General features: G+C 62.6%; 54 protein-coding genes, 1 tRNA gene and 1 riboswitch (1 of these 56 only partly in view). Of the genes, 20 read left to right on the forward strand and 35 right to left on the reverse strand.

The window, feature by feature from the left end; all coding sequences use genetic code 11:
• The 3 genes from MHM97_RS17610 to MHM97_RS17620 all read right to left on the reverse strand — a co-directional run.
• Nucleotides 1-236, reverse strand: a 236-nt coding sequence (locus MHM97_RS17610) for a hypothetical protein (protein ID WP_239323870.1), incomplete at its 3' end; no start/stop codon positions are given.
• Complete coding sequence (locus tag MHM97_RS17615; RefSeq protein WP_239323873.1) at nucleotides 230-2,956, reverse strand: toxin VasX; 2,727 nt, start codon at nucleotides 2,954-2,956, stop codon at nucleotides 230-232. The genes MHM97_RS17615 and MHM97_RS17610, both read right to left, overlap by 7 nt.
• Complete coding sequence (locus tag MHM97_RS17620) at nucleotides 2,953-4,254, reverse strand: DUF4123 domain-containing protein (protein ID WP_239323875.1); 1,302 nt, start codon at nucleotides 4,252-4,254, stop codon at nucleotides 2,953-2,955. The genes MHM97_RS17615 and MHM97_RS17620 overlap by 4 nt, the downstream gene beginning before the upstream one ends.
• A 1,040-nt stretch (nucleotides 4,255-5,294) precedes the next feature.
• Here MHM97_RS17620 and MHM97_RS17625 point away from each other — a divergent pair.
• The 6 genes from MHM97_RS17625 (at nucleotide 5,295) to MHM97_RS17650 (ending at nucleotide 9,420) form a co-directional block, all read left to right on the forward strand.
• Nucleotides 5,295-5,939 carry a hypothetical protein gene (locus MHM97_RS17625; protein WP_239323876.1) on the forward strand — a complete coding sequence of 215 codons (645 nt, stop codon included), beginning with the start codon at nucleotides 5,295-5,297 and terminating at the stop codon, nucleotides 5,937-5,939.
• 102 nt (nucleotides 5,940-6,041) lie between these two features.
• Nucleotides 6,042-6,728, forward strand: a complete 687-nt coding sequence (locus MHM97_RS17630; protein WP_239323877.1) for a hypothetical protein — start codon at nucleotides 6,042-6,044, stop codon at nucleotides 6,726-6,728.
• Nucleotides 6,729-6,901: 173 nt separating this feature from the next.
• Nucleotides 6,902-7,198, forward strand: a complete 297-nt coding sequence (csgH, locus tag MHM97_RS17635) for a curli-like amyloid fiber formation chaperone CsgH (RefSeq protein ID WP_239323878.1) — start codon at nucleotides 6,902-6,904, stop codon at nucleotides 7,196-7,198.
• 9 nt (nucleotides 7,199-7,207) lie between these two features.
• Nucleotides 7,208-7,777, forward strand: a complete 570-nt coding sequence (locus MHM97_RS17640) for a hypothetical protein (protein WP_239323879.1) — start codon at nucleotides 7,208-7,210, stop codon at nucleotides 7,775-7,777.
• 31 nt (nucleotides 7,778-7,808) lie between these two features.
• Nucleotides 7,809-8,228 (forward strand): curli assembly protein CsgF, encoded by a 420-nt coding sequence (locus tag MHM97_RS17645; protein ID WP_239323880.1) that lies wholly within the window; start codon nucleotides 7,809-7,811, stop codon nucleotides 8,226-8,228.
• A gap of 43 nt (nucleotides 8,229-8,271) precedes the next feature.
• Nucleotides 8,272-9,420 (forward strand): CsgG/HfaB family protein, encoded by a 1,149-nt coding sequence (locus MHM97_RS17650; protein ID WP_239323881.1) that lies wholly within the window; start codon nucleotides 8,272-8,274, stop codon nucleotides 9,418-9,420.
• Nucleotides 9,421-9,746: 326 nt separating this feature from the next.
• Here the strand turns inward: MHM97_RS17650 and MHM97_RS17655 are convergent, their stop codons facing one another.
• The 15 genes from MHM97_RS17655 to MHM97_RS17720 form a co-directional block, all read right to left on the reverse strand.
• Complete coding sequence (locus tag MHM97_RS17655) at nucleotides 9,747-11,537, reverse strand: diguanylate cyclase (protein WP_239323882.1); 1,791 nt, start codon at nucleotides 11,535-11,537, stop codon at nucleotides 9,747-9,749.
• 246 nt (nucleotides 11,538-11,783) lie between these two features.
• Complete coding sequence (locus tag MHM97_RS17660; RefSeq protein WP_239323883.1) at nucleotides 11,784-12,479, reverse strand: RraA family protein; 696 nt, start codon at nucleotides 12,477-12,479, stop codon at nucleotides 11,784-11,786.
• Nucleotides 12,476-13,171, reverse strand: coding sequence for an alpha/beta fold hydrolase (locus tag MHM97_RS17665; protein WP_239323885.1), 696 nt, complete (start codon nucleotides 13,169-13,171; stop codon nucleotides 12,476-12,478). The genes MHM97_RS17660 and MHM97_RS17665 overlap by 4 nt, the downstream gene beginning before the upstream one ends.
• Before the next feature lie 63 nt (nucleotides 13,172-13,234).
• A complete protein-coding gene (locus MHM97_RS17670; RefSeq protein WP_239323887.1) occupies nucleotides 13,235-14,200 on the reverse strand; it encodes a cupin domain-containing protein in 966 nt (321 codons plus the stop codon).
• 33 nt (nucleotides 14,201-14,233) lie between these two features.
• Nucleotides 14,234-14,356 (reverse strand): hypothetical protein, encoded by a 123-nt coding sequence (locus MHM97_RS22780; protein ID WP_255729916.1) that lies wholly within the window; start codon nucleotides 14,354-14,356, stop codon nucleotides 14,234-14,236.
• 2 nt (nucleotides 14,357-14,358) lie between these two features.
• A complete protein-coding gene (locus MHM97_RS17675; protein WP_239323889.1) occupies nucleotides 14,359-15,348 on the reverse strand; it encodes a nuclear transport factor 2 family protein in 990 nt (329 codons plus the stop codon).
• A 5-nt stretch (nucleotides 15,349-15,353) separates the two neighbouring features.
• Complete coding sequence (locus MHM97_RS17680) at nucleotides 15,354-16,388, reverse strand: LacI family DNA-binding transcriptional regulator (protein WP_239323891.1); 1,035 nt, start codon at nucleotides 16,386-16,388, stop codon at nucleotides 15,354-15,356.
• Entirely contained in the window at nucleotides 16,388-17,152 is a 765-nt protein-coding gene (locus tag MHM97_RS17685; protein ID WP_239323893.1) for an SDR family NAD(P)-dependent oxidoreductase, read from the reverse strand. Before MHM97_RS17685 ends, MHM97_RS17680 begins: the two co-directional genes overlap by 1 nt.
• Nucleotides 17,152-18,201 (reverse strand): ester cyclase, encoded by a 1,050-nt coding sequence (locus tag MHM97_RS17690; RefSeq protein WP_239323895.1) that lies wholly within the window; start codon nucleotides 18,199-18,201, stop codon nucleotides 17,152-17,154. The genes MHM97_RS17685 and MHM97_RS17690 overlap by 1 nt, the downstream gene beginning before the upstream one ends.
• Nucleotides 18,202-18,281: 80 nt before the next feature.
• A complete protein-coding gene (hisD, locus tag MHM97_RS17695; RefSeq protein ID WP_239323897.1) occupies nucleotides 18,282-19,613 on the reverse strand; it encodes a histidinol dehydrogenase in 1,332 nt (443 codons plus the stop codon).
• Nucleotides 19,614-19,618: 5 nt separating this feature from the next.
• A complete protein-coding gene (locus tag MHM97_RS17700) occupies nucleotides 19,619-20,170 on the reverse strand; it encodes an ester cyclase (protein ID WP_239323899.1) in 552 nt (183 codons plus the stop codon).
• 123 nt (nucleotides 20,171-20,293) lie between these two features.
• Nucleotides 20,294-21,448 carry a carbohydrate ABC transporter permease gene (locus MHM97_RS17705; protein ID WP_239323901.1) on the reverse strand — a complete coding sequence of 385 codons (1,155 nt, stop codon included), beginning with the start codon at nucleotides 21,446-21,448 and terminating at the stop codon, nucleotides 20,294-20,296.
• Nucleotide 21,449: 1 nt separating this feature from the next.
• Complete coding sequence (locus MHM97_RS17710; protein ID WP_009178578.1) at nucleotides 21,450-22,472, reverse strand: carbohydrate ABC transporter permease; 1,023 nt, start codon at nucleotides 22,470-22,472, stop codon at nucleotides 21,450-21,452.
• Between the two features lie 86 nt (nucleotides 22,473-22,558).
• Complete coding sequence (locus tag MHM97_RS17715) at nucleotides 22,559-23,767, reverse strand: ABC transporter substrate-binding protein (protein WP_239323903.1); 1,209 nt, start codon at nucleotides 23,765-23,767, stop codon at nucleotides 22,559-22,561.
• A gap of 71 nt (nucleotides 23,768-23,838) precedes the next feature.
• Complete coding sequence (locus MHM97_RS17720) at nucleotides 23,839-24,885, reverse strand: ABC transporter ATP-binding protein (protein ID WP_239323905.1); 1,047 nt, start codon at nucleotides 24,883-24,885, stop codon at nucleotides 23,839-23,841.
• 176 nt (nucleotides 24,886-25,061) lie between these two features.
• On the opposite strand from MHM97_RS17720, the gene MHM97_RS17725 reads away from it, so the two are divergent.
• Nucleotides 25,062-26,087 carry a nuclear transport factor 2 family protein gene (locus MHM97_RS17725; RefSeq protein WP_239323907.1) on the forward strand — a complete coding sequence of 342 codons (1,026 nt, stop codon included), beginning with the start codon at nucleotides 25,062-25,064 and terminating at the stop codon, nucleotides 26,085-26,087.
• 67 nt (nucleotides 26,088-26,154) lie between these two features.
• On the opposite strand, the gene MHM97_RS17730 is transcribed toward MHM97_RS17725, so the two are convergent.
• Nucleotides 26,155-27,138, reverse strand: coding sequence for a LysR family transcriptional regulator (locus MHM97_RS17730; RefSeq protein ID WP_239323909.1), 984 nt, complete (start codon nucleotides 27,136-27,138; stop codon nucleotides 26,155-26,157).
• A 250-nt stretch (nucleotides 27,139-27,388) separates the two neighbouring features.
• Between MHM97_RS17730 and dctP the strand changes: the two genes are divergently transcribed.
• The 6 genes from dctP (at nucleotide 27,389) to MHM97_RS17760 (ending at nucleotide 33,091) form a co-directional block, all read left to right on the forward strand.
• Nucleotides 27,389-28,390: a TRAP transporter substrate-binding protein DctP gene (dctP, locus tag MHM97_RS17735; protein ID WP_239323911.1), complete on the forward strand. Its 1,002-nt coding sequence runs from the start codon at nucleotides 27,389-27,391 to the stop codon at nucleotides 28,388-28,390.
• A 72-nt stretch (nucleotides 28,391-28,462) separates the two neighbouring features.
• Nucleotides 28,463-29,026: a TRAP transporter small permease gene (locus MHM97_RS17740; RefSeq protein ID WP_239323922.1), complete on the forward strand. Its 564-nt coding sequence runs from the start codon at nucleotides 28,463-28,465 to the stop codon at nucleotides 29,024-29,026.
• Between the two features lie 4 nt (nucleotides 29,027-29,030).
• Complete coding sequence (locus tag MHM97_RS17745) at nucleotides 29,031-30,317, forward strand: TRAP transporter large permease (protein WP_239323924.1); 1,287 nt, start codon at nucleotides 29,031-29,033, stop codon at nucleotides 30,315-30,317.
• Nucleotides 30,318-30,335: 18 nt separating this feature from the next.
• Nucleotides 30,336-31,364: a histone deacetylase family protein gene (locus MHM97_RS17750; protein WP_239323926.1), complete on the forward strand. Its 1,029-nt coding sequence runs from the start codon at nucleotides 30,336-30,338 to the stop codon at nucleotides 31,362-31,364.
• 35 nt (nucleotides 31,365-31,399) lie between these two features.
• Nucleotides 31,400-31,750, forward strand: coding sequence for a RidA family protein (locus tag MHM97_RS17755; protein ID WP_239323928.1), 351 nt, complete (start codon nucleotides 31,400-31,402; stop codon nucleotides 31,748-31,750).
• A 96-nt stretch (nucleotides 31,751-31,846) separates the two neighbouring features.
• The gene (locus MHM97_RS17760) at nucleotides 31,847-33,091 is read left to right on the forward strand and encodes an NAD(P)/FAD-dependent oxidoreductase (protein ID WP_239323930.1); all 1,245 of its coding nucleotides are present in this window, start codon (nucleotides 31,847-31,849) and stop codon (nucleotides 33,089-33,091) included.
• Between the two features lie 99 nt (nucleotides 33,092-33,190).
• Here MHM97_RS17760 and MHM97_RS17765 read toward each other — a convergent pair whose 3' ends face one another.
• The 14 genes from MHM97_RS17765 to thiC all read right to left on the reverse strand — a co-directional run bounded on the left by MHM97_RS17765 (nucleotide 33,191) and on the right by thiC (nucleotide 49,245).
• Nucleotides 33,191-34,999 carry an FkbM family methyltransferase gene (locus MHM97_RS17765; RefSeq protein ID WP_239323932.1) on the reverse strand — a complete coding sequence of 603 codons (1,809 nt, stop codon included), beginning with the start codon at nucleotides 34,997-34,999 and terminating at the stop codon, nucleotides 33,191-33,193.
• Between the two features lie 54 nt (nucleotides 35,000-35,053).
• Nucleotides 35,054-36,499 carry a glycosyltransferase family 2 protein gene (locus MHM97_RS17770; protein WP_239323934.1) on the reverse strand — a complete coding sequence of 482 codons (1,446 nt, stop codon included), beginning with the start codon at nucleotides 36,497-36,499 and terminating at the stop codon, nucleotides 35,054-35,056.
• A 354-nt stretch (nucleotides 36,500-36,853) separates the two neighbouring features.
• On the reverse strand, nucleotides 36,854-39,274 hold the full coding sequence (locus MHM97_RS17775; protein WP_239323935.1) for a GcvT family protein: 2,421 nt from the start codon (nucleotides 39,272-39,274) through the stop codon (nucleotides 36,854-36,856).
• A 131-nt stretch (nucleotides 39,275-39,405) separates the two neighbouring features.
• Nucleotides 39,406-40,440 carry a GlxA family transcriptional regulator gene (locus MHM97_RS17780; RefSeq protein ID WP_239323936.1) on the reverse strand — a complete coding sequence of 345 codons (1,035 nt, stop codon included), beginning with the start codon at nucleotides 40,438-40,440 and terminating at the stop codon, nucleotides 39,406-39,408.
• 62 nt (nucleotides 40,441-40,502) lie between these two features.
• On the reverse strand, nucleotides 40,503-40,772 hold the full coding sequence (locus tag MHM97_RS17785) for a hypothetical protein (protein ID WP_239324135.1): 270 nt from the start codon (nucleotides 40,770-40,772) through the stop codon (nucleotides 40,503-40,505).
• On the reverse strand, nucleotides 40,772-41,926 hold the full coding sequence (locus MHM97_RS17790; RefSeq protein ID WP_239323937.1) for an aromatic ring-hydroxylating oxygenase subunit alpha: 1,155 nt from the start codon (nucleotides 41,924-41,926) through the stop codon (nucleotides 40,772-40,774). The genes MHM97_RS17785 and MHM97_RS17790 overlap by 1 nt, the downstream gene beginning before the upstream one ends.
• 81 nt (nucleotides 41,927-42,007) lie before the next feature.
• Nucleotides 42,008-42,922 carry a LysR substrate-binding domain-containing protein gene (locus MHM97_RS17795; protein ID WP_239323938.1) on the reverse strand — a complete coding sequence of 305 codons (915 nt, stop codon included), beginning with the start codon at nucleotides 42,920-42,922 and terminating at the stop codon, nucleotides 42,008-42,010.
• Nucleotides 42,923-43,193: 271 nt separating this feature from the next.
• Nucleotides 43,194-43,892 (reverse strand): bifunctional hydroxymethylpyrimidine kinase/phosphomethylpyrimidine kinase, encoded by a 699-nt coding sequence (thiD, locus tag MHM97_RS17800; RefSeq protein ID WP_370645754.1) that lies wholly within the window; start codon nucleotides 43,890-43,892, stop codon nucleotides 43,194-43,196.
• A gap of 11 nt (nucleotides 43,893-43,903) precedes the next feature.
• Entirely contained in the window at nucleotides 43,904-44,923 is a 1,020-nt protein-coding gene (locus MHM97_RS17805; RefSeq protein ID WP_370645755.1) for a ThiF family adenylyltransferase, read from the reverse strand.
• Nucleotides 44,911-45,504 carry a thiamine phosphate synthase gene (locus tag MHM97_RS17810; RefSeq protein ID WP_239324139.1) on the reverse strand — a complete coding sequence of 198 codons (594 nt, stop codon included), beginning with the start codon at nucleotides 45,502-45,504 and terminating at the stop codon, nucleotides 44,911-44,913. The genes MHM97_RS17805 and MHM97_RS17810 overlap by 13 nt, the downstream gene beginning before the upstream one ends.
• Nucleotides 45,504-46,286, reverse strand: coding sequence for a thiazole synthase (locus MHM97_RS17815; protein WP_239323941.1), 783 nt, complete (start codon nucleotides 46,284-46,286; stop codon nucleotides 45,504-45,506). The genes MHM97_RS17810 and MHM97_RS17815 overlap by 1 nt, the downstream gene beginning before the upstream one ends.
• 4 nt (nucleotides 46,287-46,290) lie before the next feature.
• Nucleotides 46,291-46,488 carry a sulfur carrier protein ThiS gene (gene thiS, locus MHM97_RS17820; protein WP_239323942.1) on the reverse strand — a complete coding sequence of 66 codons (198 nt, stop codon included), beginning with the start codon at nucleotides 46,486-46,488 and terminating at the stop codon, nucleotides 46,291-46,293.
• Nucleotides 46,457-47,422 carry an FAD-dependent oxidoreductase gene (locus tag MHM97_RS17825; protein ID WP_239323945.1) on the reverse strand — a complete coding sequence of 322 codons (966 nt, stop codon included), beginning with the start codon at nucleotides 47,420-47,422 and terminating at the stop codon, nucleotides 46,457-46,459. The genes thiS and MHM97_RS17825 overlap by 32 nt, the downstream gene beginning before the upstream one ends.
• Nucleotides 47,419-49,245, reverse strand: a complete 1,827-nt coding sequence (gene thiC / locus MHM97_RS17830; RefSeq protein ID WP_239323947.1) for a phosphomethylpyrimidine synthase ThiC — start codon at nucleotides 49,243-49,245, stop codon at nucleotides 47,419-47,421. Before thiC ends, MHM97_RS17825 begins: the two co-directional genes overlap by 4 nt.
• Before the next feature lie 123 nt (nucleotides 49,246-49,368).
• Nucleotides 49,369-49,489, reverse strand: a riboswitch (TPP riboswitch).
• Nucleotides 49,490-49,717: 228 nt separating this feature from the next.
• On the opposite strand from thiC, the gene bioB reads away from it, so the two are divergent.
• Both bioB and MHM97_RS17840 read left to right on the forward strand, forming a co-directional pair.
• Complete coding sequence (gene bioB / locus MHM97_RS17835) at nucleotides 49,718-50,695, forward strand: biotin synthase BioB (protein WP_239323949.1); 978 nt, start codon at nucleotides 49,718-49,720, stop codon at nucleotides 50,693-50,695.
• A gap of 93 nt (nucleotides 50,696-50,788) precedes the next feature.
• Complete coding sequence (locus MHM97_RS17840) at nucleotides 50,789-51,307, forward strand: DUF2478 domain-containing protein (protein ID WP_239323951.1); 519 nt, start codon at nucleotides 50,789-50,791, stop codon at nucleotides 51,305-51,307.
• 280 nt (nucleotides 51,308-51,587) lie between these two features.
• On the opposite strand, the gene MHM97_RS17845 is transcribed toward MHM97_RS17840, so the two are convergent.
• Nucleotides 51,588-51,671 (reverse strand) — tRNA-Tyr (locus MHM97_RS17845).
• Nucleotides 51,672-51,790: 119 nt separating this feature from the next.
• Here MHM97_RS17845 and rlmB point away from each other — a divergent pair.
• From rlmB to MHM97_RS17865, 4 genes are all read left to right on the forward strand, one after another.
• The gene (gene rlmB / locus MHM97_RS17850; protein ID WP_239323953.1) at nucleotides 51,791-52,579 is read left to right on the forward strand and encodes a 23S rRNA (guanosine(2251)-2'-O)-methyltransferase RlmB; all 789 of its coding nucleotides are present in this window, start codon (nucleotides 51,791-51,793) and stop codon (nucleotides 52,577-52,579) included.
• Between the two features lie 85 nt (nucleotides 52,580-52,664).
• Nucleotides 52,665-52,949, forward strand: a complete 285-nt coding sequence (locus tag MHM97_RS17855) for a hypothetical protein (protein WP_239323955.1) — start codon at nucleotides 52,665-52,667, stop codon at nucleotides 52,947-52,949.
• Between the two features lie 284 nt (nucleotides 52,950-53,233).
• Nucleotides 53,234-53,644, forward strand: coding sequence for a YHS domain-containing (seleno)protein (locus MHM97_RS17860; protein WP_239323957.1), 411 nt, complete (start codon nucleotides 53,234-53,236; stop codon nucleotides 53,642-53,644).
• A gap of 289 nt (nucleotides 53,645-53,933) precedes the next feature.
• On the forward strand, nucleotides 53,934-54,398 hold the full coding sequence (locus tag MHM97_RS17865) for a CoA-binding protein (protein WP_239323959.1): 465 nt from the start codon (nucleotides 53,934-53,936) through the stop codon (nucleotides 54,396-54,398).
• 106 nt (nucleotides 54,399-54,504) lie between these two features.
• Here MHM97_RS17865 and MHM97_RS17870 read toward each other — a convergent pair whose 3' ends face one another.
• Entirely contained in the window at nucleotides 54,505-55,212 is a 708-nt protein-coding gene (locus MHM97_RS17870; protein ID WP_239323971.1) for a helix-turn-helix transcriptional regulator, read from the reverse strand.
• Nucleotides 55,213-55,301: 89 nt separating this feature from the next.
• On the opposite strand from MHM97_RS17870, the gene MHM97_RS17875 reads away from it, so the two are divergent.
• Nucleotides 55,302-55,998, forward strand: the 5' portion of a protein-coding gene (locus tag MHM97_RS17875; RefSeq protein WP_239323973.1) for an alpha/beta fold hydrolase. The gene runs 248 nt beyond the window's last position; only the first 697 of its 945 coding nucleotides appear in the window; it begins with the start codon at nucleotides 55,302-55,304; its stop codon lies beyond the right edge, outside the window.

The following is a 55,998-nucleotide window of genomic DNA, read 5'->3' on the forward strand; positions in this document are numbered from 1 at the left end:
GACAGCGACCCAAATGAAAAGATCAGGGCAAATAGCATTACGCCCAACAGAAAAACCGACAAGACATAGAAATGCACCCGAAAGATCTGGTCCCTGAAAGTCTTGATCTCCGCAATATCGGGACTTTTGAGCGTAATCGCTCGCGCGAGCGTATGCCAGTAATCTGCCAGATCATACGCGGGCAGGGATTTGTAATCGCGAGGGCGTTCGGGTTCGGACCAGCGGTTGCTTACCATAGTGTTTTCCTTGGCACCGTCAGGGATTTTTCAAATGTGCCACCGTGGGGGACGCGGGCCAGGCGGACGTCTATTTGAACAGATTGATACTTGGGGTCGTAGTTTCCACGCGGGATCGCGGCGACAGCAACTCCAGGAGAGACAAAGCTGAGTTGCAGGCCACTGATGTTCTCAGTTTGCACCCACATGGCTGGCCCGGGTTGCTGGTGTCGCAGTGTCGCAGTGGCAGAAAGGCGCGACATGTCTGCTGCGCGCTGCAATGTGCCACAACGAATTTCGATTTTTCCATCTTTCTTCAGATCATCCGTCAGGGTGAGCTGGGATGTGACGTCCAGGTAATAGAGCACTTCTTGTTCGAAGTTCCGTTTCATACGTTTGTAATCTGGCGAGGTATTATCAGCCAATCCCTTTGCCACTCGAATTGACTCGGAAACGGGCTGAAGTCTCTTCCTATCCCAGTATTCGTCTGACGTTCCCCAAAAGCCCAATTTCACCCACATCTCGCGATCCGAATAGGAAAACAGAGAGACGACGAAGCCGATGGCAATTGCGGCGACCGCCACCAGACCAAGCCCCCATCCGATCGGGCAAAGCAGGATAAGCGCACCCACCGCCATCAGGCCATTGCCGGTCGCCATATAGGCATCACCACGGTGCACCCCTTCGATTGCCATCGCGGCGCTCATTGCAACGCCAATAGCCCCTGCTGCCCGCGCCGACCACCCCAACGCTTTGCTTGCAATCGCGCGACCACCAAGTGTGGCGTTGGAGGCCGTGGCGCCGCGCAGCATTGCATTGTTCCCAAAAACTTCGGCCAGAACTGTGCGCGTGGCGGCGCTGTTTGCGCGCCCGACAATTGTCTTGGTGACCTCATAAGTGGCTTCATACGCGCCTGCAAAAGCAGCAGTCAGTTGCGATTCCGCACCTCCTGCGATTTGGCCGATATCCGAAAGGTTGCGGTTGGCGCTGGACCGCGCATTCAGACTGGTCATCACACTTAATGTGGCGGCGACAAGACCGAAGCCATTTACGCCGAGGTCGAAATTTTCCGCCCGGCGGGCAAAAGAGTGAAACGAGGAAGAGAACTCCAGATCGATCTGTGCGTGAAACTCGACGACACCAATTTGGCCACTCTGTCCCGTGGTCTCCGTCAGCAGTGTCCTGGCCGATACGGCGTCCCCCAATTGTTCGAGTTCCGAGGGCATTTCCGCTGCGCCGTAACCTTCAGGTGTCAGCATGTTGACGAAGGCCTGTTGCAGATCATCAGCCGTGTGAAACTGCACGGACTCGCGAAAAAAGACCGTGGTCAATCGCCGTGCGGAGCTTCCACTCTGCATTGCGGAAGCGGCGGCGACCTGGGTGCCGTAAACGGTAAAAAACGCACTGAGAGCAGGTTTGAAAATACGGTGAGTTTGCCTTCCTGACGAAATCGCGATGCCCACAGCCTTGGTTGCATTCACCAGCTTTTCCAGCCATGACTTGTTCTCGGGAGCGGATTGAAGCGTGACGGCGCCCTGTAGGCCAAAGCGATCATTGAGGATTGCGGCGATCTGCCGAGAACTGGCAGCAGCGGTCATCACGCGGGCCGCCAGAAAAAGCCAAAATCCGATGACTTCTGTATGATCAACCGGATGGTTCTGAAGGCTGTAGCGTTTGGATACCGTCTCGCAGGCGTCTTCGAGGGCTTTTAGAGTCCCAAAACCAGTACGTGCCACCAATTTGTCCCAACACTGGGCTAGGGCGGCGGACGTGTTTTCAAGACTCTGTACCGTATTGTCGAGCCGTGCGTACTCAGCCTCGAATTCTTTTGATAGGGGGCCATCAAATAGCCCAAGCATTGCGGAGGTGGATATTTCATTATCCGCATTGAGATTCTCAACGGCCTTTCCGATCACCAGAGGGTATTGGTGTTCTATCAGGAAGTTGCTGAGTGTGGTGGAGTACACCGTCATCAATCCCAGCAAATCCTGTGTTTCCCCAACGGGGTCATGCAAAGCCACAAGGACGCCTGTGTCCTTGGTGCTTTGGCAATTCAGAATCCGACCGGAACGCTCGATCTCCACGCCGGTATGGCGAATGGCGTTCTCTAGGGTGTAGTCCTTTTGCGGAAATGCCTGTGAGCCCTTGCGAAAGGCGGGCACTCGTTTTTCGAGATCGGTGATTGGGGCGCAGAAATCCCCTGACCGGGCGGCGAGGTCTACTTTGACCATCACCTTTGCACGAAAGGTGGCGTTGTTCTCGGCTTCGTCGAAGAAACGCGTAGGCCAGAGTGTTTCACTGTACGCGACCCACGCCTCCGGAGTGTCTTTCGGCACGAAGAGGAACGGGTACTGCTTGCCTTCTTGCGTCCAATCACCGCTCGCAGCGCCATCGCTCCATTGGTACTTGGTGAATGTGTAAGGAGGTTCGATGTTCTGTGCGACATCTTCGCGATAGATCCCGCAGTTCTCATCATCAGCGTAAGTGGTGAATTTGAATACCTGCATGTTGCCGTTGTGAAAAACATACACCCACCCTTTGCGGATCCGGACCAGTTCATGGTGGGATAGATCATCGATGCTGGCAGGGGGTGTCGGCAGAGGCGCGCCTGCATCCTTCATGGCAAGAAGAGTTTCGGATTTCAGGGCAAAACGGACGGGAAAGATCGGAATAATACTGGGGTCGCAGGCGGCGACGGCACCTTCGGTGTCATTCTCTTCGGAAAATTCATCTTCGCTCATGTTGTTTGGCTTCTCAAATTGTCTTTCAAATGGTTCCAAATCTGCTTGGATCGTACTAAGGGGGACAGCTCCAGATGCGGGTCGACTTGGCGCTCAAGGTCAGAAAAAGACACGCCTTTAGACTGCGCGAGCAAGTTCGCACGAATGAAGTTGTAGGACGCCAGTTCGACGCTGTAATTTTGGCTGCGGCCCTGTTGATACAAATCTGCAATGCGGTTTTTGTCGGTGAATCTGAGTAGAGAGGGATGGTCTTTTTCCAGCGCACGGGTCACTTTTTTGATGAAGTCAGCCCGCCGCATGCCTCCGGCCACCTCAAGATCACCGGACCGCAAACGAACAGGTCCCTTCTTTCTGTCGCGGTCTAGAACCGGACGTATGAAGACGTTTTCATCCTCGCGTAGAATGATGACACTGTGGACGATAGGGTCATGCCACACTGCAACAAAAGGTGAGGCGCCGTCCGTCTTGTGGTGCTCCAGAACTGTGGCGTTTCCCGGTTCCCAAAATCGGAAGTAATACCATTTCCCAGAGGCATTCTGGAGTTTGGTGAACTTGCGGCAGTGGCTCCATACCGTGTCGAAGGTCGCGTGCGAGCGAACAAACAGCCCGACGTGTCGATGCCACAGGTGTAGGCTGCTCTGATCGTCGGCTTGTTCAGGCAAATGCGTGAACAACAGCCTGGTGAAATCACTGGCGATGTCTAACTCGACCAGGTAAGGCGCCGCGTGGCGATATTCTTTTGCCGCGTCTCCTTTGAACAAGGAACGATTTGGCAGTTGTGACGTCTCGATCAGATCAGCAAGCCCCATGGCCTTTGCCGCATCAAGAATCGCGTAGGTTTTTAACGCCGGGACGTCTCCGGCCTGCCCATAGTGCGTGTGTTCAAGCTGTGATGGAACAGGTTGGCCAAACAGGTCTTCTGTTAACGCGTCTGGCACCGTTTTGCGCGGCCACTTACCAAGTTGTGCATCCAGCGGAGGCGTGGCCGAGGTCGTTCTGATGGTCAAGAACTCAGCAGGCCGCGAGGAGCCTCGCTCCTCGAACTCCGGAAAAAGCACTACAGGTATCGCGGCTGAAACGCTTAGGGTCGGGCGCGCGTACTCGGTGGGATAGTGGTCTGCAGGCTGGCATTCATCAACCCATAGGATGCGGTAACCCTGTTTCTCCAGATGCTCTGCCAAGCGACGAATAGCGGTGTCATGACTGTTCGCCCAAATCGCAGCCCGACAAGAGACCTCTTGAGCGTCATCTCCTCTCACCAACAGGACATCTGCGATCCATGACTGAAAATGCGCCATTCGAAACTCCAAAAACAGCAGTCACCTAACAACCATACGGAGATCGGGCAAGCGGCCAAACCACCATAGTCGGCGGTGTTCTGCCTGATCAGTCCTCTTCGGGAGAGAGCGAATGTTGTTTCCGCGGAGTGAGGAAGGCGGCACGTTTATCCTAGTGCTTTCATCAAGGTGTATTTCCGCGGTCCATTCGAGTTTCGAGCTGTTACCTGTGAGGTGTCATTCGCAGGAGCTGTTGCAAAAGGTATCGGGGGCCTGCCCCTGCCATCTTAGTGCCACCTTTCTTTTCAACTGATCGCTGGAAGGGGCGGGAGGTTACGATGGTTGCCTGTCCTGCAACCAGAAATTCTGCACATTCCGCAACCGTATCATCCGAGGCGGTTCTTGACTTTTGCGCCCCCTTCCAACTGCCAAGATACAGCCCAGAATAAGCCCCGCCTAATGCCTCCCGAAACTCGCGCTCGGGTTCGGTCAATGGACAGTTTGCGCAATCTGCCTGGTCGGGTGCAGGACGCTTGAGGGCAGCTACCCTTGACCTCCGGCGCCAACGTGACAATCGCCGAAGGGGTAGGCGATTCGGGTTGGAATCGCACAAATTGTAGCAATTTTAGGATCAATGCCCCTCCTGACGGTCAATTGTTGATCGATCTCTGTGGCTGCAGCGCGCCTACATTCAGCGCCAAAGGGGGACAGCTTTGAGTTGAAGGGCGAGGTGCCCATGAAACCTACCCAGAAGAGCAAAAATTAACTAATATTCAAGAAATCATATGGTTAACGATTGGTTAATCAGTGCCCGAAATCACTCTTGGGTAGAGTGCTCGTTTTTGGAAACCGGAGGGGGTGTTTGACCGTCATTACGCTAAAGATTCAAAGCTATACCAAAGTATCTAAAATTGTTGATTTTGAATATGACCCATGACCAAATGCTCCAGACGTTCACGCAGATCGGTTTCGATCTACTGGGGGAGCGTAAGGCGTTGGCCTTTTTTTAATAGTAAAAACAGGAGCTTAATATGAGAATATTCGCTGCCGCGGTCACTGCGATGCTTGCGACCGGTGCACTCGCTGACAACAATGAAATCTTCATCAACCAGCTTGGCAACTCGAACGCTGTGGGCTCTGCCTCCACACCTGCAACGCAGGATGGGACGCGCAACACCATGCAATTCACCCAGCGCGGGCACAGCAACGGCATCGGCCTGGATGCAAATGCACCAAACGCGCTGCAGGGCGCTCTGCAGGAAGGTGACCGTCAGACGATGGAAGTCACCCAGCCGGGCAACCGCAACCTTGCGCGCCGCCTCGAGCAGGATGGTGGAGATCGCAATGAAATGTTTGTCCGTCAAAGCGGCAACGACAACCTGCTGAGCCTTCTGCGCCAGAACGGTGACAAGAACGACGCAAGCGTCATTCAAAGCGGCAACCAGAACAATGGTTCCGCGCGTCAGGTGGGTGACAACAATATTCTGACCGTTCTGCAGAGCGGCCACCGCAACGACTTCGACATCCTCTCCGGTGATTTTGGTGTGAATGGTCGTCCGGGCAGCTGCTTCTCCTGCGACGTCACGCTGACGCAATCCGGGAACGACAACTACGCGAATGTCTGGCAGCAGGACACCAATCAGATGGCCACCATTACGCAAAGTGGCCACGGCAACGCTGCATACACCATGCAGAGCGCCAACTAAGTGTGTTGACCTCGGGTCCGGTTCTGAATGGGGCCGGACCCAATCGTATTGGAATGTTTAGGTTTCGAGCCTAAGCTGTTATTGAAAATGGAGACTCTCCAAATGAAGAAAATCGCCTTTATCTCCAGTGTGTGTGCCGTTCTGGCAACCGCTGCTGTTGCAGATAACAACGATATTTGGATCAACCAGATGGGCAATGGCAACGTTGTCGGTGATGCCCTGAACCCGGTTACTCAGATCGGTAATCAGAATGAAATGACCCTGACCCAGGGCGGTGATGGCAACGCGATTGGCTCGCGTTCCCTTCAGCAGAGCCCGGCACCGACATGGCCCGGCGCGACCCAGCTTGGCTACTCGCAGAAAATGGTTGTGACCCAGCCCGGCAACCGCAACAGTGCTGAATTGCTTCGGCAAAAAGGCGGTTCGAACAACGATATGAGCATTCGCCAGAGCGGCAACGACAACCGGATTGTGAATTCTCATCAGCACGGCGATCAGAACACGTCGGACGTTGTCCAGAGCGGCAATCGCAACTTCGGCAACGCGACCCAGGTCGGCGCGAACAACCTGCTTGAGGTGCTCCAGTCCGGCAACGACAATGATTATGACGTCTGGCAGGGCGGTTTTGCGTCGGGCACCCAGCCTGGTGCGTGTCAGTCGTGCGACATCCTGATCCGTCAGGGTGGCAACGATAACTCTGCAAACGTCTGGCAGCAGGACACCAGCCAGATGGCTCAAGTGATCCAGAGCGGCAGCGGCAACAGTGCCTATACCAAACAGATGCGTTAAGCATCTTGTCCTCCCCCTCTGACCAGAGGGGGAGGCACCACAGCTTTCCAGTCGTTGAGCCTTAGACCCGTGATTTTAGCTTTTCATACTCTCAGATGCTGCGCGTTCTGAAACTCTTCCCTTTGGCGTTGATCTTGCTGTGCCCTCCGACGTGGGCGCAGGGATTGAACCAGATGGCCTGCAAGATTGTTATTGAGCGGGACGGCGACGATGTGCGCGCCTTTGCAATCGCACAAGCCCTGCTCCGATCCAAAGCCAAGTACAAGTTCAAAGCGAGCAAAATCAGTGCGTCAGGGCTGGGGGCTTCAGAACAGAAGGGCGAAGAGGAATTGCCTGCTCAGGAGGTCACGGTCTTGTCTCAAGTCCGGTTTAATCTTGAGGCGAACGGTTGGGTCGACTTCGAGCTGAGTGTCACTGAGCAACTCACTGGTGCCACCTGCACGGCAAAAGAAACCGTTAGTCAAAACTAGGACGAGAGAATGCGCTATACATGGGTGACGATCAGAGCCGCCGTGTTGTCGTTGGCCGTCAGCGTGTCAATGACCGCGCCGGCATTCTCTGACAATTCAGAAATCCATGTCGAGCAGGTTGCCGAAACCCTTCGGATGAAGCCTGCGCATACCACGTCTCCGGTTTTTGGGAATGCTGCTGAGGTTGTTCAGCCTGCACCTCAATCCCTGAACTTGCAGTCACAAAGCACGATTGGCGTTACAAAGAGCCTGTCCATTGTTGAGCAATTGGGTTTGCGCAACACGGCAGAGGTCGCGGTAATCGGGACACGGAATTTTACCCTGCAACGGCAGCAGGGGGCGCTAAACGAGTCCAAAATCGACATAAATGGGTCGCGGAATAATATTCTTGTAGATCAAAGCGGTTTGCGCCTGAATTCAGAGATAAATGTTGCTGATGGGGCACAGAAAACAATTCTTCACATTCAAAGAGGCAGAGGTGACGGACGGAGCGGTGACTCGATCGATTTGTCTGGTACAACTGCGCAACGGTTGATCGTTGTTGATACCCCCCTTGGGCGACGCGTTCTTGAGCGCTGATATGCATCTCAGCCAGCCTTTGGAGTAAGAAATGATTAAGCACTTCGTAGTCATGACAGCAGCTTGTCTATTCTCGGTGTCAGCGGCATCCGGAAGCGAATTGGTTTACCGGCCAATCAACCCCTCTTTCGGTGGCAACCCGCTCAACAGTGGGCATTTGCTGCAGCTTGCTGAAATACAGAACCAGCATCTGGACAGTAATGCCTTTGGAGATTTGTTCGAGGAACCAACCCTTGCGGATGAATTTGCCGACGCAATTCGAAATGGCATGATCACGATTGCTGCGGGCGAGCTTTTGGACGCCGTTGTTCAGCGCGAGAACCCCACCGGTACAATGGATCTGGACGGAGCCATAGTGAGTTGGGTCACCTCTGGTGATCGCGTCACTGTCACCATCAACGATGGTGTTTCCACCAATACGCTGGACCTCCCGATCCCGGTTCAAAACTAATCCACGATATATCGCATATCTCCGAGAGGGCCGACGCGAACTAATGAGAACATCTACTATCAGCAAAACCATTTTGGCAATTGTGGCGAGCTGTTCCCTGTCCGCATGTGCTCAAAATCTCCCAAGCCCGTTTGAGCCGGGTGAGCATGAAACACCGGCGCAGATCCTGCCCGATACCATGACAAGCGCTGCTGTCCGCAATCTGCCCGCGCCCTCGCGCGAGGTTACGGTGGCCGTTTATGAGTTCCCGGATCTGACTGGACAGAACAAGCCCAATCCCAATTTCGCAGAATATTCGCGCGCGGTCACCCAAGGGGCTGACGCAATTCTGGTCGATGTCCTTTCTGCGGCCGGGAACGGGAAATGGTTCAATGTCGTTGAACGTCGCGGGCTTTCGAACGTGCTGCGCGAAAGGCAGCTTATCCAGGCAACGCGACAGCAATTCCAGGGGGAGGCGGCTGAACCTCTGCCGGCGATGACGTTTGCGGGTGTGTTGATTGAAGGCGGGGTCGTCTCGTATGAATCCAATCTGCGGACCGGCGGTATCGGTGCGCGCTATCTTGGAATTGGCGGGAATACACAATACCAAGAGGATTATGTTACGGTTAATTTGCGGCTGGTCGCGGTCAATTCCGGGCGCGTTATCTTGAGTGTCACCAGCACGAAACAGATCTACTCCACTCTCGTTCAGGCTTCTGTTTTCCGGTATGTCTCCACAGACTCCCTCTTGGAAATCGATGCTGGATATACACGCAATTCGCCGCCGCAATTTGCACTCAGAGAGGCCATCGAACTCGGCGTATTTGCGCTGATCATGGAAGGTAAAGAGGCGGGGGTTTGGCGTTTCAAAAACCCCTCAGCCTCCAGCGAGGCCGTGCAACTCTACAAGCAGAGATCGGGCGAAGGGGTGCAGAGATCCCCGGCTGTAGAAAGCGCGTCTTTGCAATCCGAAGACGCGCCCCAGGAAGAGCTGCTTGCTGGGTATCAGGTGGAGGTGACACCACAGGAGTATGGTCTCTCGCTGCACCCGGAGACCGCTGAGGACTACAAAAGATACTCAAAATGGGCAGCATCTGAGCCGCGCAACTATTCCGAAGATATCCTGAACAAATCTCCGACGGAGCCTCGGGCCACGAGCGTTCGTCACTTCGGGCTGCCCCCCGCGGCATCACAAGAAGACCTTGAGATCTGAACAACAACTCCATCAGTGAGTGATACTGCGCAGGGCGGACGGGATGACCGGGGCGCTCTGCTGGTCATAGAAATACCCCCAGAGCCGCAATGCTGTCCTGTCATTGCGGCTCTTTCTTTGGGGTCGATGTCCCGGCCCGTAGCGCGCGGTTTGGAGGCTGCATCTCTGTGTTGGTCCCAAGCTCCGCGCTCAAATCGGCAGGCCCGGGCGATATCGGAAACCACCAGCCAAGGCGGAGGCGAATCTCTGCGCCGCATTGCAGACGTGGGGAGTGCCGCGCGATCAGTTGGCGTCAGTCACCGGCAAACATCCGAGCGTGGGGCCGCTCAGCTGAGGGCAAGCTCCAGCGTTTCATGAACCGTGCGGTCGCGCCCCGCTGATTTGGCCTGCAACAGCGCGGAATCGGCCCGGCTGAGCAGTGTTTCCATCGACCCGCCGGAGGGCGCGACCGCAAGACCTGCCGAAATCGTGATCCGGCCCAGCGATTGCCCGCGGTAGGAGAGTGCCATATCCGCCGTGCGGCTGCGAATGTTCTCGGCCAACTCGAATGCGGCCCTGCCGTCTTGGCCGGGCAACAGGACAACGAACTCCTCGCCGCCAAACCGATAGCAGGTCCCCCGGTCGCCCACGGCTGCGGCAAGCAGGCCGGCAAAGGACTTGATGACCTCATCCCCTGCCTCATGGCCGAAGCCGTCATTTATGCGCTTGAAATGATCGATATCGATGATCAGACACGCCGTCGGAAAGGGCGGCGGGGTACAGGCATAGGTGCCAAAGGCCACATCCAGAGAGCGCCGGTTCAACAGCCCGGTGAGCGGATCGCGATCCACCATCTGCGAGAGGCGGTTCCGCAGGTTGAGGTTCACGGCCGCAAGCGCGACATTCTCCGCAATGAGTTCCAGGTACACGCGATCCTCCCGCGTGACCTCGGTTTCGGCGTGGACGCCGGAGAAACTCATTAGCCCGATCGTTTCTCCCTGCGCGGCAAGCGGGATGCACAGGGCGGAGCTGGAGGGATCGGCGAGGTGGCTGCACACAACATCCTCCTTGGCGCCTGAATTGCTGCGGTGGGCACGGCCCCGCCGCAGGGCCCAGCATTCTTCGCAATCGATATCCTCGGGTTCGGGCGGATCGGTCTGCCAGCAAGACGCACAATGCAACATGCGCTGGCTGTCGCCGCGGACATACAGGACGCCGGCAAGATCGGGAAAGATCTGTGGTGCGTAGCGCGCGATCACAGCGCCCAGTTCATCCAGGGATTGGCAGGCCTGCACCCGGTGCATCAGTTTCAGGATCAGGTCCTTGATCTTGATGTCACGGCGGCGCTCCGCATCGAGCTGTTCGCGCTCCAGCCCGTTCTTGCGGAACACATGCACGGCCCTGTTCAACTCACCGATTTCGTCACGCCGGCCATCCAGCGGCACCTCGACCTCGTAGTCCTGGCTGGCGAGGCGTTTCACGATCCCGGCCATGCGCGCCAAGGGGACGGCCACACGGCGGCGCAGAACGAAATACAGCACGCCAAGGAACACGGTCGCCGTCAGTCCCAACATGATCTGCGCAATGAACTCGAACCAGTCGCTGCGCTGATGCGCGGCCTGCAGGTCGCGATCCGTCCGGTTCTGAACCATGCGACGGAACTGTGTGACATCATCAATCAGCTTGAGGTGGAACTGGTAATGCTGCGCGCCAAACAGGAGATCCCGCGCGCGGGTGGTATCGCCCGACTGGTAGGTCGAAACCGCCTCCTGTTCCAACGCCTCCAACGTATCCAGATCCGCAACGATCCGTTGCAGGAACGCTATCTCCTCGCTGGTGGCCCCGAGCGAGCCGGCCTCCTGCGCGGAGGCTTCCAGCTCCGCTTCGGCCTGATCGGCACGCGTGAAGGCATCCAGGTGGCTCGGGTCGCCGCGCATCACGTAGAGGCGCGCCTCATCGGTGCGGAGTTCCGCCCCGATCGCCAGTTCCTCACCCAGCTCATTCAGGATCAGATGTGTTTGAACCGCATCGCGTTCTTTGGCGGAACTGTTGATCGAAGCGATGAACGCGGCCCCGGACAGAGCGGTCAGCACCACGGTCAGTCCATAGGCCCAATTCGTAATGGTGTTAATCTTCATCAGCAAAGGTCCAAAACTGACACGCGCCCGGGTTATATTGTGCAGCGAAATCTGAGCGGATTTCCCTGTCCCGGGCAGGCCTAGCTTACCGCCCCGGCGATTGATATGCCAAGAGCAGCATATCGGCTGAGCAGGCCATATGCAGTGTGATTTTCGCAACCTATCGGTCGAGGTCCGGGCCTCTGGGGGAGCGGCCGCTGCGCGTTTCGCTGTGCGGCTGTGCTGCGATCTGGCTCCGGCAGGGCGTCAGGTGCGCGACCGCTCAAACCGGTCCCAGGCCTCTGCGAATGTCTCAAAATCGAACCCGGGGGCCTTTGCGGGCTCCAGCACCAGCTTCTCGGTCTCCAGCAGTTTGGTGATGGCCTCCGCGAGCATCGGGATCACCGCAGGCGGGATCACCACGGCGCCGTGGCGGTCGGCGTGGATCAGATCACCGGGGGCGACAGTCAGGCCGAAGATCTCGACGGGCGTGTCGATCTCGCGCACATGCACAAACCCGTGGCTGGGGCCGATCGAGCCGGCCACCACCGGAAAGCCCTCGGGCAGATCGCCAAGGTCGCGCATGACACCATTGGTGAGCGCGCCGGAAATGCCAAAGCCCTTGTGCACGGTGGTGTTGATCTCGCCCCAATAGGCGCCGATGGCGTTGGGGTAGTCCAGATCCTCGATCACGGTGACGGCGGGGGCAGGGGCCTCCGCCATGTATTTGTAATAGGCCATGCGGCGGGCTTTGATGACCTCGGGCGGCTCGGATGGCGGTGCTACGGCAGCGATCTTGGCGGTGCGGGCATAGCCGACCATGGCCGGGGCCTCCGGCGCGGAGGCCAGCAGGGTGCCACGGGTAAAGGCGTCAAAGCCGCGTTTGCCCTCGGCAACCTCGATGGCGTTGCAGACGTTGGGGGTGTCCACCTGCCGCAGCAGGGTGAGCAAGTCGGGTGTCATATGTCCTCCAGCCAGCGGGCCAGTGCCGCGGTTGTCTGTTCAGGGGCCTCAAGGGTAGGCAGGTGACCGCAGTCGGGTAGCACGTCGAGGCGGCTGTGCGGCATCAGGCCGTGCATCAGCTCGTGTCGCGCAACCGGGCAGAGCCGGTCCTGCGCGCCGCAGAGGATCAGAGCAGGACCCGCAAAGGAGCGCAGCGTTGCGCATTGATCCGGGCGATCGCGCAGCGCCTGCGACTGGCGCACAAAGACCTCCGGCCCCAGCGCCAGTGCCATCTCCAGGCACAGCGCGGAGATCGGATGCGCGGGGTCGGGCGTGGCGAGGTAGTTGGGGATCATGATATCGGTCATGAGCTCTGCCAGACCGCCGCTCTGTGCGGCCTCGATCTGCGGCGCGCGCTTTGCCTTGACCTCGGGGACCTCGGCCAGCGGGTTGGTGTCCAGCAGCGCCAGCCCGGCCACGCGGTCGGGGGCCTGGCGCAGCACTTCCATCGCAAGGATGCCGCCCATCGACAGGCCCGCAAGGGCAAATCGCGGCGGCGCGTTGTGCAGAACCTCTGCGGCCAGCGCCCCCATGCTGTCGTGACCGGTCAGCGCCGCGCAGGAGACGGTGCGCATGGCAGATAGGGCAGCGATCTGCGGCGCAAACAGCCGCGCGTCGCACATCATGCCGGGAAGAAAGACGAGGGGAGTCATTGCGGCCTCCGTTTGAAAGACGGGCAGCGCGGGGGGCGCTGCCCATGCGTGTGTGGCGGCAGCTTAGGCGGCACCGCTCCAGGTGGCCCCGGCGGGATCGTCGGTCTCGGTCACGCGGTAGAGGCTCGCCTCGCCGGTCATCGAGGGGGCAAGGCTGTAGCTCTCGCCCGGTTTCAACAGGCAGGTATCGCCCGGGTTCAGCACGGTGTCGAAATCGCCCACCCGCAGCGCCCAGTGGCCGCGCATCGGCATCAGCACCACGTGTTTGTCGGGCGTGATCGGGCTGTCGTCCAGCGAGGTGCGGGACAGGAAGTCGACCTCGAAACCGGGCTTGTCCTTCAGGAGCGCATCGGTGCCGATCACCTTGGCGGGCTGTTTGCCCGACAGCGCCATCAGGTCCCAGTAGCGCGCCACATAGCGCGGCACCACGGCCTCGACCGGGGTTTCGGGGAAGTCTTTCATCTGCTCTTCGGTCAGGGTGGGCATGGGCTGGACGTTGTGCGGCAGCGCCTGGCCCTGCTTGGTGTCGTAGAGCACGCCGTTGTTGCCCAGCACGAGCCCATGGGCGCGGGCTTCTTCGATCACCTGCGGCGCCCATGTGACACCGCCCCCGGCATCGTCACCGCCGAGGATCGCCATGATCAATCCGTAATCGGTGCCGACGTTTTCAAAGCCGCGAAAGATCCCGGTGGGAATGTTGAAGATATCGCCTTCTTCGGCAATGAACTCGCCCGCATCGCCATTGCGGCCCCAGAAGAACCGCCAGCGGCCCTTGAGGACAAAGAACACCTCCGCCGTGGTGTGGCTATGGAGCGAGTTGCGGCATTTGGGCGGCTGACCGGCTGCGCCGATGTTGAACCCGGGGGTGTCGCGGATGTGGACGTGCTGATCGGGGGATTCCGAGACGCCGCCGCCGATGATGGTGAAGTTTTCCTTCTGGTCCGACCCCGGCGTGTGGGCGTCGATAAAGGCGGTTTTGCAGGGACGCAGTTCGCCGTAACGGACGATGCGGTCATTCAGAGTGCTCATGGAGTTTATCCTTTGATATAAAACAGAAATACGTCAGCTTGAGAGGCCAGCGCCGGGCGGGCGCAGGTTCAGCCGACGCGCCCGCAGCGAGGCGCGGTGCGCATGCATCCGCCCCGTGGCCTCGCGGGCATCCAGTTTCATCTCAAAGGCGGGCATGATCACTCCGCCCCGGTTTGCATCAGGATCTGTTTCCAGACCGAGGTTTCATCAAACAGCGTGTATTCGCGGCGCAGTTTCACGTCGCCGCCCACCAGCGCGCCGAATTCAGCGTGGGAAATGCCGAGGATATAGACCTCGGCCCCTGTCGGCACACCAAAGGCGCCCCAGCCTTCGTGTTTGCCATGCAGGCTCCAGCGCAGGGCGGAGCGGGGCGGCATATGCGGATCATCGCGGCCGATCTGGTGATGGATGGTGAAGGTTGCGTTCGGAAACGCCGCCCGCAGCCCCATCCAGAAGCGGTCCACCGCGCCAAAGGAATGGCCGGTGACGCCGCCGGGATATTCCACATGCGCGGCGCGATCATAGGTTTCCTCGATGGCGGCCATATCGGCATTCATGATCCGGGTGAGGATCTCGGCGTGGCGACCGCCCCATTCATTGTCGTTGCCCTGACCGCTGTAGGGACCGGGGCGATCCGTGGCCGGGCTCAGGGGTTTGACGCAATTGGCCGCGCCGCCCTCGTTCTCGATCAGCTGCGCGGCATAGTCCTTGGGCTCCCAGCCCATCTGACGCACGATGGCGCCCTGATCGCGGATCAGCCATTCATCGTTGATCTGATTGTTGATGGCATGACAGTCGGCGAGAATACGGTATTGCAGCTTCTTGCCGGTGGCCTTGCCATAGACCCCGTCGCCCGCATGGGTCGCGGTGGAAATGATCCGGTGCGAGGACAGCATGCCCGTCTCCGGCGTGCCGGACCAGATCACATCCTCGCCCAAAAGCTCCCGGTCCGGGAACTCCGCAAGCGTGGCCATGGTGGCGCCGATCACATTCTGATTGCCCACCACCACCGAGGCAGGCGAGCGCACGACAATGTCGTCGCTGTAATAGCGGTGCAATGTGGCGATGCCGCGATCTTCCCAGATCTCCTTGGTGATGCCGATGATGTAGTCGGGGAAGTCGCGAAATTTCGCATCAAAGCCTTGCATGGGGGTTATCCTTCTGTGGGCCAGCCGTCCGGTATACGCGCCGATCCGCGTAGGATCAGCGGCGCTTCGATCTGCACATGGCAGGGGCTGGCAGTGTCGGGTGTGTCGATTTGTTCAAACATCGCGCGCACGGTCTCGGCCACCATCAGATTGGCGCGCTGCCGGATCGTGGTCAGGTTATAGGCGCGCCACGCGGCCGGCGGGACGTCGTCATAGCCCACCACGGAGACATCCTCGGGGATGCGCAGGCCAAGTTCAAAGCGCAGCACATCCATCACCGCAAAGGCCATGTGGTCATTGGCGACAAACACCGCATCGGGGCGGTCGCCAGCGGGGACGGAGAACATGTCGCGGGCGGCCTGTTCGGCCTGCTCGACGCTGAAATTGCCCACGGCGCGGGCAGAGAGGTCCCGCCCGGCCCCGGAAAGGGCCTCGCGAAAGGCCGCCTCGCGGTCACGCTGGGTGGAGGCGCCTTCCCAGCCCGCGATATAGGCGATCCGCTGGTGCCCGCCTGCCATCAGGAACTCGGCCACCCGCCGCCCACCGGCGCGATTGTCCGAGGTCACAGCAGCGATGCCGTCGATGTCCTGGGCGCGGTTAAACAGCACCACAGGCACGCCAAGCTGCTGACACCGTGCGGAAATATCCGAGGACATGGCAACTGAGGCAAGGATGATCCCGTCGACCTGATGGTCGAGGATTTCCTCCATCACCTGATCGATATTGCCCGCCGTCTGCGAGGCCATGAAGACCAGCACGTGATAGCCCCTGGCCTGCAAGGCAGTGGAGAGTTTCTCCAGCGCTTCGGGGTAGAAGTAGTTTTCCAGATAGGCCACCACCAGCCCGATGATGCGCGACCGCCCCGAGGCCATGGCACGTGCCAGTACATTGGGGCGATAGCCGAGGTCTTCGGCGGCCATGCGCACCTTGTCGGCGGTTTTCTTGCTGACCGAGGCACCGGGGGTGAAAAACCGGCTCACGGCGGATTGGCTGACACCCGCGCGCTCGGCAACCTGGAGGATGGTGACTTTCTCGCTCATCAGTCTGCCGTCCAGCCGCCGTCGATCAGCATCGAGGTGCCGGTGACCATGGCCGACGCGCCAGAGGCCAGATAGAGCACCGCGCCCATGATGTCGTCCACTTCGCCGACGCGGGGCAGCTTGATCTTGTCCATGATCCAGGCGGCACGGTCGGGGTCGTCAAAGGTGGCCTGCGTCAGCGGCGTGCGGATGAAGGTCGGGCAGACCGTGTTGATGCGGACGTTCGATTTGCCCCATTCGATCGCCATGGCTTTGACCATGCCCTCCAGCCCGTGTTTGCTGGCGCAATAGACAGCGCGGTCGATGCCGCCCACATGGCCCATCTGGCTGGAGATATGGATGATCGATCCGGGCTTCTGCGCCGCTATCATCGCCCGCGCCGCCCAGGCCGACAGGAAATAGGCCGAGCGCAGGTTGACCCCCATCACCGCGTCATAATCCGCGGGCGTAGTATCCAGCGCGGGGCCATGACGGGCCAGCCCGGCGGAATTCACCACCACGTCATAGGCTGTATCACTCAGCGCCGCCTCCAGCGCCACAAGGTCGCCCTGATCCAGTGGCAGCGCTTCGGCGCTGTAACCGGCCGCCTGCATCGCCTCGACGGTCGCCTCCAGCCGCTCCGCCCCGCGCGCGGCACAGACCACATGCGCCCCGGCGCCCGCCAGCGCGACCGCGCAGCCCTGCCCGATGCCGGAGGAGGCACCGGTCACCAGCGCGCGTTTGCCAGTGAGATCAAAGGACGGGGGGCGGGGCAGGTCGGTCATCAGCTCATTCCATTCGGGATATTGATCGGCGCAAGATTGCGTGCCTTGTTGAACTCACGCAGGCGGGCAAAGACGTCAACGCCAAGTTGCGCATAGGCATCCAGCAGATCGACCAGAACCCAGTTTTCCCGGATTTTGCCGTTCTCCAGCCGCCAGAAGTCCAGACTGCGCATGGTGATTTTCTTGCCCGCCGGCGCAATCCCCAGCCAACCGCCATGGGTGACGGTCTGGATCATGTTTGGCCAGCCGGTGACGGCGGCATAATCGCCATCGCCAAAGAAATGATAGTTGATCTCGTCCACATACTGACCGCGATCGGGCATGCCGTTCAAAAACGGGATCTGGTGCCAGTTGCGAAACCCCGCGATGCCGCGCCCGGTGCCAATGCCCGACGGCCCGTACCAGTTCATGCGCGGATGCCAGAAGCGCTCCATCTCCATCACCTCCGGGCCACCCTGCGCGGGGTGCTTCTTCAGATGCTCCAGCATCTCGATGATGTGTTGACAGGTGGCGGCACCCTTTTCGGTATCATAAGGCCCCGGCACCAACCCGTCCTGTGTCGCAGGCCCCGGCACATGCCATTCCCGCCCCAGCGAGGGCGCCATCGGCCAGGCGTTGGCCTGCATCATCACTTCGGGAATGTCCCAAAGCGCCTGCACCTCCACCACCTTGCCATCCACCATCCGATAAAACTCGTGAAACCGCATGCTGACCTGATGACCGGTGGGCGGGATATCAAGCCAGGGCGCGATAAAGACCCCGGTATAATAGCCGCCTGCACCCACCCAATCATTGCCGAACTCGTCCGGCCCGGCGATCACGATGGTGTCGCGCCGCTCCAGATCCGGCCAGGCCTTAAAGAGACCCGCGTAAACCGCGTCATAAAAGGCGTCCACGCCGGTGAGATCGCCAAACGGGTGGCAAAACCGAAACAGCACATCCGGCGCGCAGACCGATGCGAGAGCAGCCCGCACGCCCGCCGCGTCAAAATCATACATTGCCGCCCGAAGCGGTGCGATCAGCGCCTTGTTCTGCGTATGAACATCCATGGCTCTTGCCTTCATCTTTTCAAAAATATCCCGGGGGAGGCCCCGCGAGGGGCCGGGGGCAGCGCCCCCCTTGTCCCGCTTTATTCTGCGGCGTCGCGATAGGGGGCCGCCGCACCATAGGGCACATTCACCCCGCCATAGCGGCGCACCCGGATGTTGCATTGCTCGGCATGGCCCACAAATCCCTCAAGCATGCAGAGGCGCGAGCCGTATTCGCCGACCAGAGTGGCCGCCTCATCGGTCAGGACCTTCTGATAGCTGTGGGTTTTCAGGAACTTCCCAACCCAGAGCCCGCCGGTATAGCGCCCCGCCTTCAGCGTCGGCAGCGTGTGGTTGGTGCCGATCACCTTGTCGCCATTGGCGACATTGGTGCGCGGCCCCAGGAACAGCGCGCCATAGCAGGTCATCTGCTCCAGGAACCAGTCGTCGCGATCAGTCATCACCTGCACATGTTCCGAGGCGATCTCATCCGCGATCTCGCGCATCTCCTCGTAGCTGTCACAGAGGATCACCTCGCCGTAATCCTCCCAGGAAACCCGCGCGGTGTCGGCAGTGGGCAGGATCTTCAGCAGCCGGTCGATCTCCTCCAGCGTGCCCTCGGCGAGCGCGCGCGAATTCGTCACCAGCACGGCGGGCGAATTATAGCCGTGTTCGGCCTGTCCCAGAAGATCGGTGGCGCAGAGTTCGGGATCGGCGGCGGTCTCATCGGCGATCACCATGGTCTCGGTGGGGCCGGCAAAGAGGTCGATGCCGACGCGGCCAAACAATTGCCGCTTGGCCTCGGCCACAAAGGCATTGCCTGGGCCAACCAGCATATGCACCGCCTCGATGCTCTCGGTGCCGATCGCCATGGCGCCGACCGCTTGAATGCCGCCGAGGATATGGATCTCATCGGCGCCGCCAAAATGCATCGCGGCGACCACGGCGGGGTTCGGCTTGCCCTTGAAGGGCGGCGTGCAGGCCACAATGCGCGGCACGCCGGCGACCTTGGCGGTGGCCACCGACATATGGGCCGAGGCCACCATGGGGAACTTGCCGCCCGGTACGTAGCAGCCCACCGATTGCACCGGGATGTTCTTGTGGCCGAGGATCACGCCGGGCAGGGTTTCCACCTCGATATCCAGCATGGAGTCGCGCTGCGCCTTGGCAAAGGCCACGACCTGTTCCTGCGCGAACTTGATGTCGGCAATCTCGCGGTCGGTCAGCTCGCCGATCAGGGCGTCGATCTGCTCTTGGCTGAGGCGAAAGCTCTCGGGCGCGTAGCCGTCGAATTTCTCGCTGAGGTCGCGCACGGCGGCATCGCCGCGGGCCTCGATGTCGGCAAGGGTGGCCTCCACAATGGCGCGGGTCTTGGCGTTGTCTTCGGCGCGGGCGGCGTCGGATTTGCCGCGTTTGAGATAGGTGATTGCCATGGCTCTTATCCTTGGTTGTCGGTACGCGGAGTGTCGGGGCGCGGCGGGGTCTTCTCGCCGCGGTCATAGGCTTCCCAGCCGTGGCCGTTGAACAGATCCACACCGAGCTGCGCGGCCACATGGGCGAAATCCACATTCACCCAATTGTCGACGATCTTGCCGTCCTGGACTTTCCAGAAGTCCATATAGCGGATCTCGATCCGCTTGCCGGTGGGCGCAATGCCGAGGAATTCGCCCGTGTGGGTGGCTTCCTGACGGCCAAAGGCGGCTGCCCATTCGCCCATATAAAGGCGCGCCTCGTCGATGCAGGTCTTGTCGGAGAACGCCGCCTGAAAGGGGCGCTGCCAGTTGTCCTGAAATTCCCGCAGGCCGGTCTTGGTGCCGCAGCCCTGATTGCCGAGCCAGCGGAAGTTTTCTGCAAAGAACTCGCCGATGTCGGCAATGCGGTGGTCGTTGAGACCGTCGACCATGCCTTCGATCACGGCGCGGGTCTCTTCGGTCTTGGTCATATCCGTGTCACGGGTCAGCACGGCCTGTTCGGGGCGGGAACCTTTCATGAGGTCACTCCTGTAATGCGGTTTCTGTGGTGAGGGAGGGCAGGCTCCCTGCGGACAGAAAATCCCGTGGCAGGCGGTTCAGCGCCGGGTGGCGGGCGCTGGCCGTATGGCGAAAAGCGCAGCTCATCCCTTGACCGCGCCTGCGGTGAGGCCGGAGACGATCTGGCGCTGGAACACCATCACAAGGATGAACAGAGGCGCAGTGATCGACACGGCGGCGGCCACGGCGACCACCTGATCGGTGGTTGTGGTCTCGCGGTTGAACATGCCCGCGATGGCCGGAACCATGGTCTGGTTCTGCGCATCGAGCAGAAGCGAGGTCACCAGAAAGTCGTTGTAGGCCAGGAGGAAGGAGAACAGCCCGGTGGTAATCACCCCCGGCCACATCACCGGCATGATGACCCGGCGAAAGGCCTGGAAATGGTTGCAGCCATCGACCCGCGCGGCCTCGTCCAGATCGGCGGGGATGTTCTGAAAGAACGACCGCAGCATCCAGATGGTGAAGGGCTGGTTGATTGCCACCAGCACCGCGATCACCGCCATCGGCTTGCCATAGAGCGTCGGCGCGTTCTCTCCGAGGATCGGTGCCAGCCACTCGGACGAATTGATAAACACCGGCAGATAGCCCGCCACCAGCACCGAATGGGGCAGGGCGCGGAACACCAGCGCGACGATCAGGATCCAGAACGCCAGCGTCGAGCCGGACCGCGCCAGACCATAGCCCGCAAGCGTGCCCACGGTGAGCGACACGGTCACAACACCTGCGGTCACCACCAGCGAGTTCTGGAAGTTGTTGGAAAAGCCCCGGTCGATCCAGACGGTCTTGTAATGCTCTGTCGTGAGGCCGATCACATCCGCCCCAAAGGCTCCAAGCACCGGGTTCAGCGCGTTCGAGAGCACGGGCAGAAGGCCAAACAGGGTGACAAGCGCGACCAGAGCAAACGCAGCCGCACCAATGAGCCAGCCCAGCCAGACCGCACCGGCGGGGGCGTAGCTCCGGACCATCGCGGGCAGCAGCCGGGCCGCTCCCCGCCACAGCCCCCAGAGTGCAAGCCCCAGCAGGCAGATGTCAAAGAGCGACACGCCATTCCCCTTGGCGCGGGTTTCGGGGCCGAAGATCACATTGAGCGCGTTGGCATCAAAGGCATCCACCGGTGTCTTGAAGCTCATCACCGTGATCCAGAAGATCGGGAAGGCGGCGATGACGCACCACAGGATCAGGAGGCTGTTGGAGGTCAGACGCAGGCTGAGGGGCTGGCGCATGGCACGAGACGACATGTCAGTGGCCTCCTTTATGATCGCGCCAGGTGCGGCGCAGGGGAGCGATGAGCAGGAGCGTGATGCCGATCATGGTCAGCATGGCGCTGGCGGAGGCGCGGCTGATGGAGCGGTTGCCCGCCTGATCCGGCACCAGGAAATCGTAGGTGAGCCATTGCAGCGAGATCACGTGCCCCTGGGAGGAGAAGCCGACGACCTCCTCGAACACGCGATAGGCGTCCATCAGGTGGATCATCGACACAAAGATGATCAGCGGCATCAGATGCGGGATCACGATGAACCGCAGCCGCTGCCAGCGCGAGGCGCCGTCGATCACCGCACTTTCCAGACTGTCGGAATTCACCGTCTGAAGGCCCGCGTAAAAGACGATCGCCGCAAAGGGCGCGACGTGCCACACGCGGTAGAGCATCATCAACAGCTCGATGGTCCAGGCCTGGGCGAACATGGCGATGTCGCGGCCCGAGTACCATTCCATCGCCGCCGTCAGGATGCCGTCGCCGCGAAACAGCCAGTTGATCGACAGCGCGCCAATCACCGGCGTGATGATGAACGGCAGCAGCGAGATGAAGATCACCGGCCCGCGCACCGCACGGGCGGCGTTGTTGATCATCAGCGCGATGCCAAGGCCGAGGCCGATGTTCAGCGGCAGGGTGATGAGGGTGAAACTCAGCGTGAAGCGCAGCGCCTTCCAGAAGTCGATGGTCTGAAAGGCCGACCAGCTGCCGGATTTCAGCGCATCCCACGCGCGGCCCAGCTCCAGCACATTGCGGTAGCTTTGCAGGCCGACAAATTCGGTGCGCGTCATCACGTCGCCGTTGTCATCCACAACCGGGACGGACTTTTCTTCGGTGGTGCAGGTCTGGGTCAGAAAGCCGGGGGTACAGGTTTCCACCTCCACCACCTCATAGACGGTCTGGGTGACATAGAAACTCTGCACAAAAACGCTGATCAGCGGAAAGGCGATGAACAGAAGCATCATAAAGACAGAGGGGCCGACAAAGGCGGCAAAGGTGCGGAAATTCATGTCTCTGCCTTTCTCATGGTTCCGTGGGACTGGGAAAAAGGGGGGAGGGCGCAGCCTCCCCCGAGGTCGACGAGGAGAGGGGAGAGTTACTCCAGGAGGCCCGCTTCCTTGGCGGCGGTGATATAATTCGCCTCGATGTCGGCCAGCGTGGTTTCCGCATCCTTGGCGCCGGTCAGGTAGGCCGACAGCCCGTTGCCGAGGGCGGAATGCAGGATGCCAAGCGCGGTGGAAGCCGGGTAGGGGCGGGCGCCGTTGGCGGCAGAGGCGGCGGCCCCGGCGGCCAGCGGTCCGGCCTCATAGCCGGGCACCAGCCAGACGGCGGCATCATTGTTGGCCTGCACCATTTCGGTGTCGAGCCCTTCCATCACCACCCTGAAGGCGGCCTCGGCCTCCTCATCGCTCATGTTGGCGGCCAGCACGACGCCATCCCACCACAGCGAGGTTGCAGGCGCGGCAGAGCCCATCGGGGCGGAGGCCATCTTGACCTTGCCCACCACCTGGCTTTCGGCTTCGTCTTCCATCGCGGCGGCGCGGCTGGCCCAGAGGTTGGCCATGGCGATCTTGCCCTGCTGGAACTGCTGCTGCACGTAGGTGGAGTCGGACACCAGATATTCCGGATCCATATAGGCGGTCATCGCCTTCAGGGTTTCCAGCGCCTTGATGCCTTCGGGCGTGTTGATGGTGGGGTTGTTGTCGGCGTCGACAAAATTGCCGCCCTCGCCGAGGTACATGTTCACGAATTCCTGCGCCAGGTTCCAGCCGGTCTTGAAGGTGCCCCCCAGCGGGTAGTCGACCACGCCTGCCGCCTTGATCTTTTCGGCTGCGGCGAGGACATCGGCATAGGTCTTGGGCTCTTCGATGCCGAGATCAGCCAGGATGTCCTGCCGGTACATCAGGTGCTGGGCGTTCACCATCATGGCAATCGCCATGGTCTCGCCGTCGATCTTGATCAGCTGGTTCGGCGTCAGGTTCTCCCCGTATTTCGCCACCAGATCATCCAGCGGGCGGATGGTGCCGGCGTTCAACAGCGGGATCAGCGTCTCGTTCGCAACGCCGCCGATCTGGTAAAGGGCCGGGTTGGCGGCAAAGGCCTCGGGCTGCTTTTCCTTGAACTCCTGATCGAGCGAGGCGGAGAAGTTGCCGCATTCCGCCATCGCATCGGTCGCGGCCTTCCAGGCCTCAAACCCGGCGGTGAGGGATTTGAGCGGCACGGTGTTTTCAAACGCGCAAGAGGCCGAAGCCGCCGCGCCCGCAAGGGACAGCGCCCCTGCCATCAGAATGGTCTTGAGTGTCATGAAGTTGGCTCCCTGTGGGGTTCCTGTTGGGTTGAGGTCCGCCGGGTTGTCCCGGTCTGTTCTGGAATGGGTCAGATGCGTTCGCCGGTTTCGGCATCAAACAGGTGGCAGATCGCGGGCGGCACGCTGAGGTGCACCGGATCGCCGATTTCGGCGCGGAAGGTCTTGTCGGCCTTGACCGAAACCAGCGCCCCGCCGACGCGTACCGAGATCATCGTCGCATCGCCCAGGAGTTCGAGCGTGTAGATCGGCGCGGTGATCTGGCCCTGACCTTCGGGGGCGAGGCTGGCATCCTCGGCGCGGAATCCGAGCGTCAGCGGGCCGTCCCTGGCGTCAAGGCCGGGAATTTCCACATGTTTGGCGCGGAAGGTGCCGCCGGTGATGGTGCCCTCCATCAGGTTCATTGCGGGTGACCCGATGAAGCTGGCGACAAAGGTATTGGCCGGGTGGTCGTAGATTTCCGTGGGCGAGCCGACCTGCTGCACCACGCCTTTTTTCATCACCACCACCCGGTCGGCCAGCGTCATCGCCTCGATCTGGTCATGGGTGACGTAGATCGTGGTGACGGCCAGTTCGTGGCTGAGGTTCTTGATCTGGGCGCGGGTGGAGACGCGCAGCTTGGCGTCCAGATTGGACAGCGGCTCATCCATCAGGAACACATTGGGTTCGCGCACGATGGCGCGGGCCAGAGCGACGCGCTGACGCTGACCACCGGACAGTTCCGCCGGCTTGCGATGCAGGAAATCGTCCAGCTCCACCATGGCGGAGGCGCGGCGCACCTTGTCGTCATGGGTCGCCGGGTCGATGCCGCGCACCTTCAGCGGGAAGCGGATGTTTTCATAGACATTGAGGTTCGGATACAGCGCATAGGATTGGAACACCATCGCCACGTCGCGGTCCTTGGGTTCCAGATCGTTCACCACCTTGCCGTCGATCAGGATTTCGCCCTCGGTCACATCCTCCAGCCCCGCGATCATGCGCATGGTGGTGGTCTTACCGCAGCCGGAAGGGCCGAGCAGCACGAGGAATTCGCGATCAGCGATGGTCAGGTCGAAGTTGTTCACCCCGACAAAACTGCCCCAGCGCTTGCCGATATTGCGCAGTTGGATTTCAGCCATTGATACTCCCCGCGTCTGATGGCGCTGCGCTCTGTCATAATCTCAAGGTTGAAATTGCAAGCGCTTGCAAAAAGGGTAGCGACAGGAAGCGCCATCTGGCAAGATGTTTTTGCAAGCGTTTGCAAAACTCTGCGGGGCGGCGGCGCGATCCGAAATCTAAGGGGCTGATTTTCCAAATGAAACCGACAGAACTCCAGCACGCAAAACACCTGGTGCGCGCCTTCTACGGGGCCCTGGACGGGGCCGAGGGGGCGGCGATTCCATCCGCTATGGCGCAATATTGCAGCCCGAATCTGCGTTGGCGCGGCTATCATCCGTTTGATGAAATCATCGGGCCGGAGGCGGTGGCGCAAGCGTTCTGGCAGCCCCTCAGGGGCGCGCTGACCCGGATGCAGCGGCGGCTCGACGTGTTTATGGCCGGCGAGAACTACTATTCGGACCCGGGCGGGATCTGGGTCTGCTCGATGGGGCATCTGATGGGGCTGTTTGACCGCCCATGGCTGAATATTGCGCCGACGGGCAAGCTGGTGTTCCTGCGCTACTGCGCCTTTCACCGCGTCGAAGGGGACCAGATCACCGAGACGGCGATGTATTTCGACATCCCGCATCTGATGATGCAGGCCGGGCTACAGCCCTTTCCGCCGCAGACTGCCAGCCATCAGGTGCAGCCGGGGCCGCAGACCCATGATGGCGTGATGTTCGACCCGCAGTACCCCGCCGCGGGGGTGCAGACGCTGGACCTGATACAGCGGATGGTGACCGACCTTGGCACCTGGCAGGGCGCGCTGCCGCTGGAAGAGGAGCTGGCCCGCACCTGGCACCAGGACATGCTGTGGTGGGGCCCGGCGGGGATCGGTGCCACCTACACGATCGAACGCTATGCCAAACAGCACTCCGGCCCCTTTCGCGCCGGGTTTTCAGAGCGTTCCAAGACCCAACACATCTGCCGGATCGGCGAGGGCAATTTCGGCGGCTTCTTTGGCTGGCCAAATTTCACCGCGGTGCCGACCGGCGGTTTTATGGGCATGCCCGCCACCGGCAAGCCCGGCGAGTTCCGCGTGATCGACATCTATCGCCGCGACGGGGACAAGCTGGCGGAAAACTGGGTCTTTATCGACCTGCTGCATTTCTGGAAGCAGCAAGGAGTCGATGTGCTGGGGCGGATGGCCCAGATCGCGCCCGCAGCGCGCGCAGGGTCCTGACCGTCGCACCGATGCTCAGGGGCATTTCCTCGCCCTGCGCGATGACGGGGCTGTCAGGGAGGGGTGATCAGGCATAGACACGGTCGGACAGCGGCGTGGACTCCAGCCGTGCGATCAGGTCCGTGAGCAGCCTGTCCTCGGCGCGATTGCGGATCGTTTCGGGGTGCCAGACCAGATAGACATCCACTTCGGGCAGGTCCTCGAACGGGGGCACCTGCCACAGCAACCCGTCGCGCAGATCACGGGCCACCACATGTTTTGGCAATGGGCCGATGCCGAGGCCAGCCATGATCATGCGGCGCACCTCTTCGAGGTTCTCCGACACGCCGGTCACCTGGGACGCCAATGCGGCGCGGGCGCGCAGCAGGGTCACATCCTGCAGCGCGTCTTGCAGCCGGTCGTTGTCGAACACCACCGCCGCGTGACCTTTGAGGTCATCCAGCGTCAGGTCGCGGCGACCAAACAGCGGATGGCGCGGGCCGCAAAACAGCGCAAATGTCTCGCGATAGACGGGGATGTAGCGCAGGTTCGGATCCTGTTCGCGCACCAATGCGAGGGCAAAGCTCACCCGTTTGGCCGCCACCGCAGAGATCGCATCGCCGCTGGTGATCACGTCGATGGCAAGGCTCGCCTTTGGGTGGTCGGCATAGAAATCGCCGATGACCGCATCAAACAGCGGACACAGCACATGGCTGGCCACGGCAATGCGCACATGGCCGCTGATTTCTGGCGTTACCGTGCGCATCAGGGTCGCCAGCCGCAGAATGGAGCCGTTGATGTTCACCGCCTCGCGATAGAGCAACGCGCCAGCCTCGGTGAGGGTGAACCGCCCCGGCGAGCGATCAATCAGGCGCTGGCCCAGCTGGTCCTCCAGCTTCTTCAGGGCGACCGAAACCGTGGGCTGTTTCAGCCGCAGCCGCTCCGCCGCCTCGGTGATGGAGCCGCTCTCTGCCAGCACCACAAAGGTGCGCAACAGGTTCCAGTTCATCTCTCGGGTGAGACGCTCGGGGTCGATATGTGGCGGCGCGGAGGTGGAGGGGGGCTGCGTCATCTTCTCTGAAAACAATACCTTATTGCGAGGGGCTGGCCTTGGCCTGTGGGGCAGGCGGGATGCGTAATCCTTGTCGTATTATGAAAATCTATGGCGGGTTAATCAATTATCTATTTGATCTATTCCAGATCCCTCCGCAAATTTCACGGAAGATCAACGTGGCGACACGGCCCCTCCGCAGAAGCGGCACCAGCCGACAGAGGGGCCATCCGGTTGCGCGTTGCACTGACAACAGGGAACGGAGATTTTCATGCGTAAGTCACTTTGGACCACCGCAGCCACGGCGGCTGCTTTCACACTGTCGCTGGGCGCGGCGGAGGCGGCCGATATGCGGCTCAAACTCGCGGGCGTCGTCCCGGTCGAACATTTCGGCAATGACATCCTGAAACAGATCGAAGCCGATATCGAAGGCGCCGATGTGGGCCTCTCGGTGACCTTGTTCGAGGCCGGGCAGCTTGGCTCCGGCGAAGAACTGTTCGAGGACGCCGCGCGGGGCAATGTCGATCTGGTGCATTCCGTCATCTATGCCCACCGTGACCCGGTGCTGGAGATCAACTCCTTGCCCTATCTGGTGTCGAGCTTTGACGAGATGGAGAATATCTACCTCAACAAGGACAGCGCCTTTAACGAGATCTTCGGCGAACGGCTTGAGGGGCTGGGGCTGAAATTGCTCGCCAATGCGCCCGAAGGGTTTATCGGTGTGGTGGCCGAAACCCTGCCCGAAAACGCAACCTCCGTGGGCGACAAGGGCGTCAACATCCGCGTCTGGTCCAGTCAGGTGATCAAGAACACCGTGGAGGCCATGGGCTTTAACGCGACCACAATGAACTGGGGCGAGGTCTTCCCGGCGATCCAGTCCGGCGTTGTGGATGGCGCGATCTGCTGCACCGCGCAACTGGCCTATAGCGCCTTTGCGACCTCGGATGTTGGCAAGTATTTCATCCCCTATGGCGCGGTGGTCGAGAACACCACCTATTACGCCTCCATGGAGACATGGGAAGAGATGAACGACGAACAGCGCGCCGCCGTGCAGGCCGCGTTTGACAAGGCCGCGCAGAGCTACTTTGCCGAGGCCAAGGCAAATGAAGCGGGCTATATCGATAAGCTCAAGGAAACCGGCTACGAGGTGGTCGAGGTCTCTGACGCCGAGCGCAGCGCCATTGCCGAGACCGTGCGCAAGGACGTCTGGCCGGGGATTGCAGAGATCGTCGGTCAGGATGTGATCGACCGCCTGATGGCCCCCAGCAACTGATCCCAATGATCTGACAGCGTGCAGGCCCCGTCATCCGGGGTCTGTCCTTGATCTCAAGACGGTGACTGCATCATGAAAGACCTGAGCCGGGATTTGCCGCCCGGGCTGGCCAAGCTGGTCCGCATCCTGTTGCGGCTGCAAACGATCTACGTGTGCTTTGGCTGTATCGCCATGGCGCTGACCTTCTTCCTCGTGGTGGTGTTCCGATATGGCTTTAACGCCGATCTGTTCGCCTATGAGGAATGGCTGCTGATCATCTGTTTCTGGCTCTATTTCATCGCCGCCGCCATTGGCACATGGGAGGGCGTGCATGTGAACGCCGATCTCTTGGATTTTGTGATCCTCGATCCCGTCAAACGGCGCGCGCGGGCGATCCTGATCACCGGGATCGAGCTTTTGGTGACCTTGGTGCTGTTTTACTGGTCCACGGTGATGATGATCGAGGAAATCGGCGATTATCCCCGCTATCAGACCACGATTGCCCTGCAAATTCCGTTCTTTGTGCCGCGTGCGGCGATCTTTGTCGGCTTTGGCCTGATGGGGGTCTACAGCGCGCTGCGGCTCTATATTTTCCTGAAACTTCCGGCGTCACGCTTTGCCGTGCCCGCTGATCGCGACCCTGCTGCAGGAGCCTGACCCCATGATTATCCTCGGCAGTCTTTTGATCCTGTGTGTGCTGCTTCTGATTGGTGTCAGCGTGCCTTTGTCGTTCGGTGGCGTGCTGGTCTTTATCGGCGTCTTTGGCGGCCATGACGTGACCGGGTTCCTGCCCACCGGGCATTGGAAGATGAATTCCATCGTCCTGCTTGCCATCCCGCTGTTCATCCTCGCCGGTGCCATCATGGAGCGGGGGCGGATCGCCGCACCGCTGGTCTCGGTGGCGGAGCTTCTGGTGGGGCGCATCCACGGGGGCCTCAGCGCGGCGGCGGTGTTCGCCAGCGGCATCTTCGGCTCGATCTCCGGCTCGGCTGCGGCGACGCTGACCTGTATCGGCTCGATCATGATGCCGCATCTCAAGGCCGCGAATTACCCGCGCGGCCCGGCGGCGGCGCTGATCGTGGCGGCCTGTCCCTTGGGGCTTCTGATCCCGCCGTCCTCATCGCAGATCCTTTATGCCTGGGTGGCGCAGCAGTCGGTGCTCAAGTGTTTTCTCTCGACCGTGGTGCCGGGGCTGATCCTGATTACCCTTTTGTGCATGGTGAACTACGTGCTGATGCGCAAGGCGGATCTGAAACTGCTGGAACGCCCGGCAAGCTACCCGCAGGAATTTGTGCGGCGCGGTGGGCGGGCCTTTCCGGCGCTGTTGATGCCGATCATTATCCTGGGTGGTATCTACGGCGGTATCATGACCCCGACCGAGGCCGCAGGCGTGGCGGTGATCTATGCCATTCCGGTGGGGCTGTTCATCTATCGCGGCCTGACGCCCCAGAACATCTGGCCGACCCTGCGCTATGCTGGCACCACTATTGGCGTGGTGATGCTGATGGTCTTTGTGGTGGTGATCGTCAGCCGTTTTCTGGTGTTCGAAGACATCCCCGGCATGGCCAAGGATCTGATCTTCTCGATCTCGGACAACCCGATCGTGATCCTGCTGATGGTCAATCTGGTGATGATCCTTATCGGCATGCTGATGGATGACATCTCGGGGCTGTTGCTGTCGGCGCCGCTCTTGTTGCCCATCGTGCAAAGCGTCGGCATGGACCCGGTGCATTTTGCCGCCGTCCTTGGTGTCAATCTCGGCATGGCCAATATCACGCCGCCGACCGCGCCGCTGTTGTACCTAGGCGCAAAGGTCACCGACACGCCCGTGAGCGAGATGCTGAAGCCCACCTTCATCATGATCGCATTTGCATGGCTGCCGACGCTGCTGATCACCACCTTTGTGCCAGACGTGGCGCTGTGGCTGCCCAATTTTGTCTTTGGCTGAGGCCGCAAGGAGACCGACATGAAAGCGATCTATGATCCCCGCCAACGCGCCCATAATCCCAGCCAGTTCATGGCCTATGGGGTGATGAAGCCAAACCCCGAACAGCCCGAACGCACCGAGATCCTGCGCAGCGGCGCGGAGGCCGCAGGCTGTACATTTACCGCCCCCGAGGACGCGGGCCTTGGCCCCATTGCAGCGCTGCATTCGCCGGAATACCTGACGTTTCTGCAAACGATCCATGCCCGCTGGTCCGAGATTGAGGGCGCAGGCCCGGAGGTGATTTCTCACATCAAGCCGGGGGATCGCCGCGACAGCTATCCGCGTTCCGCGCTGGGGCAGGCGGGCTATCATCAGGCCGATACCTCCTGTCCGATCAATGCCGACACATGGGGCTCTGCCTATTGGTCGGCGCAGACCGCGGTCAGCGCTGCCGATTTGGTGGCGGGGGGGGAGCGCGCCGCCTATGCGCTCTGTCGCCCGCCGGGGCATCATGCCTTTGGCGATATGGCGGGGGGCTTTTGTTTCCTCAACAACTCCGGCATTGCCGCGCAGCTGTTGCGGGACCGGGGCCTCAGGCCGGCAATTCTGGATGTGGACGTGCATCACGGCAACGGCACGCAGGGGCTGTTTTATGATCGCGACGATGCGCTGACACTCTCGATCCACGCCGACCCGGCAGACTTCTATCCGTTCTTCTGGGGCCACAGTTCTGAACGCGGCGAGGGCCGGGGGCGGGGCTATAACCTCAACCTGCCGCTGCCGCGTGGCACCGATGATGCGCCCTTCCTGGCCGCGCTCGACACCTGCCTCGACCGCGTTCGCGCTTTTGGCACCGACGTATTGGTCATTGCGCTGGGCCTTGATGCCTCCAAGGACGATCCGTTTCAGGGCTTTCAGGTTACCGGCGACGGGTTTTCCCGCATTGGCGAGGCGATCGCCCGCGCAGGCCTTCCGACGCTTTTTGTGCAGGAGGGCGGTTACATCTCCGACAGCCTCGGCCATAACCTCACCCGCGTGCTTGGCGGTTTTACCTCTGCCGCACGCTGAGATTTCCTTTAATCCTCAAACCATAAGAGACGACTATGAGCGATATCACCTACGCCCACACCACCCAACGCATGAGCCAGATCGTCACCCATGGCGACACCATCTACCTCGCCGGTCAGGTCGGCACCGCCGGGGCCAGCGTCACCCAGCAGACGCAGGATTGCCTTGATAAGATTGACGCGCTGCTGGCCGAGGCGGGCTCCTCCAAGGAGCGCATCCTGCAAGCCACCATCTGGCTCGCCGATATGAGCGACTTTGCCGAGATGAACGCGGTCTGGGATGCCTGGGTCCCCGAAGGCCGTGCGCCCGCGCGGGCCTGTGGCGAATCCAAGCTCGCCACGCCCGAGTTTACCGTCGAGATCCTCGTTATCGCCGCCAAAGGCTGATTTCCGGGGGCCGTGGCCCCCTGCATGAAACACACCCCACGCTCGCGGCCTGCGGCGGGCGTGCGGGATACGCTTTGCCTACAGGAGCCCTCTCTCATGTCCGAAATTCTGGTTCTTGGTGGCGGCATGGTTGGGATTGCGACCGCGCTGGAGTTGCAGGCGCGGGGGCATGCGGTCACGGTTGTTGACCGCAAATCACCGGGGCAGGAGACCAGCTATGGCAACGCGGGCCTGATCCAGGCCGAAGCGGCAGAGCCCTACGCCATGCCCCGCGCGCTGCCCGAGATCCTCGACATCCTGCTGGGGCGCAGCAACGATGTGGTGTGGTCGCCGCGGGGTGTCCTCAGCCAGCTGCCCGCGCTGTGGCAATACTACCGTTATTCGCACCCCCGTCGCCATCAAGTGCTGTCGCAGCCAAACGCGCAATTGATCCGTAGCGCCTGCGCCGATCACGACCGTTGGATCAGCCTTGCGGGCGCCGAGGATCTGATTGCGCGCGAGGGCTATCTGTCGGTGTTTCAGGACCCGATTGCATTCGAGGCCATGGCGCGTGATCTCGACCGGCTGCAACAGCGCTACGGGATCGACGCGGTGCCACTCGATGGTGCCGAACTATGCCGGGCGGAGCCGATGTTTCGCACCCCGCCCGCCGGCGCGATCCACTGGCGCGAGGTCTGGAGCTGCACTGCACCCGGTGAATTGGTCACCCGCTATGCGGAACTGTTTCGTCGCCGGGGCGGCACCATCCTCTGCGGTGATGCCAGCACGCTGCGCCGTGCGGGCCACGCCTGGGAGGTGCAGACCGACGCGGAGCGGGTGCGTGCGGAACATGCCGTCATCGCACTCGGGCCGTGGACGCCGCCCCTGCTGGCGCAACTGGGCTACCGGGTGCGGATGATCATGAAACACGGCGCGCATCGCATGTATCCGCAGGCGCCACAGCTGCGTCGCCCGGTGTTTGATGCCCGCCACGGGGTCGTGCTGTGCAGTATGAAGGGCGGCTTGCGGATGACCTGCGGTGTGGCGCTGGAAGCCTCCGGCCGGGTGCCGGATGTGCGCCAGCTTGACCGGGCCGCCAGCGGGCTTTCGGCCTATCTCGACCTCGGCGTGACCGAGGCTGGGCCGATCTGGCGCGGCACACGGCCCTTTCTGCCCGATATGCTGCCGATGGTCGGCGCTGCGCCCAGACATGACCGTCTCTGGTTCCATTTCGGGCATGGGCACCAGGGGTTCACCCTCGGGCCGACCACCGCGCGCCACCTGGGGGACATGCTGGACGGGGACGCCGATGAGGCCTGCGCGCCGCTAACGCCCGCCCATCGCCCCGCCATTATCTCCTAGGGTTCTGACCCTGGCCCGCGCCACAACCGGCCAGCGCGCGTCAGGCGCACCGCACGTCGAGGCGCGCCGCCTGAGCCAGCCGGGCGGCACCGGCAGCGGTTATTGAAGCGGTGTTGCCAGCCAGCTGCGGAGGTCTTCGGTCATCTCCGCCAGCTGCATGCGTCCATTGACGCTTTTGTGGTATTCCAGCTGGATCGTCTCCCGCGCAAGAAGCGTGCGGCAGTCGTCGGGGCAGGGCTGGTGACGCGACAGCAGATGGACCTCCCAGCAGGATCTGTGCTGGGCAATCATCGCCCGGAGCTTTTCGGTGATCTCGTCACAGAGGATGAACACGATCGGATCTCGCGTGCCGGGGCGCAGGCTGTCGAGCGCCGAAATGATCTTGCCGTCCCGCTCCAGATCGCAGAGCACGATGCGTGCGTCCGCGCCCTGGTTGGCCAGCGAAATCGGGAGCAGGTCCCGCAAGGCGGAGGTTTCCCCGTCCTGCGCGCGGCTGTCCGTGGCGGTGGAGGCGGTGCGGCGCCGTTGCGGGTCCGCGTTCTCCGCCCGGAGCGGTTGCAGCCAGGTGGCAGGGCGTGGAATGGCATAGCGTGCAATGCCGTGTTTCTCGGCATAGGTCACAAGCCATTCTTCGGCGCTGTCGCCGGCCGTGTGATCGGCCATCTTCAGGTTCACTGTCCCGGTGTGAAAGCCACAGGAGCTGGTGGCGGGCACATGGATGCGACGGCGACGCACCAGCGGATCCGTGGGGCGGAACCTGCTTTTTGCGCGTTCTATGTCGGCGGGCGATGCGGGATATTGCAGCAGGATACCATCGACGCAGACGATCCCCTTGCCCTCGGTCTGGGCCAGTTCCTGCACCATCCTCAGGGCGTAATCGGTCGGGTAGAGATAGTCGTCGCTGCAGGCCAGGTAGATCGCGTTCTCGATGTGGTCGAGCCCCCAGAACCGGCCCGCGTCGCCGGGCTGGGCCGGATCTTCGCACAGGACGCAGGTGACCTTGTCCATGCGGTGCAGATACTCCGGCACCTCCTTGACGCCATGGAGATGGACAAACAGGCCGTCCACCTGCGGCAGCAGCGAGGTCACCGTGGCCCGCAGCGCGGCATCGTTCTCCACCGAGGTCGACAGCCCCGCATAGAGCCCCGTGGTTGCCGGCAGCTGATCTGCGACGCTGTCCAGAATGCGTCTGGTGTAGCTGCAGCTGTCCTGCGCCCGCTCCAGACAGGTCCTGAAAAGATAAGCACCACTGGCGCCAAAGCGCTCTGCCTTCTGATAGCCGAGGGGCCACAGCAGCTGTTCGATCCGGTTCAGTTCCTCACGACAGCTGGCCTCGGCGACGATCAGCGGTTTGCACCGCTCAATGGTCGACAGCCCCCCCTCCAGCACCCGGTCGCCCTGTCCCCGGACGTCGACCTTCAGAAGATCGACATGACGGGCCTTTATCAGCGCATCCAGTGTGGAGATTTCCACGCTGCCCTGATCCGTTTCCTCCACGCGGGCGAACCCGAGGTTGCTGGCGGTGAGATCGACGATATGCCCGCACCCGGCTGAGCGCCCCAGCGCCAGCTGGTGGCGTTCGACCTGATCTTCCAGTCCATTGAGCGCGACATTCTTTTCAAGAATATCAAAGGCCTCCGGGACCGGCTCGATGCTGATGACCTGCGCATCCAGCACCCGGCCAAAAAACAGGGTGTGGTTGCCGATGTTGGCGCCGACGTCGACCACCGTCGGCGTTTCCGGAAGGCGCGCACAAAGCGCGATCAGCAGCTCTTCCTCATGGAAGCGCCCCGTCTCTCGGACGAATTTCTGCATCTGGTCGACCTCGGACGGGAGATAGACCGGGATGTCGTGACCAAAGGCCTTGATCGTCTTGACGTGACGCGTGGCAGTGCTGGCAAGGGGCATGGGAGGGATCTGCGAACTGTTGTGAGGAGCGCTGCGGTTGGTCACGGGCATCTGCTAGTCCTTTGCGACCGGAAAGGTCACGATCCCGGTGCCACCGATACCGCCGAGACATTGCTCCAGACCCACCGTCAGTTTCGCGGTTTGCTCGATCACCTGCGCGGCGACCTCGTTCCGGGTGAGCAGGGTGCAGAAGTGGAACCCGGACTGCGACAGGTATTCAGAGATCGCAGGCAGGGCGACAACGGCGAATGTGCCTTCGTTCTCCTCGGCGCGCGCATCCACGATCACCACGTCAAAGGGCGCGGTCTCGGAGAGTGTCGCGCAGGACGGGAACAGGCAGTCCTGATTGTTGAACTGCACCTTGGACTTGGGCGCGGCGAGGATCTCGACCGTGCGGTCCAGCCCGAGCAGCGCAAGCCGCGCCCCAAGCGCCTGTTCGTCCCGGGGGCCCGCCATCAGGCAGGTCACGGAGGCCTCCGCGGCCAGCGCCACCACAAGCGTCGCCGTGTCGGGCGCGCCGATGTAGAGCACGCGTCCGGCGTGCCGGCTGATGATCCGAGACAGCGACAACAGTTGCAGCGGGGTTGTCCCGCTGTCCGCTGTCACGGCCAGCGCGGAGAGCAGGTCGGGATACTGCTTCCCCAGTTGACGGGCGGCCTGGGGGTGCCAGACCTGAGCGGGGTCGATGGACGGAACTTCGGACAATGTGATGTCTCCGGACACTGAGCTGATGGGGGGGGGGGGGGCAGAGTCTGTTGGGGGGGGCGCTGGCAGAGGCGAGCGCGGTTGATACAGCGGCAGCGGTGGCTTGGCATGGATCTCGAGCGCGTTTGTGTGCTGCAGCTTCGAGGTCAGGGCATTGAGCTTGGGGGTGCTGTTGTGGAGCGACAGCGGGTTGGTCATCGTGTAGCGATAGGCGAGTTTCGGAATGAACTTGTAGTTCCGCGTCTGATCCAGCACCGGCATGGCAAGGGCCACGTCACAGGCGCCCATATACCAGTCCCCCTTGCCATCCTTGTAGTAGCTCTCCGGGATGTTCTCCAGCAAGACACTGCGAAAGCTGAAGAAATGGCTGGTGCACCAACGCTGTTTCCGTGGCGAGCACGTGGGGTCCAGGTCGCTGTTCTGCCCTTGTCGACCACTGTCGGTAAAAAAGTTGGTCCAGACCACATCCTTGCCAGCCGCATAATGCGTGGCCATTTCCCGGAGGATGTTTGAATCGGCAAGCTGGTCGTCCGCATCCAGGATTGCGATGAAATCGAACCCCGCCGCCAGGGGGCGCAGATGGGCCCAAATGTTCTGCGATTTGCCAAGCCGCGCCGGATTGTGCACATAGGTGTGCCGCGCGGGAAAGAGTTCGGTCAGATAGTGTTGGGCGATCTCGCCTGTCTGGTCTTCGGAACCGTCATCGACATAGAGCACGTGAACGTCCTCATGGGTCTGCCGGGCAACGCTCCGAATGGCCTCTGCGGCGTAGATCTCGCAATTTCGTGCCGGCATGAAGACCAGGCAGTTGTTTTTCTGACTTGATGCCGAATCCAGCATGACAATCCCGACAAGCTTCACACCGTTCTGGTGCTGATGATGGCCTGCCGCGCGTCACAGCCAATGATCGTGCTCTGCGGGCATTGAGCAAGATCTATCACCAGTTTGGTTAAAACTTTCCCAAAGATCCGGCGCAAGATCAGCAGGACGTGTGTTTTTGCGCTTGTGTATTGTAGCTGTATTGCAGCCCGCTGCGGCGGCGTCCGCGTGCCTGAGGCGACGCCACAGGCCTGGGCGGGGCGTGGCGCGGAGAGCTCCGCGCCACCCTGCAAGTGCGGCTTGTGTCTGCCGCTTTGGTTTGCTGCGGGATCAGGCCCGCAGGCGTTCGCCTTTGGGGTCAAACGGTGGCTCGGCCAGGATCTCCGCCCGATGGGGGCGACCCAATACCATGACCTCGACCGTATCGCCGGGGGCGGCGCCCTTCACAAATCCAAGGGCAAGCGACATGCCGACCGTATAGCCATAGGTGCCCGAGGTGACCCGTCCGATGCCCTGGCCATCCTTGAAGATCGGCTCGCCACCGGTGGCATCTGCGTTAGAGGCGGTCACATCCGCCTCCTCAAGCCGCAAGAGCACCAGGGTTTCGCGGGCCTCCTGGGCCATGGCCGCTGCGGCGGCGTCCTTGTTGAGGAACGCCTTGTCCATCTTGCACAGCCGGTCGAGGCCAACCTCCTGCGGATAGTATTCGGGAGAGTATTCCCGGCTCCAGGAGCCATAGCCCTTCTCGATGCGCATCGACATCAGGGCCCGCCCCCCGACAGGGCCCGCGCCGACGGTGCGGCCGGCGTCGATCAACGCCATATAAAGCTTTTGCTGATCTTCTGTGGCGCAGTGCAACTCCCAGCCGAGGTCCCCGGTGAAAGACACCCGCAGCGCCAGCACATTGATCCCCTCCAACATCAGGCGCTTGCTGCGCATGAAGGGGAAGTCGGACGTGTCCAGCGACTCGTTGGTCATGCGCTGGAGCATTTCGCGCGACTTGGGACCGGCCACGTTAAAGCCGCAGACCGACTGGGTCATGCTCTCAAAGGATGTGCCTTCGGGCAGGGGCACCGCGCCAAAGAACCGCTTGTGATAGCGTTCCGCCATGCCGGAGCCGATGATCCAGAACTCGTCCTCGGCGGTGCGGGTGACGGTGAAATCGCCGGCAATGCCGCCGCGTTTTGAAATCAGCGGCGTCAGGCAGGATCGGCCCACCGATTTTGGCATGGTGTTGGCAAAGACCGCGTTCAGCCAGGCTTCGGCGTCGGGGCCCTTGCAGAGGTATTTGGCAAAGTTCGAGATGTCGATGATGCCGGCGCGCTCGCGCAGCATTTTGCATTCCGCGCCCACCGGTTCCCACCAGTTCTGCCGGGTGAAGCCATTGGTGTCCTCGGTGCCGGGCTGATCGGCAAACCACAGGGGATGCTCCCATCCGGCGTTGAGGCCAAAGACCGCGCCCATCTCGCGCTGCATCTCGTAGATCGGGCGGGTGCGGGCCGGGCGGCCGGCGCTGCGTTCCTCGTTCGGGAAATGGATGGCAAACCGGTGCGCATACTGATCCTGCACGCGGGCCTTGGTGAACTCCTTGGTGGCCCAGTCGTCAAACCGCGCCACGTCCCAGGCGAACATGTCGTATTGGGTCTCACCCTCGATCATCCATTGCGCCGCCATCAGCCCCATGCCGCCGGATTGCGAGAAGCCGGGAATGATGCCGTTGCAGCAGAAATAGCCCTGCAGTTCCGGCACCGGGCCGAACAACACGTTGGAATCCGGTGACCAGATCATCGGCCCGTTGATGACCCGCTTGATGCCCGCTTCGCCGACCAGCGGCAGGCGCTCGATGGCGTTCATCATGTTTTCCTCGATGCGCTCCAGATCATCGGGGAACAGGTCATGGGCAAAATCGAGCGGCGTGCCCTCTTCGGCCCAGAATTTCATGTTGCGCTCATAGGCGCCGACCAGCAGCCCGTGGCCTTCCTGACGCAGGTAGTATTCGCCATCACGATCCGACACCGAGGGCAGGCGGCGGTCCATGTCGGCGACTTCCTTGATGGTCTCGGTGACGAAATACTGGTGCTCGGTGGGCTGCAAGGGCAGGTCCAGACCGGCCAGCTTTGCAACCTCGCGCCCCCAGAGCCCGGCGGCGTTGACCACCCAGTCGGTGCGGATGTCGCCCTTGGGGGTCTTGACGATCCAGCTGCCGTCTTCCTGCTGTTCGGTGGCGGTGACCGGGGTGAACCGGTGGATTTCTGCGCCGCGCTGGCGGGCGCCGGTGGCATAGGCCTGGGTCACGCCCGACGGATCCACGTTGCCGCCATCGGGTTCATACATCACGCAGCGGATGCCGTCGTAATTCACCAGCGGATTGAGTTCCTGCGCCTCTTCGATGGAGATCTCGTAGAAATTCATGCCGTAGAGCTTGGCCTTGGCGGCCTGCAGGCGCAGCTGGTGCTCGCGCGCTTCGGTCTGCGCCAGGTAGAGCGAGCCGGGTTGGAACACGCCGCAGCCCTGGCCGGTTTCCGCTTCCAGCTCTTTATACAGCGTCATGGTGTAGTGCTGGATGCGGGAGATATTGGTGCTGTCGTGCAGGCCGTGGATATTGGCCGCCGCATGCCAGGTGGAGCCGGAGGTCAGCTCGTCCCGCTCCAGGAGGACCACGTCGGACCAGCCGAGCTTGGTCAGGTGGTAGAGGATCGAGCATCCGATGACCCCGCCGCCGATCACGACGGCTTTGGCTTCTGTACGCATGATATTGGTGCTTTCGCTTTGCTGGTGGTGAAGGTTGGGTTGCGGGTCAGTGTTCCACCGCCGCCCCCTGCGGGACAACGTCGAAAATTCTCATCCCCGCATGAGGTGAAGTAAACCGAAGGCGCGCGCGGTCACTCTGCCGCCAGGGGCAGGACCACATCGTCGGCGGCGGAAAGGGGCGCCAGCGCATGATCGCGCAGGGCGGCGTTGGCCCGGGCCCGCATCGGGTCGGCGCGATCCGCCGAGGGGCTGCGGCCGTAGATGCGGCGGTAGATGGCGTTAAAGGCGCTGGCGGTTTCATAGCCGACCGAAAAGGCGATTTCGGACAGGGGCGCATCGGTGTGCAGCACCTTCTGGCGCGCCGCATCCAGTCGCAGTTGCCGATAATAGGCCCCGGGCGTGGTTGCCATCTCCTGTTTGAATACGCGTTCGAACTGTCGCAGCGACAGCCCCACCAGATCGGCGGCGTCCTGGATCAGCACCCGGTCCTCCAGATGGTCGGCAAAGAACTGTACCGCCTCGCGGATCGGGCGCGGCAGCATGTCCCTGGTCTGGTTGCGCGAATGGCCCGGCAGCAGTTGTGGTGTGCCTTCCCGGCGCTGGGTGGCATGCTGAAAGCGGCAGGCCACCTCCACCGCCACTTCGGCGCTGGTGCGTTCGGCGATCAGGGCCAGCATGTATTCGAACACCGCCGCCGCACCGCTGATGCTGATGCGGCCGCGGTCCTCGCTGAACAGGGTGGGGCAGACCTCCAGCCGGGGAAACCGCTCGCGCACCGCGTCGGCATAGGTGAAATGCACGCTGCACCGGGTGCCGTCGAACACACCCGTTTCCGCCAGCGCAAAGATGGCGCCGTTGACCGCCCCGATGCGGCTGCCTTGGCGCAAAAGCCGGCGCAACAGGGCGCTGCTGGCGGCAGGATGGGACAAGGTGCTGTCGGCGGCCGCAAAGGTCAGCAGAACCTCGCTGCGCGCGGCCTCGGGCAGAGCCGCATCCGGTGTCAGGCTCAGCCCGCTGCTCGAGTACACGGCTGCCCCATCCTCGCTCGCGGTCCGCCACTGGAAAACAGATGAACCGTGAAGGCTGCCGGCCACGCGCAGCGCGTCGATCGCCAACGACAGGGGCGCCAGCGGGAACCCCGGCAGGCACAGAAAGGTGATGGTCATATCAAGTTCCCTCGGTCGGGCTAGGGGACCGCAGCCGGACCGGGCGCCGCAGCGCCCGGATCCTATGGTTCCAGCGGCCAGGCGCGGCCATGGGCCACCAGCCTGCGGTTCAGCTCATAGGCGCGGGCCACCCCCGCCTCGAGCGCAAAGACAAAGGCCTGGGTCAGAAAGAAACAGGCGGCGTCCACATCGCCCTGCGCCTCCTCGCCGTCCGCGGCGATGGCGTAAAGCTCGACCAGCTGTTCCAGATCGTGCTGCGCATGGGCGGAGAGGATCGCCGCATGCAGCGCTGCGGCGTCCTCCGGGCGAAGGTGTCTCCAGTCTGTGGTCATCATCTGGCGCGGCCCGCCTCAATCTGCGTTGCGACCCAGTGGTGGAAATTATGCGTCGGCCCGTCCATTGCGGGCGAAAAGCGCCCGCCGTCGAACATCGGTCCGTGGCGGCCCTTCTGCATGCCCTCGACGACAAAGATGTCCTCCTCGAACACCGTCTTCCACAGTTGCGCGTTCTGATGCCGCATATGGTCGAGACCGGCGGTCTGCTCGCCGGATTTGGCATAGTAGATCTCGATATGCTCCACCGTGTTCTCGCAGTCTTTCGGCTCCAGCACGATGGCGAATGTATGGTCCCGCTGCACGCCCAAGAGCACGTTGGGATAGACCGCCACATATTCACCGCCGGTGTCCCATTTGTCGCTCAGCCCATCGAAATCCGGGAATACCTCGCCTTCGGCGCCTTGCAGCTGGCGATAGACCAGCGTGCCTTGGCCGGAATATTTCCCCTGCATTTCAATGTTGTAGTGATCTTCCAGCCGGGAATAGCTGTTCAGGCCCGGGTGCACCCAGGGCAGGTGGTAGCTCTCGCAGTAGTTCTCCACCGCCAGCTTCCAGTTGGTCTTCACCTCAAGCTGGAACGAGCTGTCGATGCCACCGTGATAGAGCGGCTTGTCGAATTCCTGCCAGCGTTCGATCAGATCGGCATGGACCTCCTCAAAGGGCGCAGCGTTGCCATCGACATTGACGAAGATCACGTCCTGCCAGACATGGCTGCGAAACGAGATCAGACTCAGCTCGCCCATCTTGACGTCCTCATGGGTGTTCTGGCCGACGCCCCCCACATGCGGCGCCGCCCGCAGCTTGCCCTTCAGGCTGTAGCACCAGCTGTGGTAGGGGCAGCGAATGGTGCCGCGGATGTTCTTGGGTTCGTCCACCAGGACCATGCCCCGGTGGCGGCAGGTGTTCTGATAGACATGCACGGCCCCGTCCTGATCGCGCACCAGCAAGAGCGGCACACCGAGGAAATCCACCGGCTTGGCGTCTCCGGCCTCGGGGATGTCCTTGCCGAACCCCACGCCGGCCCAATTGGCAAACAGCACGGACTCGCGTTCCTCGGCAAACACCACCGGGTCGATATAATGGGCGTTGGGCAGACCGTTGGCCCGGTTGACCGAGGTCATGACGGTTTCTAGCGAGCTTGGCTTGTTCATCACACTCTCCTGCGAACTGAAGTTGCGGGAGGATGTGGCTGGACGGTGTTTCGCTCAATATCCGAAAATCTCACTCTCGGATTAGCTGGGCTCATCCGAGATCAGCCGGGCCTCGCTGATGATCCAGTCGCGCAGCATGCGGGCGCTGGGCGACAGTTCCTCCTCCGGCTTGCAGATCAGGTAGAATTTCTGCGGTGCGGCCAGCACATGCGGCGTGATGATGCGCAGGTCGCCCCGGTTCAGCACCGGAGAGATCAGCTGTTCCCAGCCCAGCGTCAGCCCGGCGCCGTCCTGCGCCGCCTGCAGGGCGATCGAATAGTTGTTGACCCGGATGCCGGAGGCGACCGGCCCCTTGTAGCCCAACTGCCGGAACCAGTCGTGCCATTTGGTCCAGCTGATGTCATCGCCCTCCAGATGGATCAGGCGCTGCCGCGCCAGGACCTCAAGCGGAGCTCCCGCCAGCTCCTCCGCCCGCTCCGGCGCCGCCACCGGCAGGAGGTGATCGCGATAGAGCGGGAATTGCTCCAGCCGGGGGTCCTTTTCCCGCCCATACCAGATGTAGAGGTCCAGCTCGGCGGAGGTGGTAAAGGCCTTGTCGCGCACCACCTGGTTGATGTTGATCTCCGGATGGTCGCGCCAGAACCGGATCACCGCCGGGGACAGCCACATCGATGCCATCGCCGTGGTCGACCCCACCGTCACCACACCGGCGCTGCCATGGTCGCGAATGGCTTGCAGGCTCTGGGAAATGCGGGTGAAGGACCCGGCAAGCGTGTCATAGAGGGTCTGCCCCGGCGGCGTCAGTTCGACGCCGCGATGCTTGCGCTTGAACAGGGCAACGCCCAGCTCGCCTTCCAGCGCCTTGACCTGATGGCTCACCGCCCCGGGGGTCACCGACAGCTCCTCCGCCGCCTTCTTGAAGCTCAGATTCCGCGCCGCGGCCTCGAATGCGGTCAGTGTCGTCAGAGGCGGCAGATCGTAGTGGCGGCGCGACATGGGCATGTGCTCGTGGCTTGGGTGAAAGTCCCGGGAGTATGGGCATTTGCGGATCGTTTGGCGAGGGGACTTCCCGACATAAGACCGGTCACATCCGACACGCCCTACCAGCGGATCCGGAGGGGGCCGCGCGCGCCCACCGCCGGGATGGCAGAGCGACCCTATCGGCTGGCGCCCGCGCCGCGCGCCCGGCACGGGCGCGCGGCGCGGGTCGCTTCGGGCCATGCCCGAAGCGAAACCCCTCACCAAGTGCAGGGGGGCGGTGTCCCGGTCAGAGACGCAGCCAGCGGGTCAGTTCCGCCTTGGCGCTGCGGCAGGCCGCGGCCAGATCGGCGCCGGCCGCAAGCCGGCAGGCGATGGCCGTCGCCAGGCTGCATCCGGTTCCCCGTTTTCCGGCAGCGACGCGCGGGGCGGCAAACTGTTCTGTCCCCTGCGGCGTAAACAGGTGATCGACACAGTGATCGCCGCGCGCATGGCCGCCCTTGATCAAAACCGCCCCGGCTCCCAACGCCAGGAGCGCCCGGGCCTGCGCCTGCAGGGCGTCGGCGCAGACCGCCACGGGCAGGTCGCTCAGACAGGCCGCCTCGGGCAGGTTCGGGGTCAGCAGCGTTGATCGCCCGATCAGCGGGCGCAGGGCGGGTGCCGCGCTCAGCGTGCCCCCCGAACTGGCCCGCAGCACCGGATCGAATACCAGCGGCAGATCCTGTGGCAGCAGCTCCGCGAGGGCGGCGACCTGTGCGTCTGTCGCGACCATGCCGATCTTGATCGCAGCGGGCATGGGGGCGGCAAGCGCGGCCTGTAGTTGCGCCCGCACCACCGACGGCGGCACCGGGTTGAGGGCATCGACCCCCGTATCGGTCTGCACCGTGACGGCCGTCACCACCGGTTTCACTTCGCAGCCCATGCGCACCGCCATGGCCGCGTCCCGCGTCAGCCCGGCGCCGCCGCTGGGGTCCGTGCCGCCGATCACGACCACCCGCCTCACGGGGCCTGCACCGCATGCAGGCTGAGGCGCTCGAACCCCGCCGCCCGGAGCTGGTGCGCCGCCTGCCAGGCCCGCAGCCCGCTGGTGCAGGCCAGGGTGATGTGCCTGTCGCTGCGGTGCGGGGATCGCCCCGCGCAAGAGGCCTGTCGCAGCTGTTCCAGCATCGCGCCGCATAAGGCATCGGGCGCGATGCGCCAGGCGTCGGGTGTCACCGGTTCTGGCGCTTCCACGGTGCTGCGCAGATCCACCACAATCCGGTCCGGCTGCCTTTCGGCATGCAGTCCCACAAAGTCAAAGCCCGCCGCCGGCTCCTCCGCCGTGTCGAAGCGAAAGCCCGCAGTTTGCAAGCGCCCCATGTCAAAGGACAGCAACTGCCCCGCCACCGGCGGCGCTGTCATCAGGATCTGTTGCAGCACCATCTGCGCCTGGGCGGCACCGATCAGGCCCACCACCGGCCCCATGACACCGGCGCTGGCGCAGGTGGCGGCCCGGTCGGGCAGGTCGGGAAACACCGCCCGCAGCGAGGGGGCGGGCCCGCAGAACCCGCCGACATAGCCGGCAGTGCCAAGTGCGGAGGCTGAGATCATCACCGTGCCGGCCACCCGACAGGCATCCGACAGGATATAGGACACGGCAAAGCTGTCAGCGGCATCGACCACGACATCGGCCCCCGCGATTGCGGTCGCTGCGTTTGATGCTCCCAGCCGCTCGGCCCGCGCGACCACCTCGAGGGCGGGCGCAAGTCGGCGCAGCACCCGGGCCGCGGTGTCGGCCTTGGGCGCGCCCACATCATCCGGCGCGTAGAGCGGCTGACGGTGCAGGTTGGTCCGCTCAATCCGGTCGGGGTCCATCACGGTGATGCGGCCCACACCGGCGGTGGCGAGATACGTCAGCACCGGACAGCCCAGCCCACCGGCGCCGACCACCAGCACATGTGCGGCCGCCAATCGCGCCTGGCCTTCCGCGCCGACCTCCGGCAGGGCGATCTGGCGCGCAAACGCGCTCAGGTCCGACACGCGGCCACCCACGCGCGGGTTCGGGCTTCGGGGTCTTCGGCCTGCTGGATGTCGGTCACCACCGCAGCGCTGTCCGCCCCGGCCGCAAAGACATCCGGCAGGCGCTCCAGCGTCACCCCGCCGATGGCCACCAGCGGCACGGCGCCCGCGAGGCTCTTCCAGCGGGTCACCCGCTCCAGCCCCTGCGGGTCCCACTTCATCTGTTTCAGCTTGGTTTCATAGACCGGACCCAGCGCCACATAGGCCGGGTCCTGCGCCAATGCCCGCTCCAGCTCCGCCTCGTCATGGGTCGACAGGCCAAACCGCACGCCGGCCCGGCGCAGGGCGTCGAAATCCGCGGTCTCCATGTCCTCCTGTCCGAGGTGCACAAAATCACAGTTGAGGTCGAGCGCCGCCTGCCAGTGATCGTTGACCACCAGCTGCGCGCCGTAAACGGCACAGAAGTCACGCGCCCGGGCAATCTGGCGGCGCACCTCCGCATCGGGCTGATCCTTGATCCGCAGCTGCACCAGCCGCGCGCCCTGTGGCACCAGCAACTCCACCCGGCCCACATGGCCGACGATCAGGTAAAATCGTTCCATCATGTCTTCTCCGCCAAATTCAGGTCCGCCAGTCCCATCACCGGGGTGGAGGGGACCGCCATGTCGCGTCGCTCCATCGGGTCGGCCAGGCAGGCCTTGTGTCCCGCGTCCACCGCCAGCGCCATGGCGCGCGCCATCAGCGCCGGATCGCCCGCCTTGGCCACCGCCGTGTTCAACAGCACCGCATCCATGCCCAGCTCCATCGCGGCCGCCGCATCCGAAGGCCGCCCGATGCCGGCATCCACCACCAGCGGAACCTCCGGAAAATGCGCCCGCATCGCGCGCAGCCCCTCGGGGTTCGCCAGCCCGCGACCGGATCCGATCGGCGCGCCCCAGGGCATCAGCACCGTGCAGCCGGCCTCCAGCAGCCTTTCGCCCACCACCAGATCCTCGGTGGTATAGGGAAAGACCTTGAACCCTTCGGCACTCAGCACGCGCGCGGCCTCCACCAGGCCAAAGACATCCGGCTGCAGGGTGTCCGCATGGCCGATGACCTCCAGCTTGATCCAGTCGGTGCCAAAGACCTCCCGCGCCATCTGCGCGGTGGTGATGGCGTCGCGTGCCGAGTGGCACCCGGCCGTATTGGGCAGGATGCGCACGCCGGTCTCGCGCAGCAGATCCCAGAACCCCGCGCCAGATCCATTGGCGGCCTCACGGCGCAAGGAGACGGTGACCAGATCGGTGTCGCTGGCGCGGATCGCCGCCTGGAGTACGGCGGGCGAGGGGTATTGCGCGGTGCCCAGGAACAGGCGTGACGTCAGTTTTTTGTCATAGACCTCCATGATCTCAGCCCCCCTGCGTCGGCGCCAGAACCTCGATCCGGTCGCCGGGGTGCAGCGGCTGCGCGGCGCGCGCGTCTCGGGCCACGAACTGCCCGTTCAGCGCGGTTGCGATGGCCGGGCTGGTGTAGCCCAGCTCCATCAGCGCGGCGGCCAGCGACGGGCCGGTGATCTCATGCGGTTCGGAATTCACGAGTATTTTCATCGCGGTGCTCCATCGATTGGTCTGCGGCGGCTTCGGCCATGGCCGGGGCCAGCAGGAACCCGTGTCGGTACAGCCCGTTGAGGAACAGCGTGCCGTCACGCCGCTCCAGCCGGGGCAGGTTATCGGGAAAGGCAGGGCGCAGACCGGCGCCGGTCTCCACCACCTCCGCCTCAGCAAAGGCGGGCGACAGCGCATAGGCCGCCCCCATCAGCTCCATCAGGGCGCGCAGGGTCGGCGGGCCGGCGTGATCGCTTTCCACCATGGTCGCGCCCAGCATGTAGTGCCCATCGCCCCGGGGCACGAGGTAGATCGGCGTGCGCGGATGCAGCAGGCGCAGGGTGCGGCTGATTTCCACCTCCGGGCAGCGCAGGATCGCCATCTCGCCCCGGACCGACCGCAAGGACGGCAGCGGGGCCGCCATGCCGGTGCAATCCAGATCGACCTGCTGCGGGGCCTCGGTGCCGAGGCTGATCTCTCCGCCAAGATCCACCACCGCGCGCGCCAGATCCCGCAGCGCCCGGCGCGGGTCCAGGTGCGCCTCGCCCTCAAAGAACAGCCCCTGATCGAACCGCCCCGCCAGCGCCGGTTCCAGCGCGCCGATCTCCGCCCCGCCGACCTGCCGGTACTCACGGGTGCGACGACCGAAACGTGCCACCTCCGCCCGGTCGCGGCGCGGTGCCACCACCAGCGTGCCGCGCCGGTGCACCGGGGTGATCCGGGCCCACCAGTCGAAGGCGCGGCTGCCGAGAGAGATCACCTCCTCCTCGGCGCTTTCGCGTTCGCACCAGGGCGCCAGCATGCCGCCTGCGTAGCGGGCCGCACTGTCGGCACCGATCACTCCGGAGCGTTCGAACAGGCGCACCGCCACGCCCCGGCGGGCCAGGGCATAGGCGCAGGCGAGGCCTGCCAGACCTGCGCCCGCGATGGTGATCACGCCGACTCCTCCGGCGTGTCCGCCGCAGCATCCGCCACCGGCACATAAAGCTCGCCGCCTTCGCGAAACTTCGCCGCCATCGCCTCGAACCCCTCCTTCTGGGCCTCGGCGCGGATGTCGTGGCTGATCCGCATGGAGCAGAACTTCGGCCCGCACATGGAACAGAAATGCGCCACCTTATGCGCCTCTTTCGGCAGGGTCTCGTCGTGAAAGCTCTGTGCCGTTTCCGGGTCCAGCGACAGGTTGAACTGGTCCTCCCAGCGGAACTCAAACCGTGCGCGGCTCAGCGCATCATCACGCCGCTGCGCGCCGGGCAGACCCTTGGCCAGATCAGCGGCATGGGCGGCGATCTTGTAAGTGATCACCCCGGTTTTTACATCATCGCGGTCCGGCAGACCGAGGTGTTCCTTTGGCGTCACGTAACAGAGCATCGCGCAGCCAAACCAGCCGATCATCGCCGCGCCAATGCCAGACGTGATGTGATCGTACCCCGGCGCAATATCCGTGGTCAGCGGGCCCAGCGTGTAGAACGGCGCCTCGTGGCAGCATTCCAGCTGCTTGTCCATGTTCTCCTTGATCTTGTGCATGGCCACATGGCCCGGCCCTTCGATCATCACCTGACAGTCCTTGGCCCAGGCGATCTTGGTCAGCTCGCCCAGCGTCTCCAGCTCGGCAAATTGCGCTTCGTCATTGGCATCGGCAATCGATCCGGGACGCAAGCCGTCGCCCAGCGAGAAGCTCACATCATAGCGGCGGCAGATGTCGCAGATCTCCTCGAAGTGCTCGTAGAGGAAGCTCTCCTTGTGGTGATGCAGGCACCATTTCGCCATGATCGACCCGCCGCGCGACACGATCCCCGTCACGCGTTCCACTGTCATCGGCACCATATGCAGCCGCACGCCGGCATGGATGGTGAAATAATCGACGCCCTGTTCCGCCTGCTCGATCAGCGTGTCGCGGAACACCTCCCAGGTCAGATCCTCGGCGATGCCGTTCACCTTCTCCAGCGCCTGATAGATCGGCACGGTGCCGATGGGCACGGGGGAGTTGCGGATGATCCATTCGCGGGTGTTGTGGATGTTGCGGCCCGTCGAGAGATCCATCACCGTATCCGCGCCCCAGCGGATCGCCCAGACCAGCTTGTCCACCTCTTCCTCCATCGAGGAGGTCACGGCCGAGGTGCCCATATTGGCGTTGATCTTCACCTTGAAATTGCGGCCGATGATCATCGGCTCCAGCTCAGGGTGGTTGATATTGGCGGGGATGATGGCGCGCCCGGCGGCGATCTCAGCGCGCACAAATTCCGGCGTCACGTAATCAGGGATATTGGCCCCGAAATCCTCGCCATCGCGGCTACCATGACAGGGCGACAGCTCGCGCAGCTGGTTCTCGCGAATGGCGATATACTCCATCTCCGGCGTGATGATCCCGGCGCGGGCATAGGCGAGCTGCGTCGGGGCGGCATCCCCGGTCCCGCGCAGGGGCGCGGGCCGCACCGGGAACTCCGGCACCAGCCGGTCGCCCGCGACAAAGCCATTGTCCGCAGGGGTAACATCGCGGCCCTGATAGGCTTCGACATCGCCGCGATCCTTGATCCAGGCGGCGCGCAGCGGCGCCAGACCCTCGCGAATGTCGGTCAGGATCTCCGGATCCGTATAGGGCCCGGAACTGTCATAGACCGGCAGCGGCGCCTCGCCCGCGGTCGGATGGGTGGCGATTTCGCGCATCGGCACGCGGATGTCCTTGTGCATCTCGCCTGCCACATAGATCTTGCGCGACGCAGGCAATGCGCCTGTGGTGATCTTTGGGTTGGGGACGTTCATCTTGGTGCTCCTCGAGTCCATTCTCAAAAAGACACCAATTGAGCCGGGCCGGAGGAAAACGGGGCAGGGGGTACAGGTCCTGCCGTGTCAGAGCAGCGGCGGATCAACCCTGTACCGGGGCGATGCGCGACTGTCCTAGCTTCCTACGCCAGTATCAACTGGGTCAGGTTCTAAGGGTCGCGTCACCGGGATTTCTCCCTGTCTGCCTCTCAGTCCCCTCGGCGGGACTCCCCTGCGTGGCCCTAGGCGTAGGGGAGGACATGGCAGCCCGTCAAGAGATTTCTGATCCACGCCCACCTGCAGAGAGTTCTGCCGTGCATTCGCCCTATGCGCGTATTTTTGATGGGCATGCCTGAATGAAACTCAAATATATTCAATGCTGTACTGAGCTCACCCATGATTTATATATTATCTATAAAAGATTCGCGCCCCCTTGGCGTGTAGTGTCATCTGTTATCCAGCGAGGCTTCCCATGCTCGACACCCCCCTTATCCGCACCGACTGGACCCGGCAGGAGGCAGAGGAGATCTATGCTCAGCCCTTCATGGATCTGCTGTTTCAGGCCCAGAGCCTGCACCGGCAGATGTTTGATCCCAACGCGGTGCAGAAATCGCGCCTCCTGTCGATCAAGACCGGCGGCTGCGCCGAGGATTGCGCCTATTGTTCGCAATCGGCACGCAATGGCGCGCAGCTTCCGGCCTCCAAACTGATCGAGGTGCAGCGGGTGATTGCCGAGGCCAAAAAGGCCCGCGACGCTGGTGCCACGCGCTACTGCATGGGCGCGGCCTGGCGTGGGCCCAAGACCCGCGACATGGCGCAGCTGGAAGCGATGATCACAGGCGTCAAGGCGCTGGGGATGGAGACCTGCATGACGCTTGGCATGCTGGAGCAGGATCAGGTGCTGCGCCTGCGGAATGCGGGTCTGGATTACTACAATCACAACATCGACACCTCGGAGCGCTACTACCCGGAGGTCATCACCACCCGCAGCTTTGCGGATCGGCTGGACACCCTGGCGCGGGTGCGCGAGGCCGGGATCAACGTCTGCTCGGGCGGTATTCTTGGCATGGGTGAAGAGCGCGGCGACCGCATCGACATGCTGCTGAGCCTCGCGACGCTGCCGGAACATCCGCAATCAGTGCCGATCAATATGCTGATTCCGATGGCAGATACGCCACTGGCCGACACGCCTCCGCTCGATCCGCTCGAATTTGTGCGCACCATTGCGCTGGCCCGCATCCTGATGCCGCGCGCGCATGTGCGGCTCTCGGCCGGGCGCACCGAGATGAGCGATGAACTGCAGGCGATGTGCATCTTTGCCGGGGCGAACTCGATCTTCATGGGCGACACGCTCCTGACCGCCGACAACCCGGAGGAGGACGCGGACGAGGCGCTCTTTGCCAGGCTCGGCCTCAGCGCCATGGCGGCGGGCACGCATGGTACGCGCTGATCTGCGACAATCACGGCCTGCGTCGCCACTGGCGGGCGCCGTCCTTTCGCGCTAATCTGCCGCTTGCGCAGACGACATGCAAAGGACGACCCCATGCAGCTTGCCTATGTGATGACCACCGAACGCGGCGCCACCGACCGCCTGTTGACCGCATTGGCAGAGCGGTTGGCCGAAAGGGGCATTCGCACCGCAGGCATCGTGCAGACCAACACCGATTGCTATGACAGCAAGCTCTGCGACATGGATGTGCGCGTCCTGCCCGAGGGGGAAACCATCCGGATCTCCCAGTCCCTGGGCGAGGGGGCCCGTGGCTGCCGCCTCAACCCCGAGGCGCTCGAACGCGCTGTTGGGCTGGTCACCGCTCAGCTTGCCACCACACCCGCGCCGCAGGTGCTGCTGGTCAACAAATTCGGCAAGCATGAGGCCGATGGCCGTGGCATGCGCCCGGTCATCGCCGAAGCGCTGGCCATGGGGCTGCCGGTGGTGTCCGGCGTCAACCGGATGAACGTCGAGGCCTTCGAGGGGTTCGCCGAAGGTCTGGCCGTCGAAACCGCCCCCGATCTCGACGCGCTGGTCGCCTGGGTCGAAGCGGCGCTTGCCCAGACGGTTTGACAGCTCGGCCAGGGCGCGCCCATGATCGGTTCCAGGGGACGCCGAGCAGCGGTTCCTACCGCGGCACCAGCCTTCATCTTCTTGGAAATATCCCGGGGTCCGGGGCAGCGCCCCGGCGCCATCGCTCACGCGCAAAATCTGCAATAATCCACCTGGCGCAGCCGCACCGGCTTCCCCGGTCGCGTGCGAGGGTGGACCACAGTATTTGGAAAAACGACCCACAGGTCGGCGAATACCATCCTGTCTCAAGTCATTGATTTTTCAGTTGAAAGAGAGAAGATGGTGGGCGACCTAGGAATCGAACCTAGCGTGCGTCTCCGCGAGGGAGTTACAGTCCCCTGCCACACCTTGCGGCCTGTCGCCCACGGTCAGAAGCATGTTGCACCTGACGTGGAGGCGTGATTACTAGCGCACCAAACGGGCGTCAACCGGAAAAGCGCAACTTTTTTCCGCCGCCTCGCATTTTGTTTTCCGGAGCATGTCATGAACAAGAAACCCAGCAAGAAACCCGCCTGGGTGGTGGAAAAGGAAAAGGCCAAAAAGGCAGCCTCGGCGGAAACCGTCTGGCTGTTTGGCCTGCATGCGGTGCGCGATGCGCTGCTCAATCCCCGGCGCGAAAAGCTGCGCCTTGTGGTGACATTGAATGCCCAGAACAAGCTCGAAGACGCCATCGCCGCCTCCGGCATGACGCCCGATGTGGTCGATCCGCGCAAATTCTCGGTGCCGATCGATCCCGGCTCGGTGCACCAAGGGGCGGCGCTGGAAGTCAAACCGCTGAACTGGGGCGGGCTTGAGGACAATTGCATCGGCGCCGAAATCCCGCGGGTGATCCTGCTGGATCGGGTGACCGACCCCCACAACGTTGGCGCCATCCTGCGCTCGGCCGAAGTGCTGGGCGCTTCGGCGGTGATCGGCACCCGTCACCACTCGGCCCCGGAAACCGGGGCTCTGGCCAAAACCGCCTCCGGCGCGCTGGAACGCCAGCCGTACCTGCGCATGCGCAACCTCTCGGACAGTATCGTGGCATTGCAACAGATGGGGTATCTGGTGCTGGGGCTGGATGGCGAGGCCGAGGAAACCATCGAGGATGCGGTCGCGGGCCGCACCTCCGACCCGATCGCCCTGGTGCTGGGCGCCGAGGGGCCGGGCTTGCGGCAAAAGACCAAGGAAACCGTCGATAAGCTGGTCAAGATCGACGCGGCGCGCGGTTTTGGCTCGCTCAATGTTTCAAATGCGGCGGCGCTCTCCCTATATGCTTCGTTGAAGGGCTGAACAGGAGGAGGTCCCCATCGCACATAAGAGCATCCCCGGCGGCAAACTCATTCGCTGTTGTTACTGTGGCGTCCAGTCCACATTTGTGCCCGATGCGGCCGTGCACGCGCTGGTGTGTGGCACCTGCGGCGCGCCGCTGTCGGCGCAAAAGATGCGGCCGCTGGCCGGGCAGAAAACGGCGCAGACCCGTGGCAAACGGCCCAAGGCGTCAAAACCGGCCAAGCCCACCCCCACCCGCGCGGCAAAGACCGGTGATTGGGGCGATCTGGCAGCGGGGCTGGTGGCCAAGCAGCTGAAAAAGAAAAAGAAGAAGAAAAAGAAATCCGGCTGGAAGAAGGTCTTTGACGCGATCGAGGACATCTTCGACTGACACCGCGTGGCAGCTCCCTTGAGGGGGGCGCGACGGGGCCGACAGGACAGGCGGGCCGGTCAGCCTGCGCGCAGGCCCGCCGTGGGCGGGTGCATTTTGAATCCTGTGTGCAACACTTGTCACAAGCTGTTCAAATTCCCGTATCCGGTCTTTTCCGACGCGGCGCCAGGCGGCATTCTCTGTGCCATCTGAAATCGTGCCGGAGGGAGACTGTGCTGCATCATCGTCTGATACCCGCCCTGCGTGGGCTGGGCGCTGTCATCATGACCGCGGGGATGTGTGCCATGGTCCCCGCACCCCAAGCCGCGGCCGGGACGCTCTATATCGCGGTTGAGGACGGAATTGCCATCGGGGGCTATGACCCTGTGTCCTTCCATCTGGCCGACGCGCCATTGAAGGGGCATTCGGATCACGCGCTGATGTGGAAAGGGGCGGTCTGGCTCTTCCACTCCGCCGCGAACCAGTCGCGCTTCGAGGCCAACCCGAGAGCCTATGCACCCCGTTTTGGCGGCCATTGCGCCTATGGCATGGCGCGCGGTCGGGTGTTCGACGGCAATCCCCTGACGTGGGAGATCGTCGACGGGCGGCTCTATCTGTTTCATACGCCGCGGGTCGAGGCCTTGTGGCTGGCAGAGCCGGACGGGATGATCCGGGCGGCGCGGGCGGCCTGGCCCGGAGTGCTGCAAGCGGACTGATCACGCGCTTGGTGCTGCGCGGGGCAGAGTCAAGCTGCAATACACGCGCCCTCTTCACAAAAAAGAGAGCCGCTCTTTCAATCCGCCGCGACAGCCCCAGATTCAATAGCAGGCTGTGGCTTTGGAACCGCCACAGATCTTTTTCACTGTCCCTCGTTCCACACCTCGCGCCCGGAGCTTCTTCGGGCGCTTTTTTCTTGGCGCCTCCGCCCGCAGGTCAGCGAGCTGACTGCGAGGTGTCTGCGTGGCGGGGCTTGCGCTGACGGCACCACCTGCGCAGAGTGTCCACATGTATTCGGATGCGCATCTCAGAACCATATTGACCCGCACAAAGGTGATCGCCGTTGTCGGGGTCTCGCCCAATCCGGTGCGGCCGAGCTATTACGTCGCCCGCTACCTGTCGCTGAAGGGCTATCGGGTGATCCCGGTGAACCCGGGCCATGCCGGAACGCAGTTGTTTGGCGCAACGGTGCACGCATCGTTGTCCGAGATTGCGGAGCCGGTGGATATGGTCGATATCTTCCGCCGCCCCGAAGCGGTGCCCGGCATCGTGGAAGAGGCGCTTGCGGCCTTTCCGACGCTGCGGACGATCTGGATGCAGATCGGGGTGGAGCACGCCGAGGCCGCGGCACAGGCGCAGGCCCGTGGCGTCGATGTGATCCAGAACCGCTGCCCGAAGATCGAATACCAGCGCCTGTTCGGGGAGCTGCGCCAGGGCGGTTTTGCAACCGGTATCATTTCCTCAAAACTCTGAGGTGCGGGCGAGGGGCGGCTCCCGCCCGTCGTTGCGCATGGGACATGCGCGCCTCCCGTTGGGCCCGGCGCCTTGCCTGGCGGCAAGGCGCGGTCCTCTGCCGGGGTCAGCGGAGGGGACGCACGCCATCGTCGAACGTCACGTGGCGTTTCTGAAAGCGGGTGCCCTCGATGCAGTGCGGGGCGCTGATCCGGTCCATGCGGAAATGGCGCACCGCCGCGCGGTCGGGGTCCCAGGCCACCAGATACCACAGAGGCGGCAGCACCAGGATCGCCTGCGGCTCGACCCGGCGGGTCGAGGTGGCCCCCTTTGCATCGCGGTATCGGAACGCGAGGAGAACCCGATCCAGGAATGCCGTCTCGAAGGCGGGCAGCAGCGCCGGGTCCATCGGGCCGAGGTTGGAAATGTCCACCTGCGGGGCCAGCCTGCCGACATAGAGACAGTCCAGGAAACGCCGCAGGTCGCGGATCTTGTCCGCCGGCAGTGATCTTTCGATCTTGGCCAAACCGCTGTCGGCGAGCCCGGAAAACGGCAGCTGGCCGGCGGCCTTCATGCTTGCAACGCTGATCACCAGCGCAAAGACCTCGGTCACCGACAGGCGCGCGGTGGCCCGTACGGAGCCGGGATCAAGGCAGAGACCGCCGCCGCGCCCGGGATCGGCGTGGATCACATACCCCTCATCCCGCAGCGCGGCGATGTCCCGCAGGATGGTGCGGCGGGAGGCGCTGACATCATGGGCCAGGGCGCGCACCGTCGTGCTGCCCCTGCGGCGCAGAATGCGCAGGATGCTGTCCTGTCGGTGACGCGGAGTCATATCCGTCTGCGGCCCCCTCAAATGGTGTCAGAATTTGGCACCATTGCAGATTAGGCCGCGTTTGACGTGTTCAACAAGGAGATAACGCGATGCCTGAGACGACCTTTTTTCCCGCCCCCAGTTTTGTTTCTGTGAATGGCGTCGAACTGGAGGTGTTCGAGTGCGGCCAGGAAAACGCCGGCCACCCGATCCTGCTGTGCCACGGCTGGCCTGAGCATGCCTATTCCTGGCGCGAGCAGATGCCGGCGCTGGCGGCGGCCGGGTACCATGTGATCGCCCCGAACCAGCGCGGCTATGGGCGGTCGTCCCGTCCGGCCGAGGTTGAGGCCTATGACATTGCCGCCCTGACGGAGGATCTGGTGGGGCTGCTGGATCACTTCGGCTATCAGCAGGCCATATGTGTGGGGCATGACTGGGGCGCGAATGTGGTCTGGGGGCTGGCACAATTGCATCCGGACCGGGTGTCCGACATCGTCAGCCTGGCCTTGCCCTACCAGCCCCGCACACCGAAACCCTGGATCGAATTCATCGAGGAGGTGTTTGGCAGCGACCACTATCTTGTGCATTTCAACCGCCAGCCCGGGGTGGCGGATGCGGTGCTCGACCAGAACGCGGCGCAGTTCCTGCGCAACCTGTTTCGCAAGAACCTGCCGCCGGCGCAGCCTTCACCGGGCATGATGATGATGGATCTGGCCCTTGCGCAGCAGCCGCAGGGCGACCCGGTGATGCGTGACGAGGATCTGGCGGTCTTTGTGTCCGCCTTTGCGGAGACCGGGTTCACCGGTA

It is taken from the genome of Epibacterium sp. Ofav1-8 (assembly GCF_022348185.1).
Taxonomy (GTDB): domain Bacteria; phylum Pseudomonadota; class Alphaproteobacteria; order Rhodobacterales; family Rhodobacteraceae; genus Epibacterium.

Bases quoted from the DNA above. Each gene is read 5' to 3' on its own strand.
- MHM97_RS17725 (WP_239323907.1), top strand. From the start codon at position 25,062: ATGAAACCGACAGAACTCCAGCACGCAAAACACCTGGTGCGCGCCTTC.
- MHM97_RS17640 (WP_239323879.1), top strand. From the start codon at position 7,208: ATGCGCTATACATGGGTGACGATCAGAGCCGCCGTGTTGTCGTTGGCC.
- MHM97_RS22780 (WP_255729916.1), bottom strand. From the start codon at position 14,356: ATGCCCGCCTTTGAGATGAAACTGGATGCCCGCGAGGCCACGGGGCGG.
- MHM97_RS17870 (WP_239323971.1), bottom strand. From the start codon at position 55,212: ATGACTCCGCGTCACCGACAGGACAGCATCCTGCGCATTCTGCGCCGC.
- MHM97_RS17815 (WP_239323941.1), bottom strand. From the start codon at position 46,286: ATGGAGGTCTATGACAAAAAACTGACGTCACGCCTGTTCCTGGGCACC.
- MHM97_RS17660 (WP_239323883.1), bottom strand. From the start codon at position 12,479: ATGACACCCGACTTGCTCACCCTGCTGCGGCAGGTGGACACCCCCAAC.
- MHM97_RS17650 (WP_239323881.1), top strand. From the start codon at position 8,272: ATGAGAACATCTACTATCAGCAAAACCATTTTGGCAATTGTGGCGAGC.
- MHM97_RS17750 (WP_239323926.1), top strand. From the start codon at position 30,336: ATGAAAGCGATCTATGATCCCCGCCAACGCGCCCATAATCCCAGCCAG.
- thiC (WP_239323947.1), bottom strand. From the start codon at position 49,245: ATGAACGTCCCCAACCCAAAGATCACCACAGGCGCATTGCCTGCGTCG.
- MHM97_RS17740 (WP_239323922.1), top strand. From the start codon at position 28,463: ATGAAAGACCTGAGCCGGGATTTGCCGCCCGGGCTGGCCAAGCTGGTC.
- MHM97_RS17670 (WP_239323887.1), bottom strand. From the start codon at position 14,200: ATGAGCACTCTGAATGACCGCATCGTCCGTTACGGCGAACTGCGTCCC.
- rlmB (WP_239323953.1), top strand. From the start codon at position 51,791: ATGAACAAGAAACCCAGCAAGAAACCCGCCTGGGTGGTGGAAAAGGAA.
- MHM97_RS17770 (WP_239323934.1), bottom strand. From the start codon at position 36,499: ATGCCGGCACGAAATTGCGAGATCTACGCCGCAGAGGCCATTCGGAGC.
- MHM97_RS17775 (WP_239323935.1), bottom strand. From the start codon at position 39,274: ATGCGTACAGAAGCCAAAGCCGTCGTGATCGGCGGCGGGGTCATCGGA.
- MHM97_RS17865 (WP_239323959.1), top strand. From the start codon at position 53,934: ATGTATTCGGATGCGCATCTCAGAACCATATTGACCCGCACAAAGGTG.
- MHM97_RS17685 (WP_239323893.1), bottom strand. From the start codon at position 17,152: ATGACCGACCTGCCCCGCCCCCCGTCCTTTGATCTCACTGGCAAACGC.
- MHM97_RS17745 (WP_239323924.1), top strand. From the start codon at position 29,031: ATGATTATCCTCGGCAGTCTTTTGATCCTGTGTGTGCTGCTTCTGATT.
- MHM97_RS17785 (WP_239324135.1), bottom strand. From the start codon at position 40,772: ATGACCACAGACTGGAGACACCTTCGCCCGGAGGACGCCGCAGCGCTG.
- MHM97_RS17625 (WP_239323876.1), top strand. From the start codon at position 5,295: ATGCTTGCGACCGGTGCACTCGCTGACAACAATGAAATCTTCATCAAC.
- MHM97_RS17715 (WP_239323903.1), bottom strand. From the start codon at position 23,767: ATGACACTCAAGACCATTCTGATGGCAGGGGCGCTGTCCCTTGCGGGC.
- bioB (WP_239323949.1), top strand. From the start codon at position 49,718: ATGCTCGACACCCCCCTTATCCGCACCGACTGGACCCGGCAGGAGGCA.
- MHM97_RS17840 (WP_239323951.1), top strand. From the start codon at position 50,789: ATGCAGCTTGCCTATGTGATGACCACCGAACGCGGCGCCACCGACCGC.
- MHM97_RS17705 (WP_239323901.1), bottom strand. From the start codon at position 21,448: ATGTCGTCTCGTGCCATGCGCCAGCCCCTCAGCCTGCGTCTGACCTCC.
- MHM97_RS17780 (WP_239323936.1), bottom strand. From the start codon at position 40,440: ATGACCATCACCTTTCTGTGCCTGCCGGGGTTCCCGCTGGCGCCCCTG.
- MHM97_RS17730 (WP_239323909.1), bottom strand. From the start codon at position 27,138: ATGACGCAGCCCCCCTCCACCTCCGCGCCGCCACATATCGACCCCGAG.
- MHM97_RS17810 (WP_239324139.1), bottom strand. From the start codon at position 45,504: ATGGAACGATTTTACCTGATCGTCGGCCATGTGGGCCGGGTGGAGTTG.
- MHM97_RS17615 (WP_239323873.1), bottom strand. From the start codon at position 2,956: ATGAGCGAAGATGAATTTTCCGAAGAGAATGACACCGAAGGTGCCGTC.
- MHM97_RS17680 (WP_239323891.1), bottom strand. From the start codon at position 16,388: ATGAGCGAGAAAGTCACCATCCTCCAGGTTGCCGAGCGCGCGGGTGTC.
- MHM97_RS17720 (WP_239323905.1), bottom strand. From the start codon at position 24,885: ATGGCTGAAATCCAACTGCGCAATATCGGCAAGCGCTGGGGCAGTTTT.
- hisD (WP_239323897.1), bottom strand. From the start codon at position 19,613: ATGGCAATCACCTATCTCAAACGCGGCAAATCCGACGCCGCCCGCGCC.
- MHM97_RS17690 (WP_239323895.1), bottom strand. From the start codon at position 18,201: ATGGATGTTCATACGCAGAACAAGGCGCTGATCGCACCGCTTCGGGCG.
- MHM97_RS17675 (WP_239323889.1), bottom strand. From the start codon at position 15,348: ATGCAAGGCTTTGATGCGAAATTTCGCGACTTCCCCGACTACATCATC.
- csgH (WP_239323878.1), top strand. From the start codon at position 6,902: ATGGCCTGCAAGATTGTTATTGAGCGGGACGGCGACGATGTGCGCGCC.
- MHM97_RS17760 (WP_239323930.1), top strand. From the start codon at position 31,847: ATGTCCGAAATTCTGGTTCTTGGTGGCGGCATGGTTGGGATTGCGACC.
- MHM97_RS17860 (WP_239323957.1), top strand. From the start codon at position 53,234: ATGGTCCCCGCACCCCAAGCCGCGGCCGGGACGCTCTATATCGCGGTT.
- MHM97_RS17630 (WP_239323877.1), top strand. From the start codon at position 6,042: ATGAAGAAAATCGCCTTTATCTCCAGTGTGTGTGCCGTTCTGGCAACC.
- MHM97_RS17700 (WP_239323899.1), bottom strand. From the start codon at position 20,170: ATGAAAGGTTCCCGCCCCGAACAGGCCGTGCTGACCCGTGACACGGAT.
- dctP (WP_239323911.1), top strand. From the start codon at position 27,389: ATGCGTAAGTCACTTTGGACCACCGCAGCCACGGCGGCTGCTTTCACA.
- MHM97_RS17620 (WP_239323875.1), bottom strand. From the start codon at position 4,254: ATGGCGCATTTTCAGTCATGGATCGCAGATGTCCTGTTGGTGAGAGGA.
- MHM97_RS17655 (WP_239323882.1), bottom strand. From the start codon at position 11,537: ATGAAGATTAACACCATTACGAATTGGGCCTATGGACTGACCGTGGTG.
- MHM97_RS17790 (WP_239323937.1), bottom strand. From the start codon at position 41,926: ATGAACAAGCCAAGCTCGCTAGAAACCGTCATGACCTCGGTCAACCGG.
- MHM97_RS17645 (WP_239323880.1), top strand. From the start codon at position 7,809: ATGATTAAGCACTTCGTAGTCATGACAGCAGCTTGTCTATTCTCGGTG.
- MHM97_RS17755 (WP_239323928.1), top strand. From the start codon at position 31,400: ATGAGCGATATCACCTACGCCCACACCACCCAACGCATGAGCCAGATC.
- MHM97_RS17665 (WP_239323885.1), bottom strand. From the start codon at position 13,171: ATGACTCCCCTCGTCTTTCTTCCCGGCATGATGTGCGACGCGCGGCTG.
- MHM97_RS17795 (WP_239323938.1), bottom strand. From the start codon at position 42,922: ATGTCGCGCCGCCACTACGATCTGCCGCCTCTGACGACACTGACCGCA.
- MHM97_RS17765 (WP_239323932.1), bottom strand. From the start codon at position 34,999: ATGCCCCTTGCCAGCACTGCCACGCGTCACGTCAAGACGATCAAGGCC.
- thiS (WP_239323942.1), bottom strand. From the start codon at position 46,488: ATGAAAATACTCGTGAATTCCGAACCGCATGAGATCACCGGCCCGTCG.
- MHM97_RS17710 (WP_009178578.1), bottom strand. From the start codon at position 22,472: ATGAATTTCCGCACCTTTGCCGCCTTTGTCGGCCCCTCTGTCTTTATG.